This is a genomic window from Paenibacillus sp. 10L310 (assembly GCF_056395745.1).
Genome location: NZ_JBFTKC010000006.1, coordinates 1 through 57,671, shown reverse-complemented (window position 1 = coordinate 57,671; position 57,671 = coordinate 1). Strand labels below are relative to the sequence as shown.

The following is a 57,671-nucleotide window of genomic DNA, read 5'->3' as shown; positions in this document are numbered from 1 at the left end:
GACCTGACTACCGGTCTTGTGCAAGCACCGGACAACGGTCAAGTACAGATGTATCCGGTAAAGGTAGAGAACGGCCAGGTCTGGATTGAAATATAGCTCCATTGAAACGTTCAAAGATTGATGCAAAATAATGGGGGAAACCGTGATGTATACACCAAGTGTTGAGGGAATTATTGAAGCTGCGGTTAAAAAACGGGATCAAATGAACGCAAGCCTGTCACGATATATGGTTGCTGCCTTGATGGCTGGTGCCTATGTAGGGCTTGGCATCGTTCTGATCTTCAGTATTGGTGCTCCGCTCCTTGCGGCACAGTCACCACTGCAAACCATGTTGATGGGCATGTCCTTCGGACTCGCGCTCACGCTGGTCATTTTTGCCGGATCGGAACTTTTTACAGGTAACAATATGTTCTTTACCATGAGTACGCTGGCTGGTCGAACCACAGTGAACGAAACGTTGAAGAACTGGGGGCTCGTCTTTGTAGGTAACCTGCTCGGTGCCATCCTGCTAAGTTTGCTTATTGTCGGTAGCGGTCTGTTCAAAACGGCTACACCGGAACATCTGCTATTTGTCGTCTCTGCCAAAAAGATGGCGGCGCCCGTGTCTGAGTTGTTCTTCCGCGGCATTCTCTGTAACTGGCTCGTCTGTCTGGCGATCTGGATGGCAGCTCGCTCCAAAGAAGATATCGCCAAACTTGTTCTCATCTGGTGGTGTCTGTACGCATTTATCGCAAGTGGTTATGAGCACAGTGTTGCCAATATGACTTTGCTGTCTTTATCCTGGCTGCTGCCAAACCACCCGGATACAATCACGATGGCAGGCTGGTTCCATAACATGATTCCGGTAACGCTTGGTAATATTATCGGCGGTGCCCTCTTTGTTGGAATGGCGTACTGGTATACTTCTCCGGTACGAAAAAAATCATAATTCTTGATTCAACTGCACTTATGTAGCCTAGAGCACAACATCTACACACACTGAAGCCACGATGGATGCCGAACTCACGTTCAGTCACACATCGTGGCTTTTTATTGTTTGTCGATAAGCTGCTACTCTCTTGTACGGTTCCCTTTCATCCTCTCGTCCTTCTATAGAGAATTAAAACTTCATTTTACCTTCGTCGCTATCCGCGTTAATCCACAGTTGACATAACTGGCGTATAGTCGATGGATACTCACACTTATACTCAACCAGCAAAGGATGAACGCTTATATGGGGATTCACACATACTTCAGGTCACTGAATGATCTTGAACGTATTATTCGTACACCTGGCAAATTCAAATTCGAAGAACACAGCGTATCCGCCCATTCCTGGAAAGTCGTACAGTACGCCAAAACGCTCGCAGATATTGAGGAGCAACATGGAACCACCATCGATTGGAAGAAGTTATACGAAATTACGAGCAGTCATGATTATGGCGAAATCTTCATCGGTGATATCAAAACACCCGTCAAACATTATTCACTGGAGCTTCGTTCAATGCTGCAAAAGGTGGAAGAAGGCATGGTTGAACATTTTATTAATGAAAATATTCCTGAAGAGTTCCAGCCTATTTTCCGCAGACAGCTGCGTGAGGGCAAAGACCAATCGGTTGAAGGACTGATTCTCGAAGTCGCAGACAAAATGGATCAAGTATATGAAGCCTTTGCTGAGCTCCAACGTGGCAATACGGAGAAAGAATTTATCGTTATGTACCGTTATGCCTTGGTCAAAATCAAAAATATCGACCTCCACTGTGTGCAGTATTTCCTGGAACAGATTCTCCCCGACATGATCGAAGAAGGTATCCGCTCCCCGTTTGATATTCGCAAAATAACCGAAGAAGCTCTGGCCCAGTAATCAGCTCAAGTCAACATGGTGCTCATCATCCATGGACAGGGCTTTTTTTCGTTCCTGCAATTGCAGTCGGTACTCGCTAGGGTACATACCCGTTTTGTTTTTGAAAATCCGGCTGAAATAGTGGGAATCACTATACCCTACCGCTCCACCAATGGTCTTGATATCCATATTCTCGTGCGTAACGAGCATGCGCTTCGCTTCATTAATCCGCAGACCTGTCATATATTTTAGCGGAGTCTCACCCGTTACTTTCTTAAAACACTTTCCCAGATAGTCCACACTAAAATGCATCTGTCCCGCCATGTCCTGGAGTGTAATCTCATGCATGTAATTCTGCTTCAAATACAACTTAACGGCCTCTGCGATATCCTCCGGCTTCACCTGTTCATCCAGCACGGCACTGACATGGGAAAGCGAATCCACAGCGCTCCCAAGCTTCAATTCCATCGCATCCAGCAGTGTACGAAGCTGTTCTTCCGATAATGGTTTGAGCAGATAATCCTCCACCTTGTAACTGATCGCCTGCCGTGCATATTCGAATTCATGATAACCACTCAGAATGACAATTTTCACATGCGGATAGGCAAAATACAGATATTTGGCGAGTTCCAATCCATTCATTACCGGCATCTGTATATCCGTTACAACCAGATCAGGGACGGAATGTTCAATGAGCTGTAACGCTTCCTGACCGTTCCGCGCCTCACCAATCACCTCGAACCGGGTGTCCAACTCTCTGAATTTGCGTGAGACATTCCGGCGAATCAGGGCTTCATCTTCCACAATAATCGTTCTATATTTGATTGTCATGGGTTCAGTCATGCTCCTTTCGAATGGAACCACCTATTGTAATCTGGACACCGCCGGAAGGCTTGTTTGTAATCTGCATGCGGGCTGCCGTGCCATACCATAATTTCAATCGGACCCATATATTCTTGAGTCCCATGCCGTTGATTTTGAGATCAGGCATACGCTCCCACTCCTGTGACTGTTCGATGTAATGCATGATCTTGGCAAGTGCTTCGGGTTCCATGCCAGGCCCGTTGTCTTCCACATGGATCTGCCAGGTCTGCTGTACCGCATCCATAGCTCCAGTAATATTCAGTTTCCATGGCGGGGTATCACCCAGTCCATATTTCATGGCATTTTCGAGTAGTGGTTGTACCATCAGCATCGGAACCTGGATATACTTCATCTCTTCCGGAATATGAAACTCGTAGTGTAGATCATCCTCAAACCTAATCTTCATACACTCCAGATATCGCTCACAATAATCCAATTCTTGAGACAGGGGAACCCCATTCTTTCCCGGAGTAGAAATATAGCGCAGCATAGACGCAATATTGGCGCAGAACGCGACAATCTGCTCATTCATGCCCTCTTCCGCCATGATGCTAATATTAGTAATGTTGTTATAGAGAAAATGCGGGTTCATCTGGGATTGCAGCGCCAGTAATCTCGCTTCTGTCTCCTGAGATTTCATCGCCAGCCTGTCCTGAAACGATTGCACAAGCTGTTGATTCAGCCGGATAAACGTATCATTCAGCTCATCCATCTCCCGAATAGAACCCGGATGCTCCAGCTTGAACAAATGCGCCGAATCCTGACCCGATACCAGATCATTCACACCCGTTTTCTGAATAATGCGCTGCAAACGATGTAGCGGCAATGTAACCCGTTTGGAGATCAGATACGAGAGAACCAGAATCAGCATGAGAGTAGCTAACGTGGCACCGATAAACATCACAGCCATCCGGTTGAGACTCGCGAAAAGGGACTGTTTGGACTGCATGACAATAACGGTCCATCCCGTCTCCTGTGACGTCATGTACGTCATCATTTGTTTAGACTGACTCAAAGGATCGGTAATCTCCTGCATCGTATCAGGCGGAAATGAAAGATTTTGAATCAAGTCCACATCATCAAAATGGCCTACTTGAGAAGCATCGGCATCCGAAGAAAGTGGAAACAACCTTGTATTTTGTTCATCCACTACATAGATCCGAAGATCGTCGTTATTTGTCTGCAATTCATTCAAATGCTGAAACAGGGTTCCGGCATCCTGCAAAATCTCAACGACGCCCTGGCTGACATAATTGCCATCTTTGTATACACGGGTAAGCGAAATGTAGGGTTGATCTGATTTTCCCTCACCGGTCGGCATGGGCAAGGCTCCGCCCTCTAACAATTGGATCACTCGCCAGCCACTCCGCTCCCAGGTTTCCTTGTACCACGGTCGCTGAGTCAGGTCTACCGACAGTTGACCGTTGAATGCACCCGCTCCCAGCATCTTGCCATTCACATCATAGATATTGGCCTGTTTGGCTGTATTGGAGCTGCTGATGATCGCGAGAATGACATCAATTAGTGTGGTTGTATCCTTGTACAATGCCGGATCACTCGTCATTGTCTGCTCACTGCCTTCTGCTGGTGCCAAGTAGTGACTGAAGTGTTCTTTGACCAGATTGGAGTACACGATATTCATGGAAAAGTTGTTCATTTTCACCACTTCCTGATCCAAGTTACTGACGATGGATACCCCCAGTTGTCTCTGCTGTTCTTCACTTCGATGACGAATGTCACTTGCGAGAAAAACATACAGAAGCCCCGCCACAATCAGCGAAAAGATAATAAATACCGCAGAGTAATAGGCAAACAGACTTTGCTGAAGCGTTCCAAATCGATATCGCAATTCCCACACACCTCGTCCTATGATGATATCTGTCACACCATTCGAAAATGTCCACCCAACAGAACGCTTTTGTCTATTGAGCACATCCGCTGTTCACAGTAAAGTTATCCACATAAGAATACGCTTACATTAAGCGTTTCGGCAAGTGACAATTTTCTTTATATTCCGGGAGGTTCAATGATGAGAAAACGATTTCTATTTTCGCTTGCAAGTGTGCTCCTGCTCTCCACTCTGCTGCTTGCCGGGTGCAACTCAGGTAAAAGTACGGAAGGTTCGGGTAAGGTGACTCTCACGTTTGGAACAAGTCAATCCGGTATTCCGCGTACAGGCATCATGCAGACGATGGCCAAGGAATATGAGCAGGAGACGGGTGTCAAAATTGACTTCCAGGTCGTACCTGACGCACAGTGGCGTGACCTGATCAAGGTGAAGCTCGCTTCTGGCGAAGCACCTGATATTTTTAATGTCGATGTGGACCCACTGAGCATGCCGGCTAACGTAAGACCGGAGGAGAATGCCATTGACCTGACCAATGAGGAATTCACAGGTCGGATGTCTGAAGAGATTTTGCCAACTGTCAGTCATAATGACAAGGTGTACGGGGTTTCTTTTGCACCAACGAAAATCTGGTATGTGTACTATAACAAACGTATCTTCCAAGAGCTCGGCATAGAGCCTCCTACATCCTATGCGGAATTCAAGGCCATCAGCCAGAAAATTAAGGATAAAGACATCATTCCGTTCTATCAAGCACCTGCCAGCGGGTGGTATCAGGTTCTGCCTTTGTTCGAAACGGGACCTAACTATGAGCAAACAACAGCGGGAACCTACGAGAAATTAAACAACAATGAGATGAAAGTCGCAGATATGACGCAACTCAAGACGGTCATTGAACAGTTGAAAGAATTTGCGGATCTCGGTTATTTCGGCAAAGACTTCTTGTCCAATACGGTAGAAGCGGGCATTGAAGCGTTTGGTCAGGAGAAAGCAGCGATGTTGCTGCGGGTTCCAGGGACGGAAAAGGAAGTGTCCGAAGCGTATCCGGAAATGGAAGACAATATGGGATTCTTCATCATGCCATGGGGAGATAATCAGACGATTGGTGTGAACCCGGGCGGATCGGCTGCGATGTTTGGTAACAAAAACAGTAAACATCCCGAAGAAGTGCTGAAATTCTTCCGCTGGATTACAGAGCATGATCATCTGCAACGTGTGTTCGATGAAGGTGAAGGTAATCTAACGATCTGCTGGCCGGAAATCGAACCAAAGCTGACACAGGACTATATTGATTATGAGAAAAATCATGAAAAAGGTACGGTTATGCAGGCCGCTGTAAAATACATTGATCCACAATGGATGGATATTGGCAAGGACTTATCAGGTATGTTCGCCGGAGCCATGACACCGGATCAGATTCTGCAAAATATTGATAAACGCCGGGCTGAACAAGCCAAAGTGTTGAAGGATGAAGCGTGGCAATAATAGCGCATATTTCAGATAAATATAAACGCTGAACAGCGTTACATGCAGCGGGCATTTGCCCGCTTGTGTATTTTAGCAGGAAGGAAAGGTGTTACCGGTTATGAATGCAAACAAAATCTATCCCTGGTATTTCTCATCTGGAGCGATTGTATTATATCTGCTGTTCATCGTTGCTCCCGCCCTGCTGGGCATCTATTATTCCTTCACCGACTGGAACAGTTATAGTTCGGAGAAGAACTTTATCGGTCTTGAGCATTTCCGCACCATTCTGGCGGGTGATCCGACCTATCTTCTTTTTATCAAAAACACAGTCCTCTTCACCCTCGTTACATCCATCGCCAAGACGGTTCTCGGCTTGTTTCTGGCCCTGCTGCTGGTCAGCGGTGTTAAGGCCGCCAATCTGCACCGGATGATCATCTTCTCCCCACAGGTGCTATCATTCCTGATTGTTGGACTTGTGTTCAAAAGTCTGCTCGATCCCAACAACGGGTTCGTTAACGTAACCCTACGTTCTATGGGACTAGACGTTCTCGCCCAGAACTGGCTGGGCTCCCTGACTTGGGCCATGCCATCCATCATGGCAGTGGACACGTGGAAAGGCATGGGATACATCATGGTGCTGTTCATCGCCGGACTGCTCGCTATACCCCGCGATTATTACGAAGCAGCATCCATTGATGGCGCCGGATTCGGGCAGAAGCTGTTCCGGATCACCATTCCGATGCTGATGCCTACCATTACCATCGCCACGGTACTCAATATTACATATGGGCTGAGAGTTTTCGATGCCGTATACGTGTTAACCAATGGTGGCCCCGGTAACGCAACAGATGTCATTAACACGGCGGTCTATTCCTCTTTTGCCAAAGGATATTGGGGACTCGGAAGTGCACTATCCACCATCCTGTTTGTCATCATGGCAATCATCTCCTTTTTCATCATTCGTTTGATGAACCGAAAGGTGGAATACTGACATGCGATTGAGAAAAAGATTAGCTTCGATCGGGTTAAATGTACTCGCCTGGCTGCTTAGCCTAGTGGTCCTGATTCCTTTTGTCGTCATTGTACTGAATTCATTCAAGTCCGACGCCGAGGCCAAAGTGCTAAAATTGACGCTGCCCGAGAAGTTTATTTTCGAAAATTACAAAATTGTCTATGAACAGGGACATTTGGGAGGTTCCTTTTTCAACAGTCTGCTGCATTCCGGAGCTTCTTCTCTACTATTGGTGTTTGTTGTGGCCTTCTCTGCCTTCACTTTATCTCGTAACCATTCGAGGCTCAGCAAGTTTCTGTACTTCTTCCTGATTCTTGGTATCACCCTACCGCTTAACTACATTCCGCTGATGGAAGTCATGAAGTCCATGGGTATGATCAATTCACATGTCGGCATGATTCTGCTCTACACGGCTATGGGGATTCCAATCTCGCTGTTCATTACGTATGCGTTTGTGTCTAACATCCCGAAGGAGCTGGATGAAGCCGCGATCATGGACGGATGTAATGGGATCAAGCTGTTTCTGAGAATCATTGTACCTTTGTTAACCTCGGTGCTGGTAACGGTATTTGTTCTTAATTTCCTGAGTGTCTGGAATGAGTTTACTGCCCCACTCTATATGCTGAATACAGTGGAGATGTGGCCGATGACGCTGGCTGTATATAACTTCTTTGGACAATTCAGTGCCCAGTGGAATCTGGTCAGTGCCGATATCGTGCTCACGTCATTGCCTGTGTTAATTGTGTTCCTCATTGGGCAAAAGTATATTGTAGGAGGACTAACTTCTGGGGCGGTTAAAGGGTAAGCTCCACCGACAATCCAAATACACAAACACTCTTGTCTAAGTACATCTTCTGACTCCTCAGCACAAAAAAGCCCTTGTCTGCTCATCGTGTGAATAACTTCTTCGTACAGAAGAAGTATCACACGTTGCTGCGGACAAGGGCTTACGCTGTTGGATTCGAATTAATCGTGCGCCAACCCGCCAACATCGGATGGAGCCGCTATATTTGGGCTCTGCTCCAGAGATTTGATCATTTTCAAACGGGATGTGATTATTGCGATCAGAATAACAAACAGACCCGCGATGATAAACAGAAAGGCAATACCTCTGCCTGGCCCAGTTCCAATAATTTGACCAACAGACGAAGCCAGTGCTCCCCCCTCCATCAGTAACGGATTAAACACATGGTCGGCCAGAAAACCAGCCAAACTGTACGCGATAATAAACCCGAGTTGTGACAGAATACCAATGATTCCCCATACCCTGCCCTGCTTATCGTTGGCGATATTGTTTCGCACCAGCACATCTGCGCTCATATTGACAAACGGCAGCGAAGACAGGAACAGAAAACCTGCGAAGATAATAAAATAAATGTTGGTGGATATGCCCAGAAGCGAAAAGGACAAACCGCACAGAATCAGACCCATCACAAGCACACTTGCATATCTCTTTGTTATTGTAAATATGCCGATGCACAAGCTGCTAATCAGCATGCCGATGGCGCTAACAGACTGAAACGTTCCAAGTGTCTTTGCATCCGTGAATGACAGAAGCATCGGACCAATGAGTGTCTCCAGAAATCCCAGATAAAAGGTGACAAGTGAAATAATCACCACCAGCAACAGTACTCCCTTGTTGTATACAACTTCTCTCCAGCCCTCTTGAATATCGGTGATCCAGTTTTTCCCTTCTCGATCCTCTCGCTCCACCTTCATGCTCTTCCGAATAACCAGCACAGCCAGAATGGCAACCAGGAATGTCAGAATATTAATGACCAGAATGACTTCAATGGTTGTTATACTAAGCAGAATGCCCGCAATGATGGGTGAAAACAGAAACTTCGAGGATTCAGCCAGTTGTACAAGACCGCTTCCTTTTGAAAATTGATCCTTATCCAGCAGGTCCGTAGCAGAGGCCTTATATGCCGGGCTCTGCAACGCGGAAAACACGGAACTAAAGGCCACTCCCACATAGATATGCCATAATTGGATATCACCTGTAAGCATAATGGACAGAATGAAAATCAAACCGGCTGCCGACCCCAGGTCGCCGATAATCATCATCGTTCGACGGTCGAATCGGTCTGCCAGTACCCCTCCAATAGGTCGAAGCAGGATATTCGGCAGAAACGTGAATAAGGTAATCAATGCAACACTTGTTGCCGTATTCGTTTTTTCGAAGGCATACACCCCCAAGGAGAAGGCTGTAAGTCCAATCCCAATCATGGAGATGAGCTGACCGAACCATACGACCAGAAACTTTTTAAATGATTTTTGAACGGTATGTTCCATGGATGATACTCCTTTCTCGGCTAACCTTGATTCGGAAAATAAAGACGAGTGACGTAGGCGAAGCTTCCTTGTTCTGCTCCCAGCACACGTTCCATAATATGTGTGAATGCTTCAACCTTTTTTTGGAGTTCTTCCTCCTCCCATTGAAAGATGCCTCGATCCAGCAAAAATTGTGACGATACGAGCAGGAATTCGATGGATTCCTTTGGGTTAGGTGTATGAAATACCCCCTCCTGAATGCCCTGCTCTACCACCTCGGCCAAGATGGGACTTAATCGAATTACCGTCTCAACAAGACTCTTTTGGTGCATCTCCACATTATGAACACTGTGCAATTGCTCGATGAGATCATGTTTTCTGCCGTCAGGCTGATTCTGCGCCATCATGATGCGAAAAATTTTGTCATGGGCATTCAGTTTGGGATCGGACACCACGTGCCTGGCCGATGCCTCCCCGCTCAGAATAAAACGCATGACGATGGCGTTCATGACCTCTTCCTTGGACTGAAAATAATAATAAAATGTACCCTTGGCAATGTTGCACGCCTGAAGGATATCCATGACCGTAGCTTTGGTATATCCCTTTGTTATGAACAGAATCTCGGCGGCATCCAAAATCTCGTTCCTGCGTTCTTCCGGGTTTTTTATCAGTCTCATATCCTGGCCTCCGATACGTTCGACCGACTGTCGGTCTATTGTAGTCATGGAGTTCTTTTTTTAGAACCCCATTTCAGTCAACCATTGCGCCAAATGGCTTTCCCTTGTTTTCAGATCCTGACGCTCTCTTGCATATTTTCCAATATTTCTGTCTGCAACCAGCTTACCGTCCATCATAAACAGTACACGTTCCGATCTGGCAGCGACTTTCACATCATGGGTCACCAGCAGAATGGTTGTACCGGTTGCATTAATATCGCCCAGAATATCCATGATTTCATACGTTGATTTGGAATTCAGCGCCCCCGTTGGTTCATCGCCGAATAAAATATCTGGATTATTGATCAGCGCACGGCAGATGGCAATCCGTTGAAGCTGTCCGCCTGAGGCTTGGGTGATGTTATGCCCAGCAAGCTCATCAATCCCCATTTTTTTCATTAATGACATTGCCCGTGTATTAATCGTTTCTCTGCTGCTATTCTTGGCCAGATACGCGGAAAGTACGATATTGTCTAATAGATTCAGATTCTTGAGCAGATGAATATTTTGAAAGATGAATCCCATCTTGGTCAAACGTAGACTTGCCAGATCCCTCTCCTCAAATGCCGATATTTTTTTTCCATTAAAATAGACACTTCCAGCACTAATCTGATCCATACCACTTATGTTGTACAGTAAGGTAGATTTGCCTGAGCCAGATGGCCCCATGATGGAAACAAATTCTCCCTTTTTTAATTGAAGGTTGATATCTTTTAAGATGTTATGTTCTTCATTCTCGCCGATCGCTACGGATTTATTCACGTCTTTAGCCTCAAGTATAGTTGTCATCGTTGATCCTCCCTATTCGACAATCATTTTGGATATGCTCGTTTCCTTGATCGATTGGATACTAATCCATGCTGTCAGTACAATCGTGCCTGCAAGTAACAATGGACACAAAATATATGCTTGTAACGGGTTAACAACAAAGACAATATTGGAAGCACCAAACGTCGACATAATGGCACTAACCAGCAACGGACCCAACGTATTGGACAATATCGTTCCAGTAACAACCCCTAAGATTAATATGACAAGTGACATCACGACATACTTGAACTTTATTTTAGACAAGGCAAACCCAAGGCTTCTTAGTACAGCAATGTCGTTGTTGTCCTTGGCTACTAACATCTGAAGGAACAGTGCTGTAATTAAAATAGATATGAAGACACCGATGACCAAGGCCAGCATCGTCACCATTTTCAATTGTTGGATGGTTCCGCCTAACGTCTGATCCAGATAACCTTGAAGATCGGTTACTTTGGCTGGCGAGAACGCCGCCTCATATTCAGCAATTTTGGTAGCCATGTCCCCGCGATTATTCAGATCCAAACTGACCACGTACCACAACACACTATCCTTGTTGTAGGGTAATAAGGCCTTCGCCGTTTTCCCACCATTCGTAACGTCCTGGTATATTCCGCTGACCGTCATCATCTGGTCCTTGCCATTAACCAGCAAGGTAAGTTGCTCACCAGTCTTCAGGCGCAGCTCGCTACTGTTGGCATCAGATAACGCAATTTCATTCTCGGTTGTTGGCGCATTACCGCTAACATAAGACAATGGGAAAATACTGAAATCTCCAGTTTCTACACTCAGATTGTCGTAACTTCCTTCCGCATTTTTAATCTTGAACTGGCTTGTTACCAATGGGGAATACGTTTTGATGTCTTTATCATTTTGGATCTGGGCAACCAGATTGTCATAACGCTGCTCCACATCGTCTGTGTGCCTCAAGTCAATGCGAATATCACTTTGTCCAACACCCATATAAGAGATAAAACTTGGCGCCTGCAAAGTGTTCAGGAAGTTGACCGGCACAATCATGATAAATGAACTGACTACAAAGACGAACAACAATAATCGGAACATCTTGATTCGCTGTATGACTTCCTTCAGACCAAGAAAGACAGGTACGGAAGACCAGCGATTGCGGGACAAACTAAGCCGGTTTCGAATGATCTGTGTATCTCCCAGGCTCCCGGTACGGAGAGCATCCACCGCGGAGATGGAACGAAAACGCCGCAGTACCGTTCGACAAAACAGAACAACCATGGCAAATATTATTCCAGCGGCTAATAACGGAATCGCGAAATGCAACAGGGTTGCAGGTGCTTTTCCCATATACAACATGATGTTGGAAACAAATAATCTGTTAACGCCAAGTGATGCAATGTAACCAAGCACGGATGCAAATCCCGCCATAAATACATACTTCATCAAATACAGTCTCTTAATATCCTTCTCTGCGATTCCAATCGCTTTCATGACACTAATCTCACGATAATCCTCTTCGATGGTCGCAAGCATCGTGAATCGGATGCAAAGCATCGCAATCAGAATCAGCACAAGACTGACCAGAATAATAACGGCTGCAATAACTCCGTCGGTCATCGCATTCAGTACCTGGAACAGCCCATAGGTTACGACTGGACCCGCGTTGGGAAGTCCGGCATTTTGGTAAGCCTGGGTAAATTCACTTGTCAGTCCGGGATCCGTCAACCGGAATTCGATGAGATACTCCATCTCTCCGATGCTCTGCTTCAGTTCCTGCAAATTCCCTGCACTCACGATAAAACGTTTGGAGTGCACAACCGATGGATTCATCTGAGCATCACGGACAAAATCAACGATGGTGTAAGAACGCTCAAATTGACCATTATCGATCCGAATCTGGTCGCCCACGCTCAATTTTTTTTGCTGCATGTAATATACCGGAACCGCGATCTCGCCATCGTTCACCTGAATAATCTCACTGTCCAGATTCAACAAATAGTCGAAACCCTGATTCTGTGTAACAAAGTCAATGTCCATAACGCTGTTCTTTTCGGACTCTGCTCCGAGAAACAGATTAGAGCCGTCAATGTTAACCATTTCCACAATCTGATGCTGCTGGACCATGGCATTTTCTTCAGCCCATGTGTTCACTTTGGCCTGGTCGATCTCTCCGGCATGCATTTGCACAAAGTGTGGTGTTTTGGATTCAGAAAATAGATATTGGATGGAACTCGTCAGTTCCATAATCATTCGTGACCCCGAAGATACCAGCAAGGCGGCCAGCAGTACAAAAATAAATAACGCAGCCGTAATCCCTTTTTTTCTCGTTATATCGTTTCTCAGCATTCGTAGCAGCATAAACGAACATGGCTCCTCTCATCTACAAGTTGTTCCTATTTATCTGGAGTCATAAAGCTTGTCAGACAATGCGCCACCGTTGAAGGTTGATGCATCATGAACATGTGAGCACCCTCTTTGATGGTTTGAAGCTTCATGGATGTGCCAAAATATCGGCCCCATCTCAACGCTGATTGAAGGGTAACAGTACGATCCCGTTCTCCCCACAGATACAATACCGGCAATGAGAGCGGCTCATATTCAAGCGTTGCTGCAGATTCCAGCATCCTGAAATCCGCCCGGATGACGGGCAGAAAATAATTCAATAATTCTTTTTCATGTATCAGTTCTTGCGGAAGAGCTTCATAGGAAAACAGATGATCAATCAGATTTTCGTCTGACATCTGATCATAATTCTGCATCCCGCATTCGTCAGGCGTGTTGCAGGCAGATAACACAAGCCGTAGCGTTTTAGCTACATCTGGACGTTCCTGACATAAGCGCTGCGCAACGAAGTAGGCTGTAATTCCTCCCAGACTATGTCCAAATAACAGACTGCCGGGCTGTATAACATCCAGCAGTTTGCTGGTATACAGTTCTACGAGTTGCTGCATATGCTCCAGGGGAGTTTCGGTGTTCAGACCATGACCCGGGGGCGTAAACGCCCAAATTTCCGTGTCAGGAAGGTACGGCACTAGGGGCTGAAAACTGTTGGAGTTGCCACCGAGATAAGGAAAACAGACCATTTGTCTGTTTCCCTCCCCCTTTTGTAGCTGCTCCAAATAGATCGGTTCCATCACTTATCCACCACCATAACCAGGCTTACTTTCTTTCCAGAACATATGCAGGGAATGTCTGAAGTGAAGTATCCACATTTTTACGCTTGAAAATGACATGTATGACAATAGCCGATATTGCAAAAAAGAAGAATTGCATAATTTGAACTTGCGGATTAAAGTAGTACAAATCAATTTGACTTCCTGTGGCTACAAGCCAGAATGCAAGCAGATAAAACAGAAGTGTACCTTTGGTTGCATTGAAGATATAACTTTGGAACACGATAAATGCCATAAGCTGAACAACGTAGTATATGTAAGTGGTTGAGGTGCCAAAAGAGGAAATCAAGTATCCCGGAAGCACCCATAATCCGAACAACAGGCCGGTAATCAGACCACTTGTTATATTATTTTTTAACTTCCCTTGCAAGAATGGAAGCAAAAATCCGATCCAGCCAAACAGCCCACCAATCAGCCCCGTCTCCTTGATCAGATTCACAATCCCCAACCAGATCATTTCAGGTACACTATATGTCAACTCAGGGACCGGTATGCCGAATAACAAGGAACCAAAGTGCATTGTTGATGCAAAGATGATGGAAATTCCAATAATGAGCGGTATCCAGAACAGGTCCTGTCTGCGCGGAACCAGCTTCATAAACATTCCTTTTAATGCTTCCTTTCCGCCCATCACATAACATGTAATTAATCCGGCAATGGAAGGTGAATACAGAGCAACGATCGCAAGTGGATGCATCAAGGTTAACTCACCTGTTATGGGTACAATAAAATCCGCAAAGAACATGAACAAACTTGCGATTCCATAACATGTGCCAAAGGAAATTCCCAAAAACAAATACATATATTTGTTGGACGGGCTGGTTGCCGGACTTGTGACTGGACGAATGGATGCCTGATTAGCTGTAATCATAGTGCCGCCTCCTTCTCAGTCAACTTTCTCTCAATAAGATCATGCAAACGGTTAATCGTGCAGAAATTAGCCAAATCCAGATCTTCATTTGCTATCTCAATCTGGAATCTACGCTCTACAAAGTCCACCAAACGCATCGCAAAGAGCGAATTGACGAACCGCTGCTCAAAATAATTGTCATTATCATTAATTTGAGTGTCCTCATGATCCATGGTGAGGTTGTTCCCGATAAACTCCCGAATTTCCTGACGATAATCCACTGCCCTTCCCCCTTGTTATTGATGTTGCCCCTCGGGCACTAAAACCTCAATGTAGTCTGGAAACTCTACAGCCTGCTGTAAATCATGATGAAACAGTACTCTTCCTTCCTGATCTGCAGATTGTTGCTTGAAACCGGCAAAGCGATAGCTGATATTCATCATTCGGTTCCTTCCGGTATCCCTGAAGTCCGCAAGCATCTGTTTGCCCTGCTTCTGAGCTTCACGCATGATATACGTTAGCAGTACACTCCCTGCTCCTCTGGACATCACTCTGCAAGACATCAGAAGCATGTTTAGCCGCCATACTTTCTGCTGCATGTGAATAAGTGCAAGCCCAATTTTGCCATACGTCCCGTATTTGTCTTCGAGTTCACACACCAATAACATATGGTCCTGCGAGGTCATCAGTTGATGCAGCTCCTCGTAACTGTAGGTAATTCCCGTTGCATTTAGTTGATTGGTGCGAACGGTAAGTTCCTCTGCACGTTGAAGATCATCCTCAGTAGCCTCGTAGATGGAAAATTTMATGCCGAGCGTAGCCAGAAATTGTTCTGAAGGTCCTTCATACTGTTCTTCAGCCTGTTTACGGAGCTTATCCGCCTGATACATCTGCCTTCTGCACGCAGAGTCGGCTGTAATGAATCGGGGCATCAGCCTTGGGTCATCAAGCATGGTTTCATATTGATCCGCATGAAGTACCTGGATGTCAGCATGTACACTTTGTACTTCTTCCAGTTCAAAAGGTTGATCATCCACAAACAAAATGGCATCCATGCCGATATTAATGTTCTGCTGAATCCGCTGAACAGAGACGGATTTTGCATCCCAATGGATTTCGGGATATAGAAAATATTCGGCGATGCCCAGTTCGTTTAGTTTCGCCCAAGCCAGCTCTGCATCATTTTTACTGGCAACAGAATGCAAAATACCTCGCTGGTCCAGTTTTTCAATCACCTCCTTTAAGCCCGGCTTCAGTTGCACATCTGCAGATTCAAGCAAAACTCCATCCCATATGGTGTGGTCCAGATCCCAAACGATACACTTGATATCCTTGATCTTTTCCATGGTCATGCCACCCTTCATCATTAGTAGGCATAGAATCCTTGACCCGTCTTCCGCCCCCACTGTCCTGCATCAACCATTTTCTGCAACATCGGACAGCATCGGAATTTGGGGTCCTGATAGCTGTCGTACAATACTTTCAATGAATGCACGACCGTATCCAGACCAATCAGATCCGCCGTCTCCAGCGGCCCCATCTGATAATTGAAGCCCTTCTTCATAATGGCGTCCACCTGCTCGGGTGTAGCGATTCCATCCTGTACAATGTACGCCGCTTCATTCATTAACAAGTGCGAGAGGCGATTAGAGACAAACCCGGGCAGATCCTCTATGACAACTGGACTTTTATCAAGAGTTTCCAAAAACGCTACCATCTCATGTTCCGTACCCTGTGTTGTATGATGTCCTTTGATCACCTCCACCATGGATTTAACAGGAACCGGATTCATCAGATGCACCCCAATGACTCGACCTGGGTCAGGCAAAAATGAAGCGAGCTTTGTCACGGAAATACAGCTTGTATTTAGCGCAAATAAAGCATCCGGACGAACCTTGTGGTATAGTCGTGCATAAACTTCCTTTTTCAACTCCAGGTTCTCGGTTACATTTTCAATAATGATACTTGCCTCTTCCACCCCTTCATTTTGTGTCTGGAACGAGATCCGTTCCATGATCTGATCCAGGGGCACCTGACCGTACCCTTGCTTCAGAAAGCAAGCTGAACGATATTCACGACGTATAACATCAGGGGCGTGTTCGATGACCGACGCCGAAATATCCTGCAAAATTACACGATAACCAGCCCTCGCGACATCCAGTGCTGTGGCGCATCCCATCACCCCTGCGCCAATGATTGCAATGAGTCGATTATGCATACCTAATCACCTCCTTATTGAGCTACCATCAGATCAGCTCGTCGTAGATCTCTTTCATTTCTGCAAGCGCTGCAGGGACACGCTCACCGAACCAGGCAACATCTTGCATATCAAGCAAGATATTCGGATACATCCGCGAGAGCGTAGATACCAGAATACCGTGCTCAGCAAGCTTGCTATTTAACAAAATATCAAAAGACATCAATTCAAACGTATAATCAGCCGTATCCGTAAGCGGCTCCGTGCAGCAGTGATAAGAAGCACAGCCAGACGGCCCTTGAACAATTAAAGGCAGACCTACCTTCACTGCTTCCTGGCAGAGTATGTCATGCATCATCTCAGCGTGGCGGTTCATGCTGTGCATCGCCTGTCCTCCATTGCGTCCCAACATTTCCAGCGTAGCTTTTACAGCAGCTGTACCTAATGGATAGCCATTAAACGTACCCGCATGAATTACTTTTTTGTCTACAAGCAACTTCATGATATCCGCTCGGCCAACCAGGGCTGACACTGGAACTCCGCCACCCGCGATTGCCTTCCCAAGTGTAGTCAGATCAGGCGTTACACCGAATAACTGTTGGGCACCACCGAGACCCATACGGAATCCTGTTATAATCTCATCAAAAATGAGCACGACCTGGTACTGATCACATAACTGTCTGACTTTTTGCAGATAACCCGGAGCAGGCATGACTCCGCCTCCATTTACACAAACCGGCTCCATGATTACTGCTGCAATGTCGTCTCCATGCTGGCGAAATAGTTCCTCCAGACGGGGTGCGTCATTCCATGGCAAGAGGTAGGATTGAGATTCCATGGCATCCCTTGCCCTCCCCTTTGTTCCTTTCATGTCACCAGGATAGTCTGAAGGTACAGGCAGACCTGTACGTGCAGTCTTGCCACCCATAATATTGTCCGCATTGCCATGATAATGGCCTTCAAAACGTACAAAGCGATTTTTACCTGTCCACGCCCGGGCAAGACGAAGTGCATTCTGGACAATCTCCGTGCCTGATAACCCAAAACGAATCATCTCTGCTGAGGGTACATATTGATGGATCAGTTCCAGAGCCTCTGCATCCAGATCGCAATGACTTACGGAAAGAACACGGTCAATGGTATCCTTCAGACACTCGTTATACTCCTCGTTGCCGTGGCCAACGATGAGGGCACCAAAGCGGGCATATAGATCCAAATACTCGTTGCCGTTCATGTCCGTCACTCTGCTTCGGGAAGCATGCTTGAAATGGAGCGGTGTCTCTTCCCAAGGAAGGTGGAAATTATAGTGCACACCTCCAGGAAGCCATTGTTTCACCCGCTGATTGTACTGCATCATCTCCGTGATCATCCCTTATCGCCTCCCCCACTTGTCTGGTTTACTGCTTCATATCGCTCCAGTAACCTGGACCGATCTTGCGGATCATCCAGCGAATAGGCTGCAGGCAAGGTCTTATTCTCAGCCAGCATATTTCTTACGCTCTGGCCTGGACCGATATCGATCCATACCGTCGCTCCCAGATTTTGAACACGTGCCAATGCCTGATTCCAGCGAATGGGTTGCAAAAGCTGGCTGCTCAGCAGCTTAGGAATGTCCTCGGCTCCGCGAATGAACTCACCATGTACTGTAGAGCAGATGGGAAACACCGGTGCAGAGAAGGAAATCCCTGCAAGCATCTCTTCAAGCTCAGGCTGAATGAACTGCATCAACTCGCTATGATAAGGTGCATCTGCCTTCATTGGCATCATGCGAAAAGGAATGAATTCCCCACCGTAGCCATCCACCTGATCATCCAGCAATTTAAGACCCTTCGCAGTACCTGCGACGATAAACTGTCCCGGTGAATTATAACCGGAGATCGTCACATACTCGTTCTGACGAATATTCCCGACTAATTCTTCAAGCGCTTCTTGGGTTACATCAACGACAATACCTGCTCTTCCTTTTTGCTCCTGAATGGAGCGATGCATCAACGCACCACGCTGAGCTGTAAAACGGATTCCATCAGCAAATCGCAATGCTCCCGCCGCTACTAAAGCCGAAATCTCCCCCAAACTGTGACCTACTGCATAATCTGGAGTCATTCCAGTCCGCCGAACAAATGAGTCAAATAAAACGTAGCTTGCCGTCAGTACAGCAGGCTGAGCATATTCAGAGACCGTCAATTGATCCAGGGTCCCTTCCATAACCAGTGCCTTCAAATCAAATCCGATCACCTCGCTCGCTTCCGCAAAGATCTGATTCGCCTCCGGCTCACTGTCCAACAACTCGCTGCACATTCCGATATACTGGCTTCCCTGGCCGGGAAATAGCGCACAGAACGTCATACGCTACCGCCACGCTTGTAATAGGCTTTTAATCCGTAATGCGAGATCATCTCCTGCTGCATCTGAGAAGAACCTTCAATAATCTCCAGAATTTTTGCTTCCTTATACAGCCTGGCAACAGGATATTGGTTACTAATTCCATTCGCACCATGAACCTGTAGCGCATCACTTGCAACTTCAACAGCAACTTTGGACGTAAAATATTTGGCGATCGTTGTCTCCATGGCGGCCTGCGGGTCCTTGGCTTCTCTCAGCTCGGCTGCACGTAAACATAATGCTCGTGCTGCATGGACTTTTGTCACCGCATCTCCAATCATGCCGCGAATCAGCTGAAAATGACTCAGCTTCTGATCAAATTGCTTCCGCTTCCTTGAGTAAGTCACCATGGCATCCAGCGCTTCCTGCGCAATCGCCAGCCCTGCCCAGGCAATGCTATATCTGCCCTGGTCCAGCGCCCCGGTTACGATGTACTCAAAACCTTCATTCAGACGTCCAATAATGTGATTCTTTGGTACACGCACCTCATGGAGATCAATCTCAGCTATACCTGTCTCTCCCGCAACCATGACACCTTCGATAGGTTGGGTCTGTACCCCCTCAAACTGGCGTTCGACCCAAAAAGCAGTGCTTCGTCCCTGATTCGAGGCAATAATGATAAATACATCTGCCAGATGTCCAAACGTGATCCACTTCTTTTTTCCATTCAAAACATAACAGTCCGATTCTTCTCTCCACTCGGTCTTTACACTTTTGGCATCTGAACCAACTTCCGGTTCAGTCAGGCCAAAGGCAGCAATCCATTCTCCCTTCACCAACTTGGGCAGCCAGGACGATTTTTGCTCAGGCGTTCCGAAACGTACCAAAGTTTCACTTACAAGTGAAGTATGTACCGTTAACAAGCTGCGAACGGCTGGAAGAGCCTTGCCAAATACTTCAGTCAACAGCCCGTACGCCTTAGGACCGAGACCCATGCCGCCATATTCAGCCGGGATCGAGGCAGCCAAGTAACCTTTTTCAGCCATGGCACGGATCAATGTTCTGGGAATGGCTTGCTGCTCTTGAATCTGTTGAGCATAAGGACGAATTTCACGGGCAGCAAACAATTCAGCTTCATGAATGATCTCTTGCTCTACATCCGCTTCAATCATTCGGCAACCCCCTCTTGAAGAAGAGATTCATTGAGATAAGCGGCGAATTCGGCAATTGTTTTGTATTCAAACAACGCAACCGGACTGATGTCAACTTGAAGATGCTTACGCGCACGATTAATGATCTTGAGCGCCTGCACAGATGAAACACCAATTTTCAAAAAATTCATCTCTTCATCGATGTCCTCTGGCTCCTGATTCAACGCTGCAGCAATCTCGCTTTTGAGAAAAAGCTCAATTTCTTCTTTTGTCATATCATGACCTCCGTTCCCTGATTCACATCTATCCAATGTACATACGGCTCGAATGGGTGTGCTGGCAGATGTACAATCTGGCCAGAGCCATTCGGATGTAACTGTTCCCAATCCAGCGCAGCACCACGTACATAAAGCTGTCCCAGCAATAAAGCAAGCTGATCCTCCATGGTAAGTGTCGGCTCGGCAGACAGGCGGATGAAGCTCTCCTTGCCACTGTATTCGAGCTGCTGCACTGTCTGATCTGCAGCAATTATAATTACAATGTCGGCGTTTGCCATCTTGCCAGGTGTGTCTTGCAGACTGTCTAACGTCACTCTGTTGTACACTGGAATGGATTGGCTTGCATGAGCGCTGTGATGTTCCTCGCCATCCAGATGTAAACTGGATACAAGTTCCTCTCCTGTAGCTATTCCTCGAATCTCTTGAATGGAAGGGACCAGACGTACAAGTGTCTCAAGCAAAGTCACCCAGTAGTTCAAGGTTGATACGGTATCTTCATTAGAATCGTCTGGCCTGATTACCTTACGAGCTTGAGCCTCATCTTCTCCGCGAATCTCATGCCCCCCAACCACAATATTGACACGAGCAGCTCGGTTTCTAGGCTTGAAGCCAAATTCCATTTCTTCGATGTTCCACTCTCCGGTTGAGCTGACAGCTACTGCTGCACGATACCGATAATGTTTTCTATATCTGTTCCGGGTAAAACAAAGATCCTCTAGTGCCAGGTCCGCATGTTTCTTCACATATTGCTCCGTGTTATCAATCAGCTTTTTTAAAGCCTGCTCTGATTTCGCAGAGAACGTTAACAACTGGCCGCGTGCCGGGGCATCTGCACGGACAGGGGCTTTCCATTCTTCCAGCACAATGTGGGCATTCGTACCTCCCAGGCCAAATGAACTGATGCCTGCCTTCCGTGTTTTTCCTTCAGGTACATCCCACGTTTTATGCTCGCTAACGATATGGAACGGCGATTGCTCCAGTCGGAGGGCCGGATTCGGATTATCCATATGCAGACTTGGTGCCAGTTCCCCATGCTGCATACTGAGAAGAACCTTGGCAAGACTGGCTCCACTGGAGGCTGCAAATAAATGACCAATATTGGTTTTGACTGAACCTAATCCAATCGAATTATCGCTTGTATCTCCCTTTTCCCGGAACAGTCGGAGCAAGGCATTCACCTCAATTGGATCTCCAATCCTTGTCCCCGATCCATGTGCTTCAATATAAGAAATCTCGCTGGGGTTTAGGTTGGCGTCGCGATAAGCGGCACGGAGTACCTCATATTGCCCCTGAGGGTTGGGTGCCATAATGCCCAGGGAATATCCGTCGTTATTCACCGCTGTCCCGCGAATCACACCATAAACATGTTTATTGTTGCGAATTGCCTCTGTTAGCGGCTCCAGATATACAACAACAGCACCTTCTCCCAAGACTGAACCATCTGCTTCCCGGTCAAATACCTTCGTATGTTGAGTGGAAGAACAGATTCCAGCATTGCGTGATAGTTGATGAACATGCGGTGTAGCCAAAATGTTCGCTCCACCTACAACTGCCCCAGAGATACGCTTGTCCTGAATGGCCGCCACAGCTTGTGTCAGTGCTACCAGAAAAGAAGAACATGCTGTATCTATGGACAGTGCCGGCCCTGTAAAATTGTACATGTGTGAAATGGAGGCCGCTGCAATATTGGACATATTGCCTACCATAGCGTGAGAATGAACAGCCTTTCCAAGACTCCGGTTCATATAATCAATAACCAGATCGAAGTATGTGCTTGGGTTAATCCCTACATACACACCCACATCACGCTTATCCTCATGGTCCACGAGCATACCCGCATCCTCCAGCGCCTCATGAGCAACTTCCAGCAGCTTGCGATGCTGCGGATCCATAAATGCAGCTTGTTCAGACGGGATTTCAAAGAACTCATGATCAAACGTATCCGGTTGCTTCAGTTCCCCAATCCAGTCATCCCAACCGGGTTGCTTGGAACGTGTTGCACGCTCTAAACTAACCCGGTCAACACTATCTAACCCGTTAACCAGATTGCCCCAGAACTGCTCTTGGGTGTCGGCATCAGGCAGACGCAGAGACAGTCCGGTAATAGCAATAGCACGATGTACATTCAGGTGATTATCTGTTGTTTCAACTTGTTCAAAGTCCTTCGTTTCTGCTGGAAGTTCCTGCAGATATTCCACCATCTCACGTACTGTACTGCAAAAAACAAGTAGTTCTTGTCCTAATTCACGTCCCATATGTGCAGACAGCTTGTCAAGTAATTGATAAGAGAGAATGGAATTGCCTCCAAGTGCGAGAATAGAAGTATCCATCTCAATCTTTCCTGCGGGCAATTGAAGAATTTCGGCCCAGGCTTTACGTACGGTATATTCCAAAGACGATGCGGAAACCGTCTCGTGTCCTTGCTGTTGTGAGTTTTCGCGAATCAGCTCTTCAATGGCCGCGATGTCCTTGGTAAATACTCCACGCTCATATTCGTTTCTCAGTATGAAGCGCTGGACCTTGCCACTCGTCGTTTTGGGGATAACTTTGATTGGGAGAACATGGGTGATCTCAATACCCAATCCAGCCCTCATACGTTGGATCAGATCCTGTCGCACCTCCAGAAACTGTGGAGCGCCCGATTTGTATTTAACAAATACAAGCAGTTCCTCTACTTGATTGAGGCTGTTAAAGTGCCCGACTACCGTCAGATTCCCTCTCGGAATGCTGCTATTCTGGTACAAAATTTCTTCAAGATCATGCGCATAATGGTTCTGTCCCCGAATAAACACAATGTCCTTGATTCGTCCGCTTACAACAAGGGAGCCATCAGCCATATAACCCAAGTCTCCAGTGCGAAGCCACCCATCCATATACATTTCACGATTGATCTCTGGAAGACTGTAATATCCGGAGGTTACCGATTCCCCACGGATCTGGATTTCGCCAACAACCCGCTCATCCAGCACTTCACCCTGTTCATCCGCAATCCGGATCTGAATCCCTGTCATGGGATATCCTTCATGGACAAATTCGATCACATCCGAAGTATGGCTATCACTGCTAGGCAGCTGTACTGGCACAGCCAGTCCTTCCTGCACCAGCCGCGAACGCGAAATACGTTCAATTCGCGGCTCTTCCCCCAGTCTGGAGGTACATACACCTACTGTCGCTTCTGCCATGCCATACGCAGGAAACATCATATTGGAACGATAGCCACAAGAGCTGAATTTTTTGACAAATCGCTCGATAACAGACGTTGATATAGGCTCTGCACCATTCAAGGTCATACGTAATGAAGACAGATCAAGCGTTGAGAGCTTGGAATCCGGGATCTTCTGAACCATCCATTCGAAACCGAAATTGGTACAGCAAAACCATTTCCCCTGATGCTCCGTAATCTTGCGCAAGAACAGATAAGGCGACCGTACGAAGGTATAAGGTGACATCACCATAATGTTGGCTCCACTCAGGACGGGTGTCAGATGCTGTCCAAATATCCCCATATCATGCGTATGCGGCAACCAGGTAAACACATTATCTCCTTCTTCAGCTCCAAGAAAAGTCTTGCATGCAATACTGTTGGCGATAATATTGTGATTTGTTAACTGCACACCTTTGGGAATTCCCGTGCTTCCTGATGAGAATTGCAGGAACACAATGTCATCAGGAGAGGTTGGGCATAGATCAGCCATCTGCTGGCCTGCTTGAAGCTGGTTCACGCTAATCAACATAAGACCTTTGAATACCGGACTTTCCGCAAGCTGTTTATACTTGGGCATGTAGGCTTCCTCGACGATAACGACTGGACGCCCGAGTACCTCCCACACTTTCGTGAATTTCTCCAGACCGGCTGAGCCTGGTTCCCAGGCAGCCGGAGGACTAACCGGGGCGACAATAATGCCCCCCAGCATACAAGCCCAAAAGGTACGGTAAAATTCCTGTGACTGGTCAATTTCCAAAATAACAACCTGTCCTTGTTGAATGCCTTGCTCCTGAAGAGACTGCAGGTACTTGCGCGCCTGCATCAGTAATTCAGGATATGATTCAAACTGTTCGTCACCTGAAGAGCTGATATAGGTCATTCCCTTTTCTGGATGAGTATCTGCAATGTAGATTAGCATCTCAGCCACTGTTGAATAATGTTCTGGCACAATCAGCTCGGGTCCTCGCTGTATGGATTTACTGGACATGTTGCACCTCCATTGCCTCATTGTGAACTACCACTCTCACATCGCTACCAAGCTTGTCATCAATCAGCTGTTTCATACGTTTGATGTCCAGACCAGCCTGACAGGCCAGATGTACGTACAGACACTCTTCGTCGTAGCGAATAACCCATTCGAATTGGGCGAGTCCCGAATTCGAATCTTGGTCATCCGACGACTGAGACGACATTGGGATCGCTTCGCTACTGGAGATGAAGCCTTGATAATTAAACAGAATCATCTGACGCGTCTCCTGTTCTGCTTGCCTGTAGGCAGTTCCCAATTGTTCCTGTATGCCATCATATTGTGCCGAGAGGGAAGAATCATGTGTAAGTGCCATAAAGTTAATGCTGTGTTGCTTCGTAAATTCCAGACGTTCCAACAGATCTTCCTGTGTGAATTCACTGTCTACCAGCACTGGAATCAGATCTAGGAATTCTCCCACATAATCATAGTAGGATTCTTCGCCATACTCCCTTCCGTAATGCACCAGGGCTATTGGCAATTGGCTTATGTTCAGATAAGCCGCAATGATGTTGGAAAAAGTTTTAAAGCATGTCCACCAAACATCTGCAGGCTCCTTCCCTGCAAGGGACAACTCGACAGTCATCGCTGAAGGCGACAATGTTTCTGTTTCCTTCAACTTGTTCATGACGATGGCGTTACATCTATTCCATGCCTGAAGCAAAAATTGTTTCTCCATTTCATCTTCTGATACCCCTATGGGGCCTTGAGACAGAAAATTTACATAATCCTCATAATTTCGTACTTGGTACAGAAGATCACTCTCGATCTCTATACCTTGCGGTCTATATAATGCCTTCGACTCAAGTTGCTGCTTGATGATCTGGGCACTCATACCATCAAACGCAAGGTGATCAAAACTCCAAATCAGCTTATGCTCTGTTGCTCCTGTACGCAAAATACACAGACGCCAAGGTAGTTCCTTCAACGTATACGTTTTGTGTAACAGAGACTGAACCAGTTTGTACTCCAACTGCTCAATCGTAGCCGAAGCATAATGACGAATATCAAGATATGGGATAAGCTGTTGCAGCATGTCCGCCGCTAACGATATATCACATGGATGCCAATACAATTGTTCTTCCTCATATATCATGCTGTGCAGCAACTGATGCCGGGATATAACCCCAAGAATCAGGTGTTTTACAGCTTGTTCATTCAATTCGCCTTCCAGCGTTGTTGTAAATCCGCTTGCTCGTGAAGTCGTAGAAGCATGTGCTTGTTGAATTGGAGATAGTGGGAATTGACCCATAGGGGTTATGCCCGCCATAAAAGATGAAACCTGATTGCAGCTGTTTAAGACATGCAGGACCAGGCTGTCCAGTTGTTTCTCATGAAGTGTTATGTCCTGTGGTATGACTATCGGGGACTGAATATGCAGGCTATCTTCGGACCAAACTGACGCCGGAGGATTAATATCTACCAATTTGGCAAGTCCTCTAACTGTCGGATATTGGAATAATTCGTTCACATTGATGGCAATTCCTTCTTTTGCCAAAATTTGAGTGAATGCAATCGCTTTGAGCGAATGCCCCCCATTTTGAAAGAAGTGATCTTCCACACCAATGCCTGGATTACCCAGGATCTGTCGCATGGCGGCAAGAATGGCACGCTCTGTTTTTGTCCGAGGTGAACTCACTTCCAGAGACCTCTGCTGCTCTTCAACCAAATGCTCGGACAATGCCCTTCGGTCCACTTTGCCATTGGCATTAATCGGAAGATGATCCATTCGAATAATGCGTGCAGGCACCATGTACTCTGGCAGTTGCTGTTTAAGTTCTCTTCGAATATACTCAACATCTGCCCCAGTGTCGCTTGTATAAAAAGCGGCAATGTAAAGACTTCCTGATGGTTCTGTAACTGTCATGACAAAGGCATCACGAACTCCCGAAAGACGCTCCATGCAATTACCTATCTCCGATAATTCAATGCGGAAACCTCTAATCTTGACCTGGAAATCCGAACGTTCAATAAAAATCAGACTGCCGTCATCCAGACGTTTAACGATGTCACCTGTCCGATACATTCGTTCTCCCTTGCGGAAGGGATCATCAAGAAAGTGTTTTCGGGTAAGATCCTCACGGTTAAGATATCCAATACCCACCGCATCCCCACTGATATACAGTTCACCTGGAACGTTGGGTGGCACAGGCTTCAGCTCATCATCCAGAACATACAAAGCTGTGTTAGACAGGGGGTAACCTATGGGCAGTGAGCCAGTATAAGGCTCTGTTTGCTGTAATAAGTGGTAGGAGGCAAAAAAGGTTGCTTCCGTTGGCCCATATCCATTTAACAGCCTGCCTGGCCCCACGCATGCAAGCGCTTTGTTGGCATGACTCACCGATGCAGCTTCACCACCAAACATCACTCTACGCACATTCTTCAAGCATTCAGCATCCCAATCCACCAGCATATTAAACAAGGATGTCGGAATATAAAATACTGAAATCCGTTGCTGTCGGATGACATCCGCCAAACGAGCCATATCCAAAATGGTCTCTTTTGAGATTAATACAAGAGTAGCGCCATTTATTAATGAAGCAAAAATATCGAAAATGGAACCGTCAAACGCATAGTTAGAAATTTGCAGAATACGATCCTCTGGCACAACGGTGACAAAATTGCTGTTTTTCATGACTTTGGTCACATTGCGATGACTCATCACAGTCCCTTTTGGAGTTCCTGTTGACCCTGATGTATAAATGATATAAGCCGGGTCAAGAGCGGTCTTGTTCATATGTTCAACAGGCTCCTGCATGTCTCCTGAATCAAATGCTGCCAGTTCATCTGCCGGCACGATACAAGGAACTACAGATTGCCATGTCGAAGTATACGCCGTTTCAGTCAATAACACAGCCGCATCGCAATCTTGCAAAATAAATTCAATTCTCGATGGCGGCGAAGCCGGGTCGATCGGGACATAACTGCAACCCACTTGGAGTGTAGCAAGAATACTGATCATCTGGATCGGTCCACGGTCCAGAATGAGAGCAATACTGGAGCCTGATTTTACCCCTTGTCCAAGCAAGCTGAACGCCAGCCACTGAACACGTTCGTACAGATCCGCATAGCTCCACTCACCGTCTTCCGAGACCAATGCTGTCTTTTGTGCATGCACATGAACTTGTTCCTCGAATAGTTGGGAAATGGTCGCATCTCGCGGGTACTCAACGGCATTATCGTTGACTCCGTACAGCAGCCATTCCTCTTCCTCCGGTGTAGTGAGCTTAATCTGACCAATTCGTTCATTATCCCCTGTTACGATCTGAGACAGGATATACCGGAATTTATCCAGCATCAGTTCCATGGACTCCGCTTTAAACAAACCTGAGCGATAGTCAAGTTCAACCGTGTAACATTGTTTATGCTCGACCAGTGTCCAAGTCAGATCAAATTTGGCATCCACCTTACCTTCTACCCATGGTTCAAGCATCAGTTCCCCGGCTTCAGGATCATCGGTTCCCATATTAATGTAATTTAGCACCACATCAAATAGGGGGTTGCGGCTTAAATCACCGAATAGACCAAGTTGTTCCACCAGTGCTTCATAAGGATATTGTTGATGCTCATAACAGGATAACAGCTTGCCTCGCATCTCATTCAAATACGCCTCTGTAGAGCATTCTCTGTCCATACTGGTGCGAATGGCAAGCATGTTCACGAACATACCCATAACGTTATTGAGTTCTGGCTTCTCACGCCCCGCAACCGCTGTGCCAACGACCAAGTCGTCTTGACCCGTATACTTCCAGATTAATAGATTCAAAGTTGCCATAAACAACATATAGGGTGTAAGCCCTTGTTGAGTACAGAAGTCATTGACCTGTGTGCTTAACGACTCACCAAGTTCAATGGAACGTCTGTCTCCGCTGTAGGATGACGCGCCATGTCTTGGGAAGTCTGTAAGCAATTCAACCGGTGCAGGCATGTCCTCGAATTCCCGTATCCAAAACTCGGCGTCTTCAACAGATTGTCCATGTGACGCAGCTTCATCACGCCATTCCGCATAATCCTTATACTGAATATCAAGAGATTGCAATGTTTCTCCTCTGTACATGCGAGCAAAATCCTGCATCAGGATAGCAATGGAACTCTGATCCGAAATGATATGATGCATGTCGATGAATAAGATGTGTTCCTCTTGAGAAAGGTGAATGAGCTTAACACGAACCAATGGTGCGCTGGTCAGATCAAAAGGCTTGATCCATTCCATGACCTGCTCTAACCCTGCTGTTTCTAATTCCAGCAACTCCACCACGCTTGGAACCTGATCCTCCACAATTTGGAAAATCTCACCGTCAATCATTTCAAATCTGGTACGGAATGCTTCATGTCTCTCTACCAGTGCATCCATTATTACTCTGAATTGCGTAGGGTCAAGTTTTCCCCTTACCCTATAGGAACTGGCGAGATTGTACGCCGTACTCTCACCTTTCATCCACTCATGCACCACATACATTCTTCGCTGTGCAGAAGTGGTCTTGTATTTCTCTTTCTTAGTTACAGGTAAGATTGGGTTCACTGAATCAGAGTCACTTGTAACCTGATGTTCAGCAATCCATTGAACCATGTGTTCAAACACAGAATGATCAAAAACCTCTTCCAGCCCCAAATTTAATCCAAACATTTCTTTAATCCTCGACGCCAAGGAAATCGCTTTTAAAGAATGACCTCCAAGCTCAAAGAAATCATCTTCAAGGCCGACTTCTCCATTACCAAGCAACTCCTGCCACAATTGCGATAATACATGCCTTATCTCATCATCAGTCCGTTGAACCCTGACTTTCCCAGATGGAGATTGGTCTAATGCTGCGATAGAACCCGCTGCAACCTGTGACATACCTGCAAGCTGATACAACGCAACATCATGTTGATGAACAATAGGGTCAAAGGAATACGTCGGCAGGGAGATTTTTTGCCTAGGCCCCGTTCCGTTTAACTGTTCCCAATCCAATTCCATGCCAGAGCACCAGCAAAAAGCAAGTACTTTCATTAAATACACGTCTGCCTCAAGCAGGCTCTGACGATCTCCAGTAAGAGCAATGATGTTTGGCTCTGAAAATGAATCCGGAGCTATTGGTTCTGTATCCTGCTGCTGATTCGAAACGATCCACAGCGTATGCCCAGCAGATTCAGAAAGCGTCTTGCGATTTAGCAGCGTAAACAGGAAATTTGGAGATAACAGTGGTGCAATACTCGACGCATGGTCTGTTACAGTTGCATCTGTCATCCTTCCTGTCAAAGCATCTGACAATGCTCCTTCTTCTAGTGACCAATGCTCCAGATTGTATAAAAGCCCCACGGCATGTACTGGATCAAGTGCATCACTAATAACCAACCCCACCAGTTCGCCAACGCCTTGTCCACAGACAGCATCCGGCTTGATACCAAGCTGCATCACGGTTTTATAAAGAGCATATTGCACAACAAAGCACTGCATGCGCTCAAGCCTTGAATCGATTAACGATCGCCCTATGCCTTGGCGGATGGCATACTGTTCCTTGGACTCAAAGAGGTTCAGTATCTCTTCAAAGTGCTGTTTGAATATCTCTGAGACCTGGCTGCGATACACAGAAGCATATAGTTCCCGAATCTTGCGCGCTTCCCAACTTGCATTTCCGCTGAGATAAAACATGACCTTAGGCTTCCCATTCATCACACTTGCCTGTGTCTCAAACTCTACAGACTGCTCGCTTGGCGGAATATAACCGTCTACAACGATTAGCGCTTTACGATGAACGAATCTGCTTCTTCCCTTCTGTAGCGTCCACGCAGCATTGGGCAACTGCTCCGGCAATGCATGGATTGCCTGTAGAACCGAATCATACGTGCGTTCCAGCGCAGATTCACTTTTGGCCGAGAAGGGCAGCAGAAGCAATGATTCATAATTGGCTTGGCTCTCTTGGACGGGCGGCTGCTCCAGAATGACGTGAGCATTGGTCCCCCCGATCCCAAACGAACTGACACCCGCTCGCAGGATACGCTTCGCGTCTTCTAATGGCTGTGGCTCCCTGTTGATATAGAAGGGACTATGCTCCAGCTCCAACATCGGATTCGTCCGATTCATGTGAATCTGTGGCGGAACCACCCGGTGATAAAGCGTCAGTACGGTTTTAATAAAACCGGCGACACCTGCTGCCGCATCAAGATGCCCAATATTGGCTTTCACAGAACCTAGAGCACAATAATTTCTACGATCTGTTCCCCATGACTGCCTGAGCGCTTCGATTTCAATCGGGTCCCCCAGTTTGGTTCCTGTTCCATGCGCCTCCAGATAGGAGATCTCTTTTGGAGACACTCCCGAACGATGCAGGGCTGATTGAATAACCTTGACCTGCCCGGCCACACTCGGTGCCGTATATCCAATTTTGTCCATGCCATCATTATTAATCGCTGAACCTTTAATGACTGCATAGATATGATCTCCATCTCTCTGCGCGTCGCGGAGTGACTTGAGCACAACCATTCCGCATCCATTACCAGACACAGTACCAGATGCCTGCTCATCAAACGGTCTGCAATGACCATCCTTTGAATAAATCATGCCTTCATGCCAGTGATAACCTTCTTTGAGCGGATAGGAGATAGAGACACCTCCCGCAAGTGCCACATCACACTCTCCCCGAATCAAAGATTCAGCAGCTTGGTGGATAGCGACCAAAGAAGTCGAACATGCGGTCTGGACTGCCATACTCGGCCCTCTCAGATTTAATTTGTGAGATACTCGGGTTGTAATATAGTCCTTTTCATTTAAAGTCATGGCTTCAAAAGCCTGTAACAAATTACCGGAGCGACCGAGAAATTGCACCATCCATGGTAAGCTCAGTCCACTTCCGGCAAACAATCCTATAGATCCCTCATAACTGTAAGGATCACACCCGGCATGCTCAAGCGCCTCCCATGAGCACTGATGCAGCAGCCGGATTTGCGGATCCATCATGTTGGATTCCTGATGCGGATATTCGAAAAATCCGGAGTCAAAATACTCAGTGTCTTGCAGTACACCTTTGGCCCGTACATAATCGGGATGTTTGAAGTCTTCCGGTCGTACACCCGAAGCGGTTAGATCCTCCTCATTCAGACGGGTAATACCGTCCTTACCTGCCATTAGGTTATCCCAGAACTCCTCAATATTTCTTGAGCCGGGAAAATGCCCTGCCATGCCAATAACTGCGATATCCGACGAAGAAGAAATTCTGCTACTGTGTTCTGAAGCAGACGGGATACTCTGTTCCGGTCTGCTCTGCTCCACTTTGCTGTGTTCAACTGTGCTCCTCACATACTCTTTTGGAGCTGTTGTCGGGTCCGGGTTCGTAACAGGATATCCAACCGAAGCGATATGCCCGCTCTCCTCTTGCACCTGTTGTGTAACTGTCGGCAGCATCTGCTCCGCCACCAGATGATTAACCAGTGATGCAATGGAGGAATGCTCAAACAATTGCACCAGCGGAACGCTTTTATCCAGATAGGCATTCAGCCGATTATTGATCAGAATAAGCCCCAGCGAGTTGCCTCCGATGTCAAAAAAGTGATCATGGATATTAACCGTATCCAGATTCAATATTTCCTTCCACGTTGCAATGAGCATCTGCTCCAGGTCAACTTTTGCCCGCTCCATTCCTTGAATCGATGAGCCATAAACCAGAGCCGGGTTATCCCTCTCTCCCGGCTCAAAATCAGCCAGACGAAGGGCATTGCGATTCAGTTTGCCATTAGGCAGCACAGGCAGATTTTCCAGACGAATCAAGCGATAAGGCATCATGTACTGTGGAAGCCGCTGCTTTAACCAGGTCCGAAGCTGTACGTCTTCATCTTCCATAACGGAAGGCCCACTCCCAGGCTTCAGACTGTAGAAAAGGATTAATTGCAATGAATGTGAATCGGCCCCTTCTACCTTAACGACAGCTTCTCTTACACGTTCATAATTCATCGCTGCCTGCTCAATCTCATTCAGTTCAATCCGGTAGCCACGAATCTTCACCTGCTGATCTAACCGTCCCATTAACTCAACATCCCCATCCGACAGTATACGGGCCAGATCGCCAGTTCGGTACAAACGGCCTCCCAAAACATTGGGGTTTGCAATGAATCGGGCATCGGTCTCAGCAGCGTTGTGCAGATAACCGCGGGATAATCCTTTTCCTGCAATGCACAGCTCTCCATAACTTCCAGGTGGCAGTATTTCACCTTCATCATTCAGAATATAAATCTCTGTATTGGTAATGGGCTTGCCAATGGTAATCGCGGCTGTGTCATTCAATTCTTTGGTCGTTGACCAGATCGTAGTTTCCGTTGGTCCATACATGTTAAAGACTCGAGCGGGCGTAAGCCGCTTCAGATCGGTGAGGAGTCCCACAGGGACATTTTCCCCTCCGGTAAGAACACACCGCAGATTGCCCAGCGCCTGAGCGAATTCTGGATTTTCGACAAATGCCTTAATGCGTGAGACCGTGCTAAGAATGTGTGTAACACCATGTTCACGTATTCGACGTGAAGCAAGAGCCGGGTCAAGCTGCTCCTGCTCATTGGCCAGATACAGCGAATATCCGGTGCATAATGGTGTCCACACTTCAAATCCGAAAATATCAAAAGATATGGTCGTTACACTGATGATGCGATCTGTCTCATGCGCAAAAATATGTCGGTGCCTGACGTCCTCAACAAAATTGACCATCGCCTCATGAGTAATCATGACCCCTTTGGGACGCCCCGTCGATCCTGAGGTGAAAATCACACAGGACAGATCCGAAGACAGGAGGCTTACGTCCGGGTTAACGGATGAGCGCACATCCTGGGCAGTTGGATCATACACAAATCGCTCTCCGCTAAAAGTCACTGTGCCTTCTTCATCAGGCGTACACAGCAATACGTTCATTCGGCTGTCTTCAATCATATTCACGATGCGCTGCGGCGGAAAAGCAGGGTCCAGAGGCACATAAGCCGCCCCAGCTTTCAGCACCGCCAATAGCATAATAATCAACGATTCATCTCGTCTGGATAATATGCCTATAGGTTCATCCCGGCGCACACCTTGATCAATCAGCTTCCAAGCCAGCGTATTAGCTTTTTCATTAAGCTCCCTGTAGGTAAAAGAAGCTCCAGATGATACAAGGAGAGCTTTCTTGTCTGGTGTGTGTTCTGCCTGCAGCTCGAACAGCCGATGCAGACCCACCGCAGGAGTGTAATCCAGACGTGGACCAGCAAGACGATGGACTGGGTGCTCATGAGAAATGTTTCTCTCAAACAGTTCGCTCAGAGACAGATTAGGCTGTTGTACAACCTCTTGGCAGAGTCCGATAAACTCCTGCATCATACCTTCAACTGTGTCCCGGCGGAACAGATCCAGCGAGTATTCGATATATCCTTCAATCACCTGCTTCTCCCTGTTTTCTTGACAGGTCATTAACAGATCATAAGTAGACGTACCCGTCTCCACCGGAAAAGAACTAAATTGCAAACCATGAAGTTCAAGTCCATGCAAGTCCATGTTCTGATAATCAAAACAAACATCAAATACCGGATTTCGGTTCAGCTCACGTGTCACGCCCAGTTGTGCCACAAGCTCATTAAACGGATATTCCTGATATGCAAAAGCATCCAGTGTATGTTGTTTGAGTTCGCGTAAAAAATCAGTGTACGTACGATCAAACGTTGGAAAATTCCGCATCGCAATCATATTGACAAACATGCCTACCGTCTCTTTCCACTCCTCTTGCATCCTTCCTGCAACAGGCGTTCCTACCACAATGTCCTGCTGACCTGAGCGGTGTGCAAGAAGAAGATTCCACACACTTAGCATTACCATATACATGGATGCTTCCGATGAGGAAGCCAGCTCATGCAAGTGTTGTGTTAACGAACGATTCAACGTGAAATGAAGACGTCCCCCTTGCATGGATCGCTGTGATGGACGCTCATGGTCAAGTGGAAGCCCCAGCACAGGTAAAGAAGGGCCAAGATGGTCCAGCCAGTACGTTTGATGTGAAATGTATTCCTGTGAAGCGAGACGTTGCTGCTGCCATACCGCGTAATCTTTGTACTGCAATCGGACTGCATGCTCTTTGCCAAAATATAAATCATTGAAGTCACGAGTAATGATTTCGACAGATGTACCATCCGCGATAATATGGTGAATATCAAAGAATAACAGATGCCTGCGCTCGCCTATCTTAATCAGTTCAACCCGCATAAGCGGAGCTCTCCCCAGATCAAAAGGACGAATCAATGTCTCGATCATCGCAGGCAACTCTTGGTCATCTGCCACATGCTGCTCTGCGTAGCCCATACTTAAGCGAACCGAAGGTTGGATGATCTGAACGATCTGACTACCCCGTATCTCAAACGATGTTCTGAGCGCCTCATGATGTTGCATCAACTTCTGCAAAGCAGCCTCAACTCTTATACGGTCCAATTCACCTTCAATAATGGTTGCAGACGGTAGGTTGTATGCCGTATTGCCTGGATCAAGCATCGCTTGTGTGAACATACGCATCTGTGCAGAAGAGATTGGATAAGCATCCATAGTGGGTGCAGATTGAATTATCTGTTGGTCCACTTTTGGTTTCGCCATGACATAGAGATGCTCCGCCAGTTGAATAGGCGTTGAATGATTGAAAACATCAGCTACCTCAGGCTGAATTCCTAAATGAGACCGGATCCATGCAGACAAGCTGACTGCTTTGAGAGAATCTCCTCCAACCGCAAAGAAATTAACCTCTTCATCTAGATCATCGATGCCAAAAATCGTTCGATATGCGTCCAGGACAATCTGTTTCAGTTGGTCTGAACCACCAGTATAAACGGTCCCTTTTACTAGAGTAGGGCCACTTCCCTTACCCTGCTCTGCATGCTGCCTATCATCCCCGGTACCCATTCCTTGCACTGCTGATGAGCCAGAAAGAGAAACACTGACAGGATAGGATTGTTTGTTGAAAACATAAGTAGGCAGAGAGCATTTTCGTCGTACCGTCTGCCCTTTGAGCACCTTCCAGTCCGGTTCAATGCCTTCGCACCATAACTCCGCAAGTCTGCGGTTCACATAGATACTGTCCTGCTCCGTCTCCCTTACGTGACGTAGCATATTCAGTACCGTCTGGGAATCTCTTGATAGACTGTGCTGTCTGGCAAAGGAGCTTAGCGTTCGTCCTGCACCTACTTCAATTAATACAGCCCGCTCATCCTTCAACACTTCAGCCAGGTTTGATTCAAACAACACCGGCTGTAAAATATGACGGGACCAATAGTCAGGTTGTGTGATTTCATCGCCAAGCGCCCATGTTCCACTGGTATTGGACAGTAATGGGATCTGTGGCGTATGAAGTGAATGCTCTGCTAGATAACGTCTAAATTCCTCGGCGGCCTGATTCATCATTGGCGTATGGAATGCATGGGAAGTCTTCACACGAATGCACTTCCAGCCCAGTCCTTCAGCCTTGGCTTCCATCCGTGAAATGGCTTCAGCTGTCCCACCAATCACACTGGAACCTGTAGTATTCACCAGGGCAAGCCACATGTCTTCCTCCAGTTGTGACTTCACCTGCTGCGCATCCGCCATAACGGCAAGCATGACCCCGGGTTGTTGTTGCTGCATCAGACGTCCGCGAAGTCGAACTAACTTGACAGCATCTCCGAGTTCGAACACACCCGCTACCGTTGCGGCAGCCAGTTCACCAATGCTGTGCCCGATCATGCCATCTGGCTTGATGCCCAGATCCAGTAGAGACTTGGCGAGCGCATAACTTGTCATGAACAGTGCGAATTGGCTGTACTCTGTCTGGTTTATTCGCTCAGGCTGCTGATCTCCGTATACAACGGACAGCATATCTTCTCGTTCTTCCGCAGGCAGAAGGTCCAATATTTCCTGAATATAACTTCTGAAGATTGGAGCTAGGCCTGCTTGCTCTGTAGATCTGTATAGTTCTGCACCCATTCCCTGATACTGACTGCCCTGTCCGGGGAACATAAAGTATACGGGACGAGTGCCTTGAGCCGAATGGTATACCCGTGCTTTCCCCAGCTGCTGTATCAGCTTGTCCGGATTATCCTTCCATGTCTTATCCAGAATGAGTGCCTTACGATACGCAAAAACAGATCTACCTGATTGCAAGGTCCACGCTGCGTTTGATACAGATTGATCCGGCTGCTGAGTCAGATGTTCCATAATCCGTTCAGCGGTGCGGTTCAGCGAGTACTCCGTTTTGGCGGAAAAAAGCAATATATTTACGTCATCATCCGGACTGCACTTCTCCATCTCGGGAGCCTCCTCCAATACCATGTGAGCATTCGTGCCCCCCACACCAAATGAATTGATTCCTGCGCGCATGACTCCAACATTGCCCTGTTTCCAGTCCACCCCTTGTGCATTAACTTTAAAAGGCGTATTCAAAAAATCAATTTTGGGATTAGGTTGCTCATAATTCGCTGTTCCAGGGATATAACCTTGTCCAAGACTGAGCGCTACCTTGATTAAACCAACCACACCTGCGGCTGTATCCATATGTCCCACATTGCCTTTGACAGAACCCAGATAGCAAAATTGCTTTTGGTCGGAAGCAAAGGCCCGAGTTAACGAGTTTACTTCAATTGGATCACCAAGCAACGTTCCCGTACCATGTGCTTCGATATAACTCACCGTTTCCGGGTCTACTCCGGCTACCTTATAAGCATCCTGAATGACTTCAGCCTGTCCGCTTACGCTTGGAGCAAGAAAACTGAGTTTCTCTTGTCCGTCATTGTTAATTGCTGAGCCTTTGATGACCCCGTAGATATGATCTTCATCCCGCAGAGCATCGGTTACCCGCTTCAACACCACAATTCCCATACCATTGGAGAAGACGGTTCCACTGGCTGCCGCATCAAATGGACGACAGTGTCCATCTGTGGAGAACATCATGCCATCCTCAAATATGTAACCCCCTTCATTGGGCAACTCCACGGTGATCCCACCAGCCACGGCCACATCACATTCTCCAACGATCAAAGATTGACATGCCAGATGAGGTGTAACCAGTGAAGTAGAACATCCCGTCAGAGCGGTATAGGCCGGCCCTTTTAAGTTCAGCTTATAAGCCATTCGGGTAGCGAGAAAATGATTGGTGCTGAGGGTGAATGCTTCGTATTTACTGCTATAGTTAGCATCGTTAAAAAGCACTTGACGGTACCATTCGAAGTCATCGGACCCGCCAAGGAACACACCCACCTTACCCGCTTCATCCGGTCTGCAGCCTGCATCCTCCAGCGCTTCCCATATTCCCTGATACAGAAGTCTGAATTGGGGAGACATCATTTTGGCTTCACCGGGAGTATAGTCAAAGAACCCTGCATCAAACTCATGGATGCCGTTGGCACGTCCTTTTGCCTTGACATAACGAGGTGAACGCAGCAGTGCTTCCTCCACGCCAAGCTCCCTCAATTCATCATCACTATAAAAGTGAATGCTTTCCCGCCGTTCAACAAGGTTACTCCAGAACTCCCTTATATCCTCAGCACCCGGCACATTCACCGCCATGCCCACAATTGCAATGTCCTCACGCATAATGCCATCTTTTCGTTGAAACAATTGTTCCCTTTCAGTCGGTATCCGAACTCCCTCATCTTTCGGACCCAGTGCGGCAAATTGACGCAATGTCGGGCATTCGAAAAAACGAGGCACAGGGAACTCCACATCGGTATAATGCTTAAGTTTATTGTGAGCCTGAATGACAGAAAATGAATTTCCGCCCAATTCAAAGAAATGGTCATCGCGCCCTACTCTCTCAACACCGAGCACTTCGGCCCACACTTCGGCTATAACCTTCTCAAGCTCAGAAGACGGGGCGGTATAGAACGTACTGGAAGCGTGAGCATGCGTGATATCTGCCATGAGTGCCTTCCGGTCAATCTTCCCACTGCTATTCAATGGAAATTCGGATTTATGTACAAAAACGGATGGTATCATATATGCCGGTAACAAACGAGACAGATGCTCTCTCAATTCGACAGAAGGCAGCTCCTGCTCTGACAGATAGTAGGCATACAGCAAGCCGGACCTACCTTCAAATGATTTCATGACTACCACGGTCTGGATGACACCCGGATAGGATGACAGGGTATTCTCAATTTCGCCTGTCTCCAGTCTGGCTCCTTGAATTTTAACCTGAAAATCAATGCGTCCCAGATATTCGATCGTACCGCTTGGGAGTGAACGTACCAGATCACCTGTGCGGTACATGTACCTGAAATGCTCTGCATCCTGTCCTTCTTGAAAGAAAGGATTAGGGACAAACTTCTCTCGGGTCATCTGTTCCAGATTCAGATATCCACGTGCAAGCCCAACACCGCTAAGACAAAGCTCCCCTGGAATACCTAACGGCTGAAGCTCATCATGATTTCCGACGACATACCATCTGGACTCATTGAGCGGGTAGCCAATCGGTACATTGCCCAAGCCTTCGTAATGACTTAACGGATAATGAGAAACCCATATGGTGCATTCGGTTGGACCATAAACATTTTCAAGACTTGCTCCAATGCCTAACCTGTTAAATTTCTCAATGATGTCTGGCGTGACTGCCTCTCCGCCAACAAACATCCATTTCAACGTTTCCAATGCTGACAGATCGGAGCGAAGCTCCATCGTTTCCAGAAAAAGACGGAATAACGTTGGAACAAAGTTGATGTGCGTAACCTTATGTGATGCCACCGTTGACACAATACGAGCAGGGTCTTTTTCTGCTCCAGGCTCAAGAATGCTTAGTGCGCCTTCACCCATGAACCAGCCGAAAAGTTCCGTGGCAGACACATCAAAGGTATATGCTGTTTTCAGCAAGTAAACATCCTGCGCCTGCATCGGAAAACGACGCTCCAGATCAAGCAGTGTATTGACTACGCTATGATTTTCAACCATGACTCCTTTTGGCTTGCCTGTTGATCCGGACGTGTACATGATATAGGCAAGGCTATGCGGATTCAGCGCCTCTTCGAGATTTGAGACATCCCCCGTATAGGCCTGATCTCCCTCAACGTAGATGTACTGGACATCCAGAGTCTCGTCATCTTTTTCGGGCTGCATAGCCAGCACTATGGATATGTCTGCATCCGATAAAATATAGGCCTTTCTGGACAAAGGATAGGAAGGGTCTACAGGCACAAAAGCACATCCGGCTTTTAATACAGCCAATAGGGCAATGACCATATCCGAGGAACGTGGCATCTGCACGCCAACTGCCGCGTTATCACTTTTTTTAATCGCAACGATCTGCCTAGCCAATTGATTCGCTTTTGCGTTGACCTGCGCATAGGTCTGATGCTGCTTGCCTTCCATTAGAGCTACCCGCTCCGGGAAACGTGCTACTTTATCGTGAAATATATCCATAATATGTTGTGGAGTGTAGGGAAAATAAGAAGTTTGATTGAATCGGTACAGTAAGTTTTCTTTCTCATCTTGTATCAGGAGGCTGAACTCCCTGATTTTTTGCTCAGAATTGGTTACTAGTTGATTCAGCAAATATAGAAATCGTTGGCCCATTCGCTCCATTGAATCTTCACGGAACAAGCTCGGTTTATATTGCAGCTTCAACTGCGCACCTTGCGGTAAACGACTCAACACCACCATTAGATCTCCTGGGAACGTAACCTTATCCTGATCCAGAATACGAGTTCCGAGCATATCTTCCTCATAGGAATCATAAACAAAGGAGATATCAAACAACGATGGTGATCCGGGTTGAGCCTGTAACATACTGTCTCTGACAATGAGGTTATTGGGATATCCGATGTTCCTGTACGTATCCATCCAGGTTGTGGCTACTTGTTGCAGCAGAGGTTTTAGAGTTGATTCGAGGTCAATATGGAATCGCATAGGCAACATATGGACAAAACATCCAATCGTTTCTTCCAAGTCCATACCGGGACGATGAGAATATGGGGAGGCAAAGGTGATATCGTCTGTACCGACATATTTACTCATAAGAATGCCAAAGGCACCCATAAAGAACATAAAAACGGTTACTTCATTATCTTTGGACATCTGTGTAATATCAGCCATTAACGATTCCGAAATATCAAATCGCAGTTCATGACCAATCCCTTCTTGTACAGAACCTGCTGGAAAGTCGTGCTTTAGAGAAAGAGGTTCCACTCCCTTCATTTTGTTCAACCAGTATTCCCGCTCTTTGGAGTACTTGTTTTCGTGCAGTTTCTTGTTCTCTGCCTCAACATAAGAGATGAATCCTTCATCCAGCTTGACATCCACAGGCTGATCTTCAAGAAGACACGTATATGACTGGATAAGTTTGTTTTTCATCAGTTCAAGCGACAAGCCATCACATATTAAATGATGAATACATAAGGTCAGAATATATCGGCTTTTATCCATCTGAACAATCATTATACGGAACAGAGGACCTTTCTCCAGCTCAAAAGGTGTCCCGATGCATTCATCCACCAGTGCTTCTAACTGTTGTTCCTTTGGATTCTCCTGATTCTCGCTACTTAGGTCCCACAAGGCAAGTGAATAATCCATATCTTCATGAACGGATAACACGGGTACATCATTTTGAATCTCAATCCGAGTACGCAGCACCACTTGCTCATACATAAGCAATTCGATGGATTGGCGAAATATCTCCATTTGAAGATGATCAAATTGCATTGAAGCTGAGATGTTATACGAAGTGGGATCATTCACCTGACAATCAAAATAGATTCCCTTTTGTGTTTCGGAAAGTTCAACGGTTTTTTGTACCATCACGACCACACCTCATCGTTTAATTGAGATTCAAGCTGTGTAAGGCAAAAAATCAGTTACAGCTTAGTGCATTACCCAGATTCCACCAGCCAATACGGAGAGAACCGTGATAAACGTTTGATACACCACATCCATAATGAGATTCCCGATACTGTCTCCATCTGCCTTGCGATTTTTAATCATGACATAAGTATGTGACCAAAGACCACTTAATCCGTATATGTACATCGTTACCAATACACCAACCCAAAAGTTCCCTTGGAACCAGATGGCCATAATCCCCATAACTCCAAGCCCTACCTGGGAAAAACCGTATTTAACCTGAAATGGTCCACCAGGCCATCCTAACATTTTGGCTGTCTGATCCGCTCTGGCAATGTTGACAACATAACCAATCACTCCAACCAATCCAAACGTAACCACAAACTGATGAAGCAGCAACACCCTGCTAATCTCGCTCATTTCCCCGGGAAAACCTAACACATATAGGTGTACTCCCCCTGAAATTAGACCTAACAACCATAGAACCAAAAACCACATGCCTGTCCCACTCCCGCCGTTTGTTATTTGGAATCATTTGTAACTAAATGTACAATCTTGTAGTTAAACACATTATATAATCGCTTTTACATTTGTCAATTCATACATAATTTTCTAGTTTGTCGAAGCTTTTGTCATTTTTCTTCTTCTGTACGCAAACAAGAAAACCATATAGTTCCATTTAACTTGAAAATAATAGGAATTTAGCCCTATTATTACATTAAAAGGTTTGAAACCTACTTCTTTTTTAACGCTCCAAAAGAACCACAACTCATTTATTTGACATAGGTGATAGTTCAATTATCATCTGTTTGATCATCTACGATTCCAGAACAACAGCAACTATCCATTAAAATATAATATAAAGGAATTGACATCCAATCGCTTTGTAACTATTATAGTTACAACGGTGGTGATTATCCCATGAGACAAATCAGCAGTCGCTTTTCCATTGCGGTTCATACCCTGTCCCTGATCGCTGTTATGCCCAATGAATGCACCGGAGATGTGATCGCGCAGAGTGTGAATACAAATCCCGTGATTATTCGGCGGATTATGTCCAAGCTGAAACAGGCTGGACTGATTGACGTCAGACCCGGTGTGGGAGGTGCTTCCTTGTTGAAAGATCCAGCCGACATTACCCTTCTTGATGTATATCGAGCGCTTGAGGTCGTGGAGGATGGGGAATTGTTTAACTTTCACAAACATCCGAATCCGAAATGTCCGGTCGGCAACATGATTGAACACACCTTGCGTGCCGAACTCATTGAGGCTCAGACAGCCATGGAACAGCGCTTGAATCGTGTAACCATACAGCAGATGATGGATCAGATTCATGTCTCTGAATAACAAAGCTCATTATGAGCTTTTTTTAACCCTTTCGTTGTAATCACACCTGTTATAACAATTTTGATTACATCCATATGCAAACAAAACACATATCCTAGGAGGAAAAGAAAATGAAAATTTTGGTTACTGGCGCCACAGGTCATTTGGGTTCACTGGTTGTAGAGGCATTGTTGAAAAACAATTCTGCCAAGGATGTGGCAGTAAGTGTACGTAATCCAGAGAAAGCGGAAGCACTCCGCACTCAAGGGGTTGACGTGCGTCATGGTGATTTCGATCAACCGGAGACGTTGGAGAAAGCTTTTGCCGGTGTAGACCGTCTGTTGCTCATCTCAACTGATGGTGACAATGAAACGCGTATTCGCCAACATCAGGCTGCCATTGACGCTGCCAAGAACGCAGGCGTGGGTTTCATCGCTTATACAAGCGTTGTGAATGCAGAGAAAAATACCCTTTCCCTGGCGGAAGTTCACCGCGCTACAGAAAAAGCTATTCGTGAATCCGGCATTCCGTATTCCTTCCTGCGCAATAACTGGTACCTGGAAAATGAAGCAGGCAGTGTGCAAGCAGCTACCCAAGGTGCACCTTGGGTTCATGCCACCAACAACAGCCAAGTAGGCTGGGCTACCCGAAGTGACTACGCCCATGCTGCTGCAGCTGTTCTCGCAGGAGAAGGACATGAGAATACCGTATATGAATTGTCCGGCAAACTACGCACGCAAGCTGAACTGGCTGCCATTGTTGGTGAAGTGCTTGGGCAGGAAATCAACGTGCAAAACGTGGACGATGCCGCTTACGTTGACATCATGAAAGGTGCAGGTCTACCGGACTTTGTCGTATCGATGCTTGTTGATATGCAAAGTGCCATCCGTGAAGGCGCATTGGCTGTAGAGAGTGATACTTTAGAGAAATTGCTTGGCCGTCCGGCTCAGCCACTTAGCGAAGGTATTAAAGCAATTGTAGGCAAGTAAGTTTTGAATATGAGAAAGGGACACACCAACAAATGTTGGATGCGTCCCTTTTTTTGTGTAGCTAACGATCAATACAACGGTATACAACTTGAACGGAAGACTGCACATTCAATCCATTCATTGCGACTGTTGCAATTCGAGATAGGTATTTATGCTTTCCACAACAGTTCATCACTCATTGCTCACCAGTAACTGCTCAAGAATATAACGTGCAGGAATGTGATCGGCCAGCCAGATATTTTCGTTTCCATGATAAAAAAGGATTCCGTCTGTGGCCGCTTGAGCAGCATTGATTTTCAAAATGACAGGCTGATCATCCCGTCTTCGTCCCACCTGATTGGCTGTATCGATGTCTGCGGACAGATGTACATATTGCCTTTGCCGCGGCTGTAAGCCATGTTCCATAATAGAATTTACTGCGCGTGCCGGGGTCCCATGGTACAGGGTTTCCGGTGGCTCAGCAGATATTTTCGATATCTTATGAGGTGTCGAATGTCCATACAATGCCCGGATGCGGCCTGAACGGATTTCATGTCTCTTTTTCTCCGAGGTTTGAATCATCTGCTCCAGATCGGAATGTGTGACTTCCTTCCACTGCGGACTTTCATGCAAAGCCACCAGCAATTGCGAGATCTCCACCCAACCCTCTTCGTCCAGTTCCAGTTCATACTCCCATGGTGCATGTCGCAGAGCGTATGAGAGTTCCTTGCTTAATTTCATCAGATCCAATGCAATCATCTCCCACATCTAATAAAACCGTCTATTTTTGCGATTGAACCGCTGTTAAAATCTCCTGAATGTTACGTTCCAATCCTTCATCGTTTTCCTGATTGAATTGGCGGTGTCCATCAATCCCACGTTGGATAATCGTGTTCATTACCGGATGAACCTCACGATCGGAAGCCACCCGAATCAGATCGTTGGCAAAATCAACCGCCTGCTGTTCACTGTAATTAAACGGTTTAATGAGCATCCGAATGCTCAAGGCATGGGCCTGCGGCTCCGCTAGCTGATCCCGATGAGTGATGCCATACACCGCGCCAAAACCAAAAGCAGCCATGACCTGACGCTCCAGTTCTGTTGTCTGTTCCAAAGGCGTGCCAATCAGCTCACACATTTTGTCCACCATCTGCTCCAGCTCGTTTGCTGCCGCAGCCAGAATTACGTCATTAATATCGTCAGCGTTGATAAATTCAGTCATATTGGTTTTCTCCATTTCTGCACCGTATTTGATCCATTCTCTCAGACTCTATGAGAACATTGTATCGGAGTTGGGGTATTCGTTTCAAATTCATCTACGAATAAAGGCGAAGTGAATGCTCCCGAAGCAGTTTTCTTACAGAAAGTTTTTAGGTCTGCTTCTTCAGTGCACGAAGATCTTTATGTATGCGTGGGGCAACTTGGTAAATGTTCATATGCGTCACTGTTAATACCAACGTGATTCATCGTTTGGCGCAGCTCCGATACAAATTCCATAAAATACACTTCAGGACTACGGCTTCCGGCATAATACTGCAAGTCATAATCGTAATTTAACCTCGAAAATACATCATGCAGATCGTCAACCAGTATCTTTTTCATATCCTCTCTCGTAATAGCTGGGTCCATGCTGCACTCGTTGGCCAGGGTCTGCATTGTCTCCTTGAGCGCCTGCTGATCGTATAACGGGTTAGACAACAGATGTTGCAAATCATACAAGTCTTTAAACCTGGGCCTCACTATCGTTTGATGCAGCTTCCATGCAATTTGGATGGAGAGTGGTACAGTGTAAGGAACGACAAAAGCTTCACCAACCATGGGTTGGTAGGATAGAGTAACAGGCTTCTCATCCAAGTCGAGGTTAAAAGATATATCAAGATGCAGTTCATCCTCATACTCATTTTCATTCCTTGGTTCACTATCAATATAAAAGGCAAGCTCCGTGTTCACCGTAGGAAAATCATCCGCCATCGCGTAGTCTATTCTTCTCCAGAAGGCATTCTCCCGAAAGCTTCGGAATATGATACCGTCATTCAGGTCCATCTCCGTTACCCGGATCATCCAGTCTGTAAATACTGCATTGGCCTGATCCTCAGTCTCAATTCGACCTGTATACAGAAAGTCGATGTCATCCACATAACGAATATTGGGATTCTCCAAATACTGTCTTGTTAATAAGCTTCCTTTTAATATAAATGGACTATTCACTAGAGAAGCGCGTTTTAATAGAGCTTCTAACACAACAATGAATCTCTCATCCTCATTTAGGAGGTGCATTTTTATGTTTTTTTCTGACACTCGTTCTCCTCCTCCATTCATCGTACTCAACATCCAATTAGATCCATCCACGATCCAGTTCTTCCCGGCTGTCATAGATGCACAGTTCATATTGCTGTTTTAACAGTTCGATCTTGTTCGTATGCAAAATGGTATGGATCTCTCCCACTCTACGATAAAAATGTTCTGCACTCTCATATTCACGGACCGTTACGAATCTCACTTTGCCATCTGCATTAAGTGAGTTCCGTGAGATATGTCCGCCCGAATCCGCGCACAGTTGCTTCAATACGGCCACATCATCCACATATACCTTTCCGTGCCATTCGAAATAAGGCTTGGACTGTGCCAGCATCGGCTGATCAAAATACGTTTCTTCCTTAGCCGGAATTTCCACCTTCGTCCGAACAACTGTGAATCCGTTATCCCGAAACTTCGCCCCAACTTCTTCAATAACATTCTTCACTTCTTCGTAATTCGTGCTATGTACAATGCCTGTAATCATTGGCTGATTAATATATTCTCCTTTGTCCAAGACGATCAACACGGGCTTCACGTTCTCTTTATTACAGATGTTGATAAAGGTCTCTTTCTCGTTCTGCTTCAGATCACGCATGGTTACATGATATTCAAATTCCATCAGGTCACTTCCTTACTGATTTTTGTCATCTCTCATTAGACAGATCTCTCTTCTATCTTCTGTTAATTCTCCACTCACATCGCTTAACTCAAATATTTCCACAGATCTTCTATAAGTTTTACAATTCACGTTCAAAACGCACCCCTAATTTCTCTACAAGATACTGACAGTTGGGGCATTCGTTAACATGAACTAGGAGAACTTTATTTACTCAGCAATTCAAAAAATTCTAATATATTGGTCGCGACTTTTTGTGTCACAGGAGAAAACTCCTCTGACTCTTCATGAAACCAAATAACTACAGTAGGCTCTTCTGTTTCTCTAAAATCCAAACAAATAAAATCTCCTGAAAAAAGCGCTGCAATAGGAACTACATTCATTCCCACTAAATCTTCATTATCAGTTAATCTATCACCTATTTGCGTAATAGTAACTTCAATATCATACCATCCATTAATAGGATCAGACTCACTGTCATCCAATATACATAGAAATTTTTCTATTATGTATTCCTGCTGATTCATACTAAACATATTTGTGATTGGTACAGCTCCGTTATGTTCCTTAATAAAGTGCCTATAAGATTCAGGGAATGAAACTCTCAAGCTTCGCTCAACTACATCTAATAAATCATCTCCTGGTAATGGAACAACAATCGTATTAACATCCATTCTCATATGCTTCACTTCCCATTCTCATCTTTTAACACATGCCCCACCACATGGACTTTAACCAGGAAGATCAGAATCCCCTAACAACAACTTCCTTTCGTACACACCATTAGTATAAAACTGGATATGATGCTCTTACTACCATTTGGAAACTCAAAATAACTCGATTCCATTTGAGTGTTGTCGTCATCATTTTGGCATAGGAATCTGAAACAGGCTCTCCTGTATAGGGGTGAACTCCCAGCTCAAACAAGCACACCTTTAGGTAACAGATGTAACAACTATAGCCATTTCATCAAACTATAAAAAACTCACTCCTGACTCATTGTTCGAGTAGGAGTAAGCCTTTTAATTTTTCTCATATGATTGCATTATAGGAAGAACCTATTCTTCTAGCATATCAAGAAAACGATTAACATTATCTGCAATCTTTTCTGTAACTGGGTCATACTCATCTGATTCCTCATTATACCATATACAAACAACTGGATCGATTTTACTTTCAGTATAGTCTAGACAAACGAAATCTCCTGCAAATAGAGCTGCAATTGGTACTAATTCAGCACCTGTCATATCTCCATCAGAGAGTATCCTTTCATCCAATTGACTGAAAACAACCTTAATATCATAAATACCTTTATCATGCTCACTTGGCTTGTTCAATAAACAAAGAAAACGATCAACCACATATCTATTCGATTTAAATTCAAAAAATCGAGTTATTGGAATAGATCCATTGCTTTCCGATATAAAATCTATAAAATTTTTCGGAAACTCGATTTCAAAATTTTCTTCTACACGCTTAATAAATTGCTAGTTGGAAGCGGATAAATTATACTATTATTTTTTATTTTTAACATATTTCACCTCTCAAATTAATGTCTTGGGGCGTCTGCTCATTGTCCCTTTGTTCTTCCTCCATTATGCTTTGCAATATTATGAATACCAAAAAGTACAAGTTGCATCAATCCGCTTTCCTCATTATGGTGACAAATTGTTCTTCTGGTTGTACTTTATTTGGTAATCTAGCGTTCAGCCACTTGAATTGTACAACCTCTGTTGCCTTCAAAAGTTCCTTGGTAATATATCTTCATGCAATACTACACTTCATATCGGAGACTTCAAACCTTTTAATTTCTTCACTTTAACCGTCGGGAAAACCGCTTCGTACTCCTCAATCGCCATGAACAGTGGCTCTAGCTCTGGTGGCAGATTCGCTACATGAACAGGTTTGTTGCTACCCTTCTGTTGCAATAGACCTGCTCGTACGTTGGCCTCCCCGTCCAAAATGAAGCTACCACCCCACCAAGCAACCATTAGTTATTTTCGACACGCAAAAAGCTCTCTAACTCATAAATCAAGTAAGAAAGAGCTTTTGAATGTTAATCAAATGTTTGAATCATTTAATGTTGGGTTCGTTGGATATGGTTGTGCTATACGATTTAATTAGCCTGGTATCAAATTGCAACATCTTGGTATCCTACATCAGCTATTTCTTCATCTAATAAACGCAACCCTAAACCATTCTCTGAATCCCATGTACAACTAAAAAGAACTCCAATGTCACGTTCTTCATTAATGTCTCCATACGGAACAACAATCCCCTCTAAAGTAATCATCTTCATCAGTTGAGTTGTTGTTTCAACTAATGGATAATTCTCATTAAACGCAACATCATAACCCAATTCACTTCTTTTTTGTATGTAATAATCCAAAATAGGTTGTAATAAGTTAAATTGCACTTGTTTCCAATCTTGTATCAATGATTGATATGCCGAATATTGTTTTTCATCAAATCTTCCATCTTCATCTCCATCAATCATCAATGTAATTTCAAGTTCTCCTCCGAATAATTGAAACATAGTCTTCCTAGTCCAACCATAGTTATATTCGAGCCCTCCAAAAACAGGATCATTTTTTATCATTGTGTACTCCCCTCTTTATTGTTTATTAGAAATCCCCCAGGTTCAAACGCTCCTGCATTCATTTCTCCCACACCTCCAAGATGCCCAAAAGTACTATTCATCTTTGTAGGTACTAACTGCATTGCTTTAACATCATTTAATTCGTGCCATGTTAGTTTATTTCCATCTCGATAAATCTTTATATCTTTAGCAGTAATTTCACCAGACTCCATACCAAATTGGCGTGCTATTTCAGGAGAATTATTAAGTTGTTCACCTTTGATCTGATTGAGCAAAATTAAATCTTCTCGCCGCTCCTCCGTATGTGCCCTTTCCACATAACATATACTCAATTTGCACTTATGCTTTAGCTAATGGTGAAAGACCAGGGATCAGACAAATGAAAAAGCCAATTTCGACTTATAACTCAAGTTGAAATTAGCTTTTCTGCATCCGTCATTTTCTAAAGATTAAACTTCATATAAACTATCTAGAAAGCTATCAAAAGAATCAGATATAAGAAACATATTGCTTATCTTTTCAGTAGGTTCTATATCATGAAGGAAAATATATATTTTCCCCGCATACTCTTCGCTAGTTCCCAGACAAATTTGATTTCCTCCAGAATCATCACCTATAGATATAAATTCGTTTGGGATTTCGCCATATAATGAGTCAAACACACTCGATAACTCATCGTAGGATTCATTGATATCTAGCCCATAAAGTGTGTTGAGAGCAGTCTCTCCTTCATCATCTGAAATTTTGAAAACATTTGGCTTTACATTACCACCGTTATACTCAAGCAAAAAATCGCGATATTGAACCGGAAGCACGACATCATATTTTGCTTCAAATTCCTCAATATTTTTTAATTTAATTTTTTCATTTGTGTTATAAATCGTTGCCATGTTTATTCTCCTTTATAATCATTTTTTCCCTTAAATGTAGACTGACCACCTATATGCCTAAAGTCCCTATGGATATCCTTCTGAACAAGAACCATTGTCTTTCCATCTTCATGATGATGCCAAGTGTACCCTGTTGGAGGTTTTTTTAGTTCAGAAACTGGTGGATCAGAATCCTTATTTAGTCCTGCTTCTAAGTTCGCCGTCTTAGAGTCCGCCTGAGGGTTTTTAGTAATAGTAATTTCTATTGTTACTGCTAGTTTAATAGTTGGATGGTAATATGCTGAAAAGTCAGGATACCCATTAGGATAAACAACCGATATTCCACTTTTGTTAATATATGTCCACCTTTATCCTACCATTTTTAGGGACAGGTGAATTCATAGGCTTCGTTTCCATTACTTCTTAAGTCATATCCGACAGTTCTAACTTCTTACCTTTACCCGTCTCCACAGTGCCTTCCGTATTTTCCTTCGGATTGTTTGTATCCTATTCTACCTTTGGTTTCTTCGGTTCGGATGATTTAGACGGTTTCGCATCGACTTGCCGTTTACCTTCGCCTTTTTTTTAGATGGAGATGGCTTCCACGTATTCACTTCATTCGGCGTTTCATTTTTTTCTGGTTTCGTATTCGATTTGGTGCTATTTTTCGGCGTTGTCGGTGCATTAGGTTCATTCATTTTATTTAGAAATCTTTTCTCACAAAAAGACCCATTCCACCTGAATAATACTGATGAAATAGGCCTTATAATTTTAACTTCTAATTTTTGAAATTATTCACGATTATTCCTACGTCTGAGAAACAAATAAACTATCCAAAAGGTCAGTGAAACTTTCTGTGATCAGTCTGATATGTTCTTCCTCTAGAGGAAGTTTCTTTTCAATATAATTGTCATAATCCATATCGAAATGATACACACTCCCTTTATTAGGTCCTTCTACTACAATACAAACTAAATTATTCCTCGGTGTCTCACCTATTGGATAATAAATTCTCGATAAAATATTTGCTTCTGTGTACAGACGATACTTTTGTTCTGAATTATTATTTAAATTATTAGACAAAGGAAAAAACATCAAAATAGAAGACTCTATTTCACCTTCTTTTTGGTCATCATTTGTAGTAAATCTCCTTCTAGTACCAGTTTTTCCACCATTCTTTAACATTAAAAATTTCTTATAATCATCAGGGAAAATCATATTATACTTCTTCTCGACTATCTCAATCTCCTGAAGACTTACAGGAGGATATGAACTTTTAATAATATTTTCATCTATATTCATACTTATCCACCCACCTATTAAGAAAGTCAATAATATTCATCGCTGGCCTCATGTAATGTTTCTAAGAGCTCAGAAAAACTGTTACATACCTCAGTAATGGAGTCCTCACCAAATTCTTCATTGTTAAGAAAAACAACTGAAGGTGAATTTTTACTTTTTCGGTAATCAAAGCAAAGCTGATTGCCAAAAGGATCTGTTCCAAATGGAAATATCTCTTTTGGCATGAAATCACTTATAAATTCATAAACTAAAACAATATTAGGCTCACTTGTAAAGCTTAGTAAATGGTCAAAAACTCCCTCTCCTCCATCATCATAGGAAAATATATTTGGTACAGGATGCCCACCATTATAGTTTTTAACACATTCTCTATAGTCATCAGGAAATTGTATACCATATTTTTTTTCAACCTTATTAATTATATCTTCACTAATATCTCCAACCGTACGTTCCCAAATTATTCCCATTGCTTACTCTCCAATTAGCTTTTATATACCTCCTATAGATGCCCCTTATAGAAAATAATCCATACTTTTAAACATTTATATCGGTCTCCATTTTTTATTTTCATTCCATTGGTCCCATAAAATGATTGATTATATATATATGCTCAATAAATTTAACTTTTTTTAAATTCTCAACTTTCTCTGCTCCACCTAATCCTAAAAGAGGCACATAGCCAAAACATTCATCGTAAGCAGGCTCTCCATATTTTTCAAACGCTTCAAGATAGGGAGACCAGTCAAGAGCTTTATTCAAAAAATATTCATCACTTATGTCCCCAAAAAAGTACTTAAAATTTTTCCCTATAACATTTACTTCATGCTTTCTGAAGTTAAGCGCCATTAAGTATCCATCTTCCCAAATCAATATATCTCCCATTGCTGTTGTAAATAGAGGAATTGCTAATTTTGCTCGACTGTAGGTATCTTGTAATAATTCTAAATACTGATCAGGATTAATAATTTTCAGATATCCATTGGAAAGACTACCCAGTCCATATTCCTTCCATACTTCAATTAGTTCAACAGGAATTCTCGATCTGTATTTCTCGATAATGCTTATAGGTATTTCTTTCTCAAAAACGAAATTCGGAATAGATGGCATACTTCTTTATACCTCCTTTAGCTCTTAAAACATTTCCTGTTTGAATCGTTTAGTGTTCTATCTGCTGGTTGTATTGTACGATCTGTTGTAAATATTTGTGTAACATTAACAGGCCTAAGTATATTGTTTTGTTTATTAAGTTAACAATGCCAAAAAATCTTTAAAAACTTTCCGCCAAAAAATAACTCACTGGATCGAATTCACCAGAATTTGCGTGATCCCAGACACAAACATTAGGAGAATTTCTAGATTCACGAAAATCTAAGCATATAAAGTCACCAGAAAATAGAACAGCTACTGGTAACAAGGAAACTCCTATTAAGTCCTCATCATCAATTAATCTCTCATCAAGTTGAGATTTTGTGGCATCAATATCAAATATTCCAAATCCATTGTCGGTTGGATCTTCAAGAATGCACAAAAATCTAGTAATTAAGTAATTATGACTATTACAACTAAAAGAACATCTTTCTGGAATGCCTCTGTTGTTTATCTTAACAAATTCTTTATAGTCTGAAGGCAATACTACCCTCCAAAAACCTTCTTCTTTTGACAATACCTGATCAGTTGGTAATGGATAGATAATAGATTTTGCTCTCGTTTCCACAATTTTTTTCCTCCCTTATCTCGGTGCATCTGCCCATATTCCGGTTGATCTACCACCATTATGAGTAGTAATGTTGTGTATACCAAAGGGAACTAATTGCATTTTCCCCGGTACTTCTGTGATGCCATGTATAAGGTCCATCGTTAACCGATTTCATTATGTCTTCCGGTAAATTTTATTCAGCCAGTGAAACTGCTCTGTGTCACCTTTTTTCCACAAATCTTTTGGAAGGTAATCTGTGTGCACTAATACACCAGCCCCCTCGAAATCAGCAAAGCCGAAACAAATACCTTCTACTTTCTTTCACTTCAATTTTTGGTATAAGCTTTAATTCCGCAGCTTTATTTCTAATCAGTTTTCTTTGTTTACCTGTTAAATCAGCACCTCCCTGTACACTTTTTCGTAATTTATAAAAATCTATTACAAAACAGATCGACACCATTGGCTCTTTGACCAGGATCGATCTGTTTTATTTATGCCTATATCTACTTTGTTTACATTTCTTTTTCCGATCCCACTTATATACTGTCTTATCAGCGTATCCCGGACCTACTCCAAAAAATAATAACTTTTGAACTGATTAGTCTTCTAAAACCACTTTACGATTACTTTATTTTCTCATCCCAATTTTTGTCCAGTTTATCCAGACTATTTTCACTAATATCCATTGGTTCAACCGTGCTCATTTCTACAAAAACAATTCGAGAACGTGCAGCCCTTCCATAGGTTAACTCTCCATTATGGTATCTTATCCTCCCGCCTCTACTAAACAACTTTATAATTGGAGTATAGAGTCCTTGGAATTCAAGTGCTATCGACTCGTTTTCACCAGATAAATATGCCCATTTCAAATAGCTTTTACAAACTGATTTGACTAACCACTCATCCTTAATTTCGTTTAATTCATCACAGTATCCATATATTTCAATTGGCAACTTTATATCACAGATATCTGCTGCACTAAACACTGCAAGTCTCTTGTTAGGTTCTTGATCTATAAAATCATAAAAATGAGAACCTCTCCTTAAAAACTCATATAATAATATTCCATGTGAAGGTTTGTTAGGTTCTTCATTCTCCCAATTAATGTTTCTTATAATGGTTCTGGCATCTTCAAATATCTGATTCAACTAGCTGCCCTCCTAAAATTTAATTATATTAGTTAAATTATAAGATAGTGTCATCCGAATTAAAATCTGGGAAATACTTTTGCGGAGGAGGTGCAAGATCATGAGCCCCCTCGTTAGGTGTTTTTCCAATCATACCTTCTATTAGATTTTATGATTCAATTTTACGATATGGTACTCATGATTTATAATTTTGAAGCTTAGTTAATACTTCCTTGATTCGTATAGAAAGATCTGATTGCTCAGCTTCTGTTAATTGTTCATCCACTTCATTCATATCGAATTTCTCGAATTCGCTTTTTATTTTCACAAATTCACGGATAAGTAGTTCTGCAAGTGTTGTTTTAACAACAATTTTCTCACTAAGTGTACTCCTACATTCACGATCGAAACGCTCCATTATTTGCTCAACGAGCCCACTCGTATCTTTCATGTCATTAATGATATTCCCAAAGTAATTTTTAACTTCATTCTCCATTTAATAGCAGTACAATCTTGAATATGGAATATATTCCGCATGTATACTTTCGATTCTATCAAGCACCATATCTCTTCGTTCTAATATGTCCTGGTACTCATCCGGAGTCGTTTCAAGTTGCAACTTGTTTAAATCTAAAGAATTTAATCCCTCAACTATCCTCTGTTTTGATTTTATGAATATACTTGAATGTGTTAAATAAATTCTTCCTTCTGCAATTAATATTACTGATTTCTCCCTTTCGCCTCTTTTTTGTATACCGAAGTATGCCTCAGTGGTACAAGCAAGTGCTTCAGCATTTACTCATTCTCTCGCTTTTATAATCAAAATACCTTTCATAAAAAGCACCAAATAAAGCTTCATAATTTCGTTTCATCTGCTTATCTCCTTTATTAAAACTCAACTAATTTGTCACCATTGTGGATTACTTCAATATCAATATTTGGATAATCTTCGTGGAATTTCTTAATAACTCTGCTCACTACTTGTATAAGTATTAATTTCAGTAAATAATTTTATTTTCCCATGGGCTTGTGAAGGATCATTTAATTTATCCAGTCTAGCAGCTAAATCATTTAGGATCTTATATCTGTATCATTATCTCCAAATCTTACACCTCCTCCTCTATCCGGCGCATGAGTAGCCTCATACTTAGGTTTAGGTAGCTTTATTGAATAATCAGCATAGTCTTTTGCCTTGTTATCACGATTCGATCCACTATGTGCATAAAATTCCTTTTTGTTTATACCTTCGATATTCACTTCTGAATATGCAAAATTCAGTTCATCTACAGTAGTGAGTAAATTTAAGAAACGTAATAAAGCTAAGAAAGAAAAAAAGTCAGTTGCGGTAATATACTTGACTCGTTATCTCCTGCTCCTTAATTGGCCGTGCATGGTGCGCATGGATGTTGGAGGTACAAATCAAAAAAACGGTCAATCATGGTAATATCTGACCATAATTGACCCGTTCGAGGTACGATATCGAGATTAACTAAACATCATTATTATTAAGATCAATTCTCTCCAAATTAGAGTCACTTATATCGGTTTCTAGCCTACTGCTATGAAAATCAATCCAATTTTCAAGAACAAAAGCAGCACTACCACAACTCAAAGCCCTGTCGCTATCGAATCTTAGTTTCCCACCTCTTTCAAAAAACTTAATAATTGGTTCATAAATATTTGCTACTTTTAAGACTTCCGATAAGCCTTTTTCAACAACATATGCTGTTTCTAAATAATTTCTACATATTTTATAGTGTATAGGGTTGTTAATGTCAGGCAAACTTTCATCCACAATCCTATCAATTTCTAGCAGCAAATCATTGTTTTCAATATTTAGGACTCTAACTGGACTTCCTATTGGGCTTTGATTAGAAGTATAAGAACTTGTAAAGACAGCAATTCTTCTCAAGTATTCAGCTAACAGAGCTGAATGTGATTCTTTGGGCTTTTCTCCTGTATTCCAGTCTATTTCATTTATTTTTTTCACCGCACTACTAAAAGACAATCTCATATTCATCACCTTTTTTGATTTTATAAAATCTCGAACTTTCCTCCTTATATCCAGGAAATGTTCCAAATTCAGGTTGTGGTACAGCATTATCATGTGCACCAGGAGGCTTTGATTTCCAGGTTTTCGACTCGAAATCCCAAGAACCTGGATGCCTATAGTATTCTTCCCCAGAATCCATTCGGGCTTTTTCATCTAATTCATGTGCTTTTAACTGTTGAAACCATTTTTTCTGATCAGGAGTCAGTTCTCCATCCAGAACTTTGTGATAAGCATATATTACTTCGGGATCAGGTGTTAATCTAGTTTTATAAAAGTATAAACCTTTCTCATCGTAAGCTGGAAGATCATATTTATTAAGAAACAGATGTGATTTTAAATCAATTGCATCCTGTAACTCCAAACCTGTATTCTTAGCAAAATCCTCTATATCTTTCAATCCTGTACTTCTTATTTCTTCAGCTTTCTTTTCAGCAGCAATTTCAATCTTAAATTTAAATTCTTCCTCGGGAGGATCACCATACCTCTTCGTATCTTTTCCCGTCCCCTCAGCCTCTGATTCACTTTTTTGTCTTTCTTCCTCTTCCCTTTTACTTTTCTCCTCCTCTTTTTTCTTTTTATCATCTTTACCTTTTCCTTTTTTCTTAGATGAATCCTGTTTCCACTGATTATGACTGTTGGGAGTCTGATTATCTTTTTTGTTAGCGCTAGATGAGCTTGTTCCTTCACCTTCACTCGACTTTTTCCCTGTACCTGTATTCGATCCTGTAGTATCCGCTTCTCCGGTTGTTTGGGTCTTCTTACTGGTATTCGGAGTTGGATCCTCTATCTTTCCACCACTTGATGATCCTGTTTCTTCATCATCGCCAGGCTTCTTCCCTGTACCTGAACTTGAACCCGTACTATCCGTTTCACCGCTAGATTTGGACTTCTTACTAGTGCTCGGTGTCTGACCCGTTTTCTTGCCACTGCTTGGTGAGTTTGTGCCTTCACCGTCGCCAGACTTCTTCCCTATACCTGGACTCGATGCAGTAGCATCCGTTTCACCTGACGATGAAGACTTCTTACTGCTGCTCGGGGTCTGATTCGGTGCTCGGGGTCTGATTCGGT

The 57,671-nt window shown here is 44.3% G+C and carries 48 protein-coding genes and 2 pseudogenes (1 of these 50 running past the window's edge); 8 read left to right on the top strand and 42 right to left on the bottom strand.

Going from position 1 to position 57,671, the window contains the following annotated elements; all coding sequences use genetic code 11:
- From nirD to AC1DE7_RS15620, 3 genes are all read left to right on the top strand, one after another.
- Nucleotides 1-96: the final stretch of a nitrite reductase small subunit NirD gene (nirD, locus tag AC1DE7_RS15630; protein ID WP_036615174.1), read on the top strand. 231 nt of this gene lie to the left of the window's left edge; the window shows 96 of its 327 coding nt (coding positions 232-327); its start codon lies beyond the left edge, outside the window; the stop codon is at nucleotides 94-96.
- Between the two features lie 49 nt (nucleotides 97-145).
- The gene (locus AC1DE7_RS15625) at nucleotides 146-928 is read left to right on the top strand and encodes a formate/nitrite transporter family protein (RefSeq protein ID WP_076214272.1); all 783 of its coding nucleotides are present in this window, start codon (nucleotides 146-148) and stop codon (nucleotides 926-928) included.
- Between the two features lie 285 nt (nucleotides 929-1,213).
- Nucleotides 1,214-1,843: a YfbR-like 5'-deoxynucleotidase gene (locus tag AC1DE7_RS15620; RefSeq protein WP_074095934.1), complete on the top strand. Its 630-nt coding sequence runs from the start codon at nucleotides 1,214-1,216 to the stop codon at nucleotides 1,841-1,843.
- On the opposite strand, the gene AC1DE7_RS15615 is transcribed toward AC1DE7_RS15620, so the two are convergent.
- Both AC1DE7_RS15615 and AC1DE7_RS15610 read right to left on the bottom strand, forming a co-directional pair.
- Entirely contained in the window at nucleotides 1,844-2,653 is an 810-nt protein-coding gene (locus tag AC1DE7_RS15615) for a response regulator transcription factor (RefSeq protein WP_477534767.1), read from the bottom strand.
- Between the two features lie 4 nt (nucleotides 2,654-2,657).
- Nucleotides 2,658-4,571, bottom strand: coding sequence for a cache domain-containing sensor histidine kinase (locus AC1DE7_RS15610; protein ID WP_477534766.1), 1,914 nt, complete (start codon nucleotides 4,569-4,571; stop codon nucleotides 2,658-2,660).
- Nucleotides 4,572-4,715: 144 nt separating this feature from the next.
- Here AC1DE7_RS15610 and AC1DE7_RS15605 point away from each other — a divergent pair, with 144 nt between their 5' ends.
- The 3 genes from AC1DE7_RS15605 (at nucleotide 4,716) to AC1DE7_RS15595 (ending at nucleotide 7,816) form a co-directional block, all read left to right on the top strand.
- On the top strand, nucleotides 4,716-6,017 hold the full coding sequence (locus AC1DE7_RS15605) for an ABC transporter substrate-binding protein (RefSeq protein WP_477534765.1): 1,302 nt from the start codon (nucleotides 4,716-4,718) through the stop codon (nucleotides 6,015-6,017).
- A 100-nt stretch (nucleotides 6,018-6,117) separates the two neighbouring features.
- The gene (locus AC1DE7_RS15600) at nucleotides 6,118-6,990 is read left to right on the top strand and encodes a carbohydrate ABC transporter permease (protein ID WP_017687164.1); all 873 of its coding nucleotides are present in this window, start codon (nucleotides 6,118-6,120) and stop codon (nucleotides 6,988-6,990) included.
- Nucleotide 6,991: 1 nt separating this feature from the next.
- On the top strand, nucleotides 6,992-7,816 hold the full coding sequence (locus tag AC1DE7_RS15595) for a carbohydrate ABC transporter permease (RefSeq protein WP_076214249.1): 825 nt from the start codon (nucleotides 6,992-6,994) through the stop codon (nucleotides 7,814-7,816).
- 161 nt (nucleotides 7,817-7,977) lie between these two features.
- Here the strand turns inward: AC1DE7_RS15595 and AC1DE7_RS15590 are convergent, their stop codons facing one another.
- The 16 genes from AC1DE7_RS15590 to AC1DE7_RS15515 form a co-directional block, all read right to left on the bottom strand.
- Entirely contained in the window at nucleotides 7,978-9,306 is a 1,329-nt protein-coding gene (locus tag AC1DE7_RS15590) for an MFS transporter (protein ID WP_477534764.1), read from the bottom strand.
- Between the two features lie 20 nt (nucleotides 9,307-9,326).
- On the bottom strand, nucleotides 9,327-9,962 hold the full coding sequence (locus AC1DE7_RS15585) for a TetR/AcrR family transcriptional regulator (RefSeq protein WP_036615194.1): 636 nt from the start codon (nucleotides 9,960-9,962) through the stop codon (nucleotides 9,327-9,329).
- Between the two features lie 60 nt (nucleotides 9,963-10,022).
- The gene (locus AC1DE7_RS15580) at nucleotides 10,023-10,790 is read right to left on the bottom strand and encodes an ABC transporter ATP-binding protein (protein WP_047843824.1); all 768 of its coding nucleotides are present in this window, start codon (nucleotides 10,788-10,790) and stop codon (nucleotides 10,023-10,025) included.
- A 12-nt stretch (nucleotides 10,791-10,802) separates the two neighbouring features.
- On the bottom strand, nucleotides 10,803-13,136 hold the full coding sequence (locus AC1DE7_RS15575) for an ABC transporter permease (protein ID WP_477534763.1): 2,334 nt from the start codon (nucleotides 13,134-13,136) through the stop codon (nucleotides 10,803-10,805).
- A 35-nt stretch (nucleotides 13,137-13,171) separates the two neighbouring features.
- Entirely contained in the window at nucleotides 13,172-13,912 is a 741-nt protein-coding gene (locus tag AC1DE7_RS15570) for a thioesterase II family protein (RefSeq protein WP_047843826.1), read from the bottom strand.
- A 25-nt stretch (nucleotides 13,913-13,937) separates the two neighbouring features.
- Nucleotides 13,938-14,822 carry a hypothetical protein gene (locus tag AC1DE7_RS15565; protein WP_017687157.1) on the bottom strand — a complete coding sequence of 295 codons (885 nt, stop codon included), beginning with the start codon at nucleotides 14,820-14,822 and terminating at the stop codon, nucleotides 13,938-13,940.
- Nucleotides 14,819-15,082, bottom strand: a complete 264-nt coding sequence (locus AC1DE7_RS15560; protein WP_017687156.1) for an acyl carrier protein — start codon at nucleotides 15,080-15,082, stop codon at nucleotides 14,819-14,821. Before AC1DE7_RS15560 ends, AC1DE7_RS15565 begins: the two co-directional genes overlap by 4 nt.
- Nucleotides 15,083-15,097: 15 nt before the next feature.
- Nucleotides 15,098-16,147 (bottom strand): HAD-IIIC family phosphatase, encoded by a 1,050-nt coding sequence (locus AC1DE7_RS15555; RefSeq protein ID WP_477534762.1) that lies wholly within the window; start codon nucleotides 16,145-16,147, stop codon nucleotides 15,098-15,100.
- 20 nt (nucleotides 16,148-16,167) lie between these two features.
- Nucleotides 16,168-17,019, bottom strand: a complete 852-nt coding sequence (locus AC1DE7_RS15550) for a 3-hydroxyacyl-CoA dehydrogenase family protein (RefSeq protein ID WP_477534761.1) — start codon at nucleotides 17,017-17,019, stop codon at nucleotides 16,168-16,170.
- A 28-nt stretch (nucleotides 17,020-17,047) separates the two neighbouring features.
- Complete coding sequence (locus tag AC1DE7_RS15545; RefSeq protein WP_353883909.1) at nucleotides 17,048-18,367, bottom strand: aspartate aminotransferase family protein; 1,320 nt, start codon at nucleotides 18,365-18,367, stop codon at nucleotides 17,048-17,050.
- Nucleotides 18,364-19,344 carry an ACP S-malonyltransferase gene (locus AC1DE7_RS15540; RefSeq protein WP_477534760.1) on the bottom strand — a complete coding sequence of 327 codons (981 nt, stop codon included), beginning with the start codon at nucleotides 19,342-19,344 and terminating at the stop codon, nucleotides 18,364-18,366. Before AC1DE7_RS15540 ends, AC1DE7_RS15545 begins: the two co-directional genes overlap by 4 nt.
- Nucleotides 19,341-20,492: an acyl-CoA dehydrogenase family protein gene (locus AC1DE7_RS15535; protein ID WP_036615204.1), complete on the bottom strand. Its 1,152-nt coding sequence runs from the start codon at nucleotides 20,490-20,492 to the stop codon at nucleotides 19,341-19,343. The genes AC1DE7_RS15540 and AC1DE7_RS15535 overlap by 4 nt, the downstream gene beginning before the upstream one ends.
- On the bottom strand, nucleotides 20,489-20,746 hold the full coding sequence (locus AC1DE7_RS15530) for an acyl carrier protein (RefSeq protein ID WP_036668520.1): 258 nt from the start codon (nucleotides 20,744-20,746) through the stop codon (nucleotides 20,489-20,491). Before AC1DE7_RS15530 ends, AC1DE7_RS15535 begins: the two co-directional genes overlap by 4 nt.
- Nucleotides 20,743-24,942 (bottom strand): non-ribosomal peptide synthetase, encoded by a 4,200-nt coding sequence (locus AC1DE7_RS15525; protein ID WP_477534759.1) that lies wholly within the window; start codon nucleotides 24,940-24,942, stop codon nucleotides 20,743-20,745. The genes AC1DE7_RS15530 and AC1DE7_RS15525 overlap by 4 nt, the downstream gene beginning before the upstream one ends.
- Nucleotides 24,932-41,707 (bottom strand): amino acid adenylation domain-containing protein, encoded by a 16,776-nt coding sequence (locus tag AC1DE7_RS15520; RefSeq protein WP_477534822.1) that lies wholly within the window; start codon nucleotides 41,705-41,707, stop codon nucleotides 24,932-24,934. Before AC1DE7_RS15520 ends, AC1DE7_RS15525 begins: the two co-directional genes overlap by 11 nt.
- 63 nt (nucleotides 41,708-41,770) lie before the next feature.
- Nucleotides 41,771-42,247 carry a DUF6790 family protein gene (locus AC1DE7_RS15515; RefSeq protein WP_026080959.1) on the bottom strand — a complete coding sequence of 159 codons (477 nt, stop codon included), beginning with the start codon at nucleotides 42,245-42,247 and terminating at the stop codon, nucleotides 41,771-41,773.
- A gap of 423 nt (nucleotides 42,248-42,670) precedes the next feature.
- Here AC1DE7_RS15515 and AC1DE7_RS15510 point away from each other — a divergent pair, with 423 nt between their 5' ends.
- Together AC1DE7_RS15510 and AC1DE7_RS15505 are read left to right on the top strand one after the other, a co-directional pair.
- On the top strand, nucleotides 42,671-43,096 hold the full coding sequence (locus AC1DE7_RS15510) for an Rrf2 family transcriptional regulator (RefSeq protein WP_036668516.1): 426 nt from the start codon (nucleotides 42,671-42,673) through the stop codon (nucleotides 43,094-43,096).
- A gap of 110 nt (nucleotides 43,097-43,206) precedes the next feature.
- The gene (locus AC1DE7_RS15505; protein WP_339283592.1) at nucleotides 43,207-44,064 is read left to right on the top strand and encodes an SDR family oxidoreductase; all 858 of its coding nucleotides are present in this window, start codon (nucleotides 43,207-43,209) and stop codon (nucleotides 44,062-44,064) included.
- A 171-nt stretch (nucleotides 44,065-44,235) separates the two neighbouring features.
- Here the strand turns inward: AC1DE7_RS15505 and AC1DE7_RS15500 are convergent, their stop codons facing one another.
- From AC1DE7_RS15500 to AC1DE7_RS15385, 24 genes and pseudogenes are all read right to left on the bottom strand, one after another.
- A complete protein-coding gene (locus AC1DE7_RS15500) occupies nucleotides 44,236-44,811 on the bottom strand; it encodes an RNA 2'-phosphotransferase (RefSeq protein ID WP_477534758.1) in 576 nt (191 codons plus the stop codon).
- A gap of 13 nt (nucleotides 44,812-44,824) precedes the next feature.
- Complete coding sequence (gene imm48 / locus AC1DE7_RS15495; protein WP_477534757.1) at nucleotides 44,825-45,280, bottom strand: Imm48 family immunity protein; 456 nt, start codon at nucleotides 45,278-45,280, stop codon at nucleotides 44,825-44,827.
- 164 nt (nucleotides 45,281-45,444) lie between these two features.
- Nucleotides 45,445-46,341 carry a nucleotidyl transferase AbiEii/AbiGii toxin family protein gene (locus tag AC1DE7_RS15490; RefSeq protein ID WP_477534756.1) on the bottom strand — a complete coding sequence of 299 codons (897 nt, stop codon included), beginning with the start codon at nucleotides 46,339-46,341 and terminating at the stop codon, nucleotides 45,445-45,447.
- A 37-nt stretch (nucleotides 46,342-46,378) separates the two neighbouring features.
- A complete protein-coding gene (locus AC1DE7_RS15485; protein ID WP_127545084.1) occupies nucleotides 46,379-46,960 on the bottom strand; it encodes a hypothetical protein in 582 nt (193 codons plus the stop codon).
- Between the two features lie 203 nt (nucleotides 46,961-47,163).
- Nucleotides 47,164-47,637: an SMI1/KNR4 family protein gene (locus AC1DE7_RS15480; RefSeq protein WP_477534755.1), complete on the bottom strand. Its 474-nt coding sequence runs from the start codon at nucleotides 47,635-47,637 to the stop codon at nucleotides 47,164-47,166.
- 378 nt (nucleotides 47,638-48,015) lie between these two features.
- Nucleotides 48,016-48,381: an SMI1/KNR4 family protein gene (locus AC1DE7_RS15475; protein WP_477534821.1), complete on the bottom strand. Its 366-nt coding sequence runs from the start codon at nucleotides 48,379-48,381 to the stop codon at nucleotides 48,016-48,018.
- Nucleotides 48,382-48,527: 146 nt separating this feature from the next.
- Nucleotides 48,528-48,626 carry an HNH endonuclease gene (locus AC1DE7_RS15470; RefSeq protein ID WP_445253630.1) on the bottom strand — a complete coding sequence of 33 codons (99 nt, stop codon included), beginning with the start codon at nucleotides 48,624-48,626 and terminating at the stop codon, nucleotides 48,528-48,530.
- Between the two features lie 112 nt (nucleotides 48,627-48,738).
- Complete coding sequence (locus AC1DE7_RS15465; protein ID WP_477534754.1) at nucleotides 48,739-48,948, bottom strand: hypothetical protein; 210 nt, start codon at nucleotides 48,946-48,948, stop codon at nucleotides 48,739-48,741.
- A gap of 140 nt (nucleotides 48,949-49,088) precedes the next feature.
- Nucleotides 49,089-49,556: a DUF6985 domain-containing protein gene (locus AC1DE7_RS15460; RefSeq protein ID WP_253502141.1), complete on the bottom strand. Its 468-nt coding sequence runs from the start codon at nucleotides 49,554-49,556 to the stop codon at nucleotides 49,089-49,091.
- A pseudogene (locus AC1DE7_RS15455) lies at nucleotides 49,553-49,928 on the bottom strand (HNH endonuclease); the annotation flags it as partial. The gene AC1DE7_RS15460 and the pseudogene AC1DE7_RS15455, both read right to left, overlap by 4 nt.
- A 77-nt stretch (nucleotides 49,929-50,005) precedes the next feature.
- Complete coding sequence (locus AC1DE7_RS15450; RefSeq protein ID WP_339283608.1) at nucleotides 50,006-50,446, bottom strand: SMI1/KNR4 family protein; 441 nt, start codon at nucleotides 50,444-50,446, stop codon at nucleotides 50,006-50,008.
- 2 nt (nucleotides 50,447-50,448) lie between these two features.
- Complete coding sequence (locus AC1DE7_RS15445; protein WP_253509243.1) at nucleotides 50,449-50,709, bottom strand: HNH endonuclease signature motif containing protein; 261 nt, start codon at nucleotides 50,707-50,709, stop codon at nucleotides 50,449-50,451.
- 228 nt (nucleotides 50,710-50,937) lie between these two features.
- Entirely contained in the window at nucleotides 50,938-51,123 is a 186-nt protein-coding gene (locus tag AC1DE7_RS15440) for a hypothetical protein (protein WP_405157637.1), read from the bottom strand.
- A gap of 109 nt (nucleotides 51,124-51,232) precedes the next feature.
- Entirely contained in the window at nucleotides 51,233-51,727 is a 495-nt protein-coding gene (locus tag AC1DE7_RS15435) for an SMI1/KNR4 family protein (protein WP_221821899.1), read from the bottom strand.
- A gap of 26 nt (nucleotides 51,728-51,753) precedes the next feature.
- Entirely contained in the window at nucleotides 51,754-52,194 is a 441-nt protein-coding gene (locus tag AC1DE7_RS15430; protein WP_253502147.1) for an SMI1/KNR4 family protein, read from the bottom strand.
- A gap of 100 nt (nucleotides 52,195-52,294) precedes the next feature.
- Nucleotides 52,295-52,834 (bottom strand): T6SS immunity protein Tdi1 domain-containing protein, encoded by a 540-nt coding sequence (locus tag AC1DE7_RS15425; RefSeq protein ID WP_253502149.1) that lies wholly within the window; start codon nucleotides 52,832-52,834, stop codon nucleotides 52,295-52,297.
- A gap of 160 nt (nucleotides 52,835-52,994) precedes the next feature.
- Entirely contained in the window at nucleotides 52,995-53,441 is a 447-nt protein-coding gene (locus tag AC1DE7_RS15420) for an SMI1/KNR4 family protein (protein WP_253502166.1), read from the bottom strand.
- Between the two features lie 15 nt (nucleotides 53,442-53,456).
- Nucleotides 53,457-53,543 carry an HNH endonuclease gene (locus AC1DE7_RS15415; protein WP_253509245.1) on the bottom strand — a complete coding sequence of 29 codons (87 nt, stop codon included), beginning with the start codon at nucleotides 53,541-53,543 and terminating at the stop codon, nucleotides 53,457-53,459.
- 503 nt (nucleotides 53,544-54,046) lie between these two features.
- A complete protein-coding gene (locus AC1DE7_RS15410; RefSeq protein ID WP_253502169.1) occupies nucleotides 54,047-54,571 on the bottom strand; it encodes a hypothetical protein in 525 nt (174 codons plus the stop codon).
- Between the two features lie 175 nt (nucleotides 54,572-54,746).
- On the bottom strand, nucleotides 54,747-55,046 hold the full coding sequence (locus tag AC1DE7_RS15405) for an Imm3 family immunity protein (protein ID WP_221821893.1): 300 nt from the start codon (nucleotides 55,044-55,046) through the stop codon (nucleotides 54,747-54,749).
- Nucleotides 55,047-55,334 (bottom strand): annotated as a pseudogene (locus AC1DE7_RS15400) (Imm3 family immunity protein); the annotation flags it as partial.
- Nucleotides 55,335-55,621: 287 nt separating this feature from the next.
- Nucleotides 55,622-55,807, bottom strand: a complete 186-nt coding sequence (locus tag AC1DE7_RS15395) for a hypothetical protein (protein WP_477534753.1) — start codon at nucleotides 55,805-55,807, stop codon at nucleotides 55,622-55,624.
- Between the two features lie 232 nt (nucleotides 55,808-56,039).
- Entirely contained in the window at nucleotides 56,040-56,540 is a 501-nt protein-coding gene (locus tag AC1DE7_RS15390) for a hypothetical protein (protein ID WP_477534752.1), read from the bottom strand.
- Between the two features lie 7 nt (nucleotides 56,541-56,547).
- Nucleotides 56,548-57,671 (bottom strand): hypothetical protein (locus tag AC1DE7_RS15385; RefSeq protein WP_477534751.1); only part of this gene is annotated, 1,124 nt, incomplete at its 5' end.

What these genes read in the sequence shown, in the direction of transcription:
- AC1DE7_RS15625 (WP_076214272.1), top strand. Translation starts at nt 146, where the DNA reads ATGTATACACCAAGTGTTGAGGGAATTATTGAAGCTGCGGTTAAAAAA.
- AC1DE7_RS15620 (WP_074095934.1), top strand. Translation starts at nt 1,214, where the DNA reads ATGGGGATTCACACATACTTCAGGTCACTGAATGATCTTGAACGTATT.
- AC1DE7_RS15615 (WP_477534767.1), bottom strand. Translation starts at nt 2,653, where the DNA reads ATGACAATCAAATATAGAACGATTATTGTGGAAGATGAAGCCCTGATT.
- AC1DE7_RS15605 (WP_477534765.1), top strand. Translation starts at nt 4,716, where the DNA reads ATGAGAAAACGATTTCTATTTTCGCTTGCAAGTGTGCTCCTGCTCTCC.
- AC1DE7_RS15600 (WP_017687164.1), top strand. Translation starts at nt 6,118, where the DNA reads ATGAATGCAAACAAAATCTATCCCTGGTATTTCTCATCTGGAGCGATT.
- AC1DE7_RS15595 (WP_076214249.1), top strand. Translation starts at nt 6,992, where the DNA reads ATGCGATTGAGAAAAAGATTAGCTTCGATCGGGTTAAATGTACTCGCC.
- AC1DE7_RS15590 (WP_477534764.1), bottom strand. Translation starts at nt 9,306, where the DNA reads ATGGAACATACCGTTCAAAAATCATTTAAAAAGTTTCTGGTCGTATGG.
- AC1DE7_RS15585 (WP_036615194.1), bottom strand. Translation starts at nt 9,962, where the DNA reads ATGAGACTGATAAAAAACCCGGAAGAACGCAGGAACGAGATTTTGGAT.
- AC1DE7_RS15580 (WP_047843824.1), bottom strand. Translation starts at nt 10,790, where the DNA reads ATGACAACTATACTTGAGGCTAAAGACGTGAATAAATCCGTAGCGATC.
- AC1DE7_RS15575 (WP_477534763.1), bottom strand. Translation starts at nt 13,136, where the DNA reads ATGCTGCTACGAATGCTGAGAAACGATATAACGAGAAAAAAAGGGATT.
- AC1DE7_RS15570 (WP_047843826.1), bottom strand. Translation starts at nt 13,912, where the DNA reads ATGGAACCGATCTATTTGGAGCAGCTACAAAAGGGGGAGGGAAACAGA.
- AC1DE7_RS15565 (WP_017687157.1), bottom strand. Translation starts at nt 14,822, where the DNA reads ATGATTACAGCTAATCAGGCATCCATTCGTCCAGTCACAAGTCCGGCA.
- AC1DE7_RS15550 (WP_477534761.1), bottom strand. Translation starts at nt 17,019, where the DNA reads ATGCATAATCGACTCATTGCAATCATTGGCGCAGGGGTGATGGGATGC.
- AC1DE7_RS15545 (WP_353883909.1), bottom strand. Translation starts at nt 18,367, where the DNA reads ATGATCACGGAGATGATGCAGTACAATCAGCGGGTGAAACAATGGCTT.
- AC1DE7_RS15540 (WP_477534760.1), bottom strand. Translation starts at nt 19,344, where the DNA reads ATGACGTTCTGTGCGCTATTTCCCGGCCAGGGAAGCCAGTATATCGGA.
- AC1DE7_RS15535 (WP_036615204.1), bottom strand. Translation starts at nt 20,492, where the DNA reads ATGATTGAAGCGGATGTAGAGCAAGAGATCATTCATGAAGCTGAATTG.
- AC1DE7_RS15530 (WP_036668520.1), bottom strand. Translation starts at nt 20,746, where the DNA reads ATGACAAAAGAAGAAATTGAGCTTTTTCTCAAAAGCGAGATTGCTGCA.
- AC1DE7_RS15525 (WP_477534759.1), bottom strand. Translation starts at nt 24,942, where the DNA reads ATGTCCAGTAAATCCATACAGCGAGGACCCGAGCTGATTGTGCCAGAA.
- AC1DE7_RS15520 (WP_477534822.1), bottom strand. Translation starts at nt 41,707, where the DNA reads ATGGTACAAAAAACCGTTGAACTTTCCGAAACACAAAAGGGAATCTAT.
- AC1DE7_RS15515 (WP_026080959.1), bottom strand. Translation starts at nt 42,247, where the DNA reads ATGTGGTTTTTGGTTCTATGGTTGTTAGGTCTAATTTCAGGGGGAGTA.
- AC1DE7_RS15510 (WP_036668516.1), top strand. Translation starts at nt 42,671, where the DNA reads ATGAGACAAATCAGCAGTCGCTTTTCCATTGCGGTTCATACCCTGTCC.
- AC1DE7_RS15505 (WP_339283592.1), top strand. Translation starts at nt 43,207, where the DNA reads ATGAAAATTTTGGTTACTGGCGCCACAGGTCATTTGGGTTCACTGGTT.
- AC1DE7_RS15500 (WP_477534758.1), bottom strand. Translation starts at nt 44,811, where the DNA reads ATGTGGGAGATGATTGCATTGGATCTGATGAAATTAAGCAAGGAACTC.
- imm48 (WP_477534757.1), bottom strand. Translation starts at nt 45,280, where the DNA reads ATGGAGAAAACCAATATGACTGAATTTATCAACGCTGACGATATTAAT.
- AC1DE7_RS15485 (WP_127545084.1), bottom strand. Translation starts at nt 46,960, where the DNA reads ATGGAATTTGAATATCATGTAACCATGCGTGATCTGAAGCAGAACGAG.
- AC1DE7_RS15480 (WP_477534755.1), bottom strand. Translation starts at nt 47,637, where the DNA reads ATGAGAATGGATGTTAATACGATTGTTGTTCCATTACCAGGAGATGAT.
- AC1DE7_RS15465 (WP_477534754.1), bottom strand. Translation starts at nt 48,948, where the DNA reads ATGGTTGCTTGGTGGGGTGGTAGCTTCATTTTGGACGGGGAGGCCAAC.
- AC1DE7_RS15460 (WP_253502141.1), bottom strand. Translation starts at nt 49,556, where the DNA reads ATGATAAAAAATGATCCTGTTTTTGGAGGGCTCGAATATAACTATGGT.
- AC1DE7_RS15450 (WP_339283608.1), bottom strand. Translation starts at nt 50,446, where the DNA reads ATGGCAACGATTTATAACACAAATGAAAAAATTAAATTAAAAAATATT.
- AC1DE7_RS15440 (WP_405157637.1), bottom strand. Translation starts at nt 51,123, where the DNA reads ATGAATGAACCTAATGCACCGACAACGCCGAAAAATAGCACCAAATCG.
- AC1DE7_RS15435 (WP_221821899.1), bottom strand. Translation starts at nt 51,727, where the DNA reads ATGAATATAGATGAAAATATTATTAAAAGTTCATATCCTCCTGTAAGT.
- AC1DE7_RS15430 (WP_253502147.1), bottom strand. Translation starts at nt 52,194, where the DNA reads ATGGGAATAATTTGGGAACGTACGGTTGGAGATATTAGTGAAGATATA.
- AC1DE7_RS15425 (WP_253502149.1), bottom strand. Translation starts at nt 52,834, where the DNA reads ATGCCATCTATTCCGAATTTCGTTTTTGAGAAAGAAATACCTATAAGC.
- AC1DE7_RS15415 (WP_253509245.1), bottom strand. Translation starts at nt 53,543, where the DNA reads ATGCAATTAGTTCCCTTTGGTATACACAACATTACTACTCATAATGGT.
- AC1DE7_RS15405 (WP_221821893.1), bottom strand. Translation starts at nt 55,046, where the DNA reads ATGGAGAATGAAGTTAAAAATTACTTTGGGAATATCATTAATGACATG.